This is a genomic window from Lysinibacillus telephonicus, assembly GCF_003966145.1.
Lineage (GTDB): Bacteria > Bacillota > Bacilli > Bacillales_A > Planococcaceae > Ureibacillus > Ureibacillus telephonicus.
Genome location: NZ_RXNR01000031.1, coordinates 1 through 46,889, shown reverse-complemented (window position 1 = coordinate 46,889; position 46,889 = coordinate 1). Strand labels below are relative to the sequence as shown.

Sequence of the window (46,889 nt, the reverse complement as noted above, 5' to 3'; positions counted from 1 at the left end):
TGGTAGACATGATTGGCCCGTCTTATCGAATATTAGATACAAAAGAATGGATGGAAAATAGTCAGGTTTAGTGGCTCAGTTTTTAATTAATAAATGGCTCAATTTTTACTTGCGAAATACAAGGTAAACTATACCCTTTAATTAACATGAGTATAACCTCTCTTTTATAATAAGAACTCTATTATTTCAGTTTCTAAGTTCCTTAACAGTTAATTCTCATCTAATACTTTTAATATCTTTATACCATTTTTATCCATTCCTTATTAGAATATTTCAACCAAAAAAAATTAAAAACTGTCCTTTAATTTTTGACTCAATTGGTTATGTTTACTTAATATATGCTCAATTGAAAGGACACCAAAATTAGAAGAGATTTTATTATTTACTAATAAACATTCATCATAAATTAAACTAATATTCAAATATTTCTTAGGTTCAATTTTGCTTTCCTTTAATAAGTTCGCTAAATTATGATATAGACTATGCATCGGGGCATCCACAGATCTTTCAATAGCAAACTGACCTGCGTATTGACTCCACCATACTTGAAATGCTGTGTAAACTTCATCATACATTTTTAAGCTATCTACACTAGAAATGAACAATTTTTTATAAAAGACGTACTTTTCATGATGAAATATATGTAAATCATTTCCCCCGTCATCACAAATCCTTTGTGAAACTTCATTCCAAAGTTTTTTAAATTCAAAGTCAAAATCATCTTTAAAGGAGATACTAGTGGATAAGTATGGATACTTTAAATGCCTCCCCCTATGATTTTGGTTGAGATAAATATTTTGCAAATAAATTAAAAAGTTTAAGGAATTAGTTGCATTTAAAATTATGTTTAATGATGAATCCATTAAATAACCCCCTCTATGTTTCCAGTATGTAAAACACTTATGGACTATATTAAATTAGTTTCAACAAAAAAGAACAATTACCTTTTTTTAGTAATCGTTCTACTCAATCATAAAGAATCAGCCCATATCCAAATGATAAATTAATTGAACAACGCCAGAAGAAAATTTTCTTGTAGCAACCATTTTTAGATTAACTCTCTGTTTTAAATCAATAAATAAGGGTTTTCCTTCTCCCAAAATAACTGGATGAATAGATAATCTAAACTCATCAACAAGCCCTAAATTAATAAAAGTTGTAATAAGGCTTGACCCGCCATATAGCCAGATATCTTTACCTGGTTTATTCTTCAATTTATTTACTTCTTCAAGTAAATTATCATTAATAAATATTGCTTTATTGTCAGTCATTTTTTTCGTTCTGGAAAATACATACTTTTCTTTACTATGAACTAATTCCCACATTTCTTTATCAGAATCACTTTCATTTGCTGGTGTAAATTGCCCCCATATATCATAGCTTTTTCGTCCATAAAATATCGTATCAATCTGGTTTAAGAAATCAATAAACCCCATCTCCGAGTCCATAACGCACCAATCAACTTCCCCATTTTTCCCTTCAATAAAACCATCTAAGGTTACCGCCAAATCTAAAATTACTCTTCTTTTTCTTACATTAATGGACATATATACTCCCCCTTTATGATAAATAAACATATTTCTCTAAATTTCCCATTGCCCTTATTATTAGCTACTATAAATTTAAAGTAAATTTCATAGGTAATTGTTCATAATTCTTCCTGCTATACCCCTTTATACTTTCATGTAGGTACTTACTACCTTTAGCAGCTCTTGAATGTCTACACCAGATACCCTTAAATTTATAGTAATCAAAAAGTACTATCAAAATATTATAAAATAACAATAAAAATTACCATAATTGATTTATTCTTGTAGCAATTACAAAAACTTATTTGATATTATATTAATATTCTGTTTTATAAGTAGGAGGGTTAACTGTGAAGAATTCTATAAGATGGCGCATAATAGCTATTGTTTTAGTTATTATTGTTTTAGGCCTAGGTACATTGTCTACAATAAGTTCCGTTTTAATTACTTCAAAAACGAAGGATAGCTTGGTGGAACAAAGTGAAGTAGTTGTAAATGGACTTTCCTCAACTATCACAACTTTTCTATCAACATATGAGAAAAGTATTTTAAAATTAGCTTCATCTCCAGATGTATTGAACTTTTATTCAAACTCTACTGAATATAATGATGCAGCTGACCGTATATACCGTTCGGATTTAACAAACTACTTATCTATTTACGATGCAGCTTCTGGCATTTACTTTTCAGATGGAGAATACACAATAATGGAGCCCCATTTTGATGGTCTAGAAGAATTAGATATGAAATCTCGTCCTTGGTATACGAACGCAATTCAAAATCCAGATCAATTCGTTTGGTCGTCCCCATACATAGATAGCGTTACCGGTGAGTACGCCATAACAGGTTCTGTTGCTGTGAAGAATGGCAATGAAATCATTGGTGTCTTGGGCGTAGACATTTTATTGTCACAGCTTATGGACATGATTTCTTCTACTGAATTAGGTTACCAAGGCTATCCATTAATTTTAGATAATACTGGTGTTGCAATTGCTCACCCTACTAAAATCGGAGAAGACTTAAGCTCAGAAGAATTTGTTCAAACTATCCAAGCAGATAGTGAAAAATCAAATAGTCTAGATGCAATAATTGATGACCAAGAATCTGTAGCAGTTTATAACAAAATACCAGAAGTTGGCTGGACTGTGGCCGCAGTTTATAAAGAGAATAATTTACAAGCTATGGCAAATAGCCTTCAAAATGTAATTATCATTGTTGCGATTGCAATAATAATTGTCACTTTTGTTGTTTTATATCTCTTCATTACTCGTACTATAAAACCAATTAATAAACTTGGTGTGTTAATGGAGGAAGTTTCAAAAGGTGATTTATCTGTAAATATTGAAGTAAAGTCTAAAGATGAGATTGGTGTGCTCTCACAACACTTTAATCACATGATAGAAAATATGAAAAATATTATTAAAGTTGTTCAAGAATCATCTAACCATGTAGAAGAACGTTCTCATCATTTAAGTGCCCTTGCAGAAGAAACTAGCGCTTCTAGTGTAGAAGTTTCAAAAGCTGTAAACGACATTGCAATTGGTGCTACCACATCATCTGAAAACGCAGACCTTGTTACAGAAACTACTGGACAATTAGGCGAAAAAATTAACGGTATGAAGGGGCAAACAAACTCCCTGCATGATATCGCAACTGAGGCAGATCAGTTAAACATTGAGGGTCATGAAAAAATGAAAAATCTTCTTGGTTCATTTGATCATTCAAAGTTGGAATTAATGAATATGGCCAATGCAATTAAAGGCTTAGAAAATAAAGTAAATGCTATTGGTACTGTTATGAATACAATTTCTGAAATTTCAGCTCAAACTAACTTACTTGCTCTTAATGCTAGTATTGAGGCTGCCCGCGCAGGTGAACTAGGTAAAGGTTTTGCAGTTGTTGCAGATGAAGTACGAAAACTTGCAGAACAATCTGCAACTGCGACAGAACAAGTAAAAACAACTATTCAGGAATTACAATCTGAGTCTCAACAAGTTACACATCAAATGACTGAAATGCAAAACACATTCAATAAACAAGGAGTAGTTGTAGAAGATACTAGTTCCTTATTTAAAAGCCTTTCTAATCTTATTGAAAATATGGAAGGAACCTTTAAAAATGTAATTTCTGAAATCGAAGGAATTATAAGCTACAAAGATCAAGTAGTTCATACAATCGAAGAAATGTCACTTACTGCCCAATCTACCGCAGCTGCGTGTGAGGAAGTAAGTGCGTCAAGTGATGAACAACTTACTGCAATCCAGTCTGTTGCAGAAGCTTCCGAGCAGTTAAATAATTTAAGTACAGAACTGGCAGATGCAATAAGTAAATTTAAATTAAAATAATCTATAATATCTTATAAAGCACTTTCAACAAAAAATTGAAAGTGCTTTTACTTATATATGTTCTTTGATGAATATGCCGTTCCCAGCAAATTAAAATCGTCTACCCGCTTTCCCTTTAAACGAATAGACGATTTTACAATTATAAAAAGAATCCACCTACTACTAAACCCGCTATAATGACAAACGCAGGGTGTATTTTTATTTTTTCAAGTGCAATATAACTGCATACTACAATGAGTACTGTTGCTATTAACCCTATCGCATTATAGGATGTATTAATGAAATCAAACATCATATCTGCCAATAAAATAGCGATAGCCGGCAATACAAAACTAGATAAACGCTTTACTCTCGGTGAGTTGCGATAGCGGAATAAAATATTTAATAATATAAGCATTAATATTAACGATGGACCAACCGTTGCAAATAAAGCAATAATTGCTCCTGGTATACCCGCCACCTCATAACCAATAAAACCGGCCATCTTTGTTGCAATCGGCCCTGGCAGTGCATTTCCAAGCGCTAATACTTCACTAAATTCTGCAGTTGTCATCCAACCGTACTTATCCACAACCTCATGCTCAATTAATGGAATCGAAGACGGTCCTCCTCCATACCCGAGTATCCCCGGATAAAAGAAAGCCAGGAAAATATGAAGATAAATCATTTTTGCTCATCATCCTCCTGCTTCTTAATTGGAAGACCTAAAGCAAGCAACAATAAAACACCAATAATAATTCCTGGATGCATCCTTAGTAAAATCATACAAATAAACGACGCAACAAAAATAATTGTACCAATTTTCCAACCTAGTGTTTTTTTAGCTTTCTTTAAGAAATCCCATGTAAGAACCCCAAGCATAACGGCTACAATTGGCACTACCCCTTTTGTCATTCCTTTTACGAAATCAAAATCTTTAAATTGTTTTAATGATGCTAGTAAAATTATCATTAGTAAAACTGTTGGCAATATGGTTGCGATTAAAGCATTAACTAGACCTACCCATCCTCCAACTCGATATCCAATATATCCTGCCATTTTAGTGGCGATTGGTCCAGGCAGCGTATTCCCTATTGACAGGACATCCGAAAACTCTTCATCTGTCATCATTTTAAAGGTTTCAACAACTTCCTTATGCACTAGCGGAATAGTAGAGGGACCACCGCCAAAACCAAGTATTCCCGAACGAAAGAAGGCGATGAAAATGTCTTTTTGCTTTGCCATAAATTCCTTCTCCTCAAACGGTACCAACATTTTTTTAGTAACCAATTGCCATTCCATCTCCTCTTGGATCTGCTCCACCATATTTCACATTTGTTTTGTGTTCAATGAATATGGCACCTGCATGCCCCATCGTATCCGAAAAAGCATCTAATACTTCCAACTCATGCCCCATACTTTCAAGTTCCATTCGCACCTTTTCCGAAACACGATTTTCCACTTTAAGACTATTCGATGAAGCACCCCATGTACGTCCAAAAAGCCATCTCGGCGCTTCAATCGCTTCCTGTACAGACATTCCATAATCAATAATCCGTGTAACTAGAGCAGCTTGCGTTTGTGGTTGACCTTCACCACCCATTGTTCCATAAACAAGTGCTGGTTTTCCATCCTTTAACAGCATTGCTGGGTTTAACGTATGGAAAGTACGTTTTCTCGGCGCAAGCGCATTAATATGATTTTTGGTTAACGAGAAAAAGCTCCCGCGATTTTGTAAAACAATGCCTGTTCCTTTTGGAATAAAACCTGAACCAAATTCATGATAAACACTTTGAATAAAGGATACTGCATTGCCTTCTTCATCTACAATGCCCAACCAAACTGTATCCCCTTTTGCATCAAGCAATTGTAATTGTTTGGCACTTTCATTATCCTTTATTTTTTCCGCAATGGATAGACCATGTTCATAACTAAGCAGTTCCTTAATTGGAATATTAACAAATGCTGGATCAGTTAAATATTGATCACGATCAATAAAGGCATGCTTAATCGTTTCAACAAGTACATGATAATAAGTTGAAGAACCTTCCTTGATTTGTTTTACATCAATATGATTTAAGATATTTAAAATAGATAATGACGCAATTCCTTGTGTATTTGGCGGTAGATTATAGGCTGTATATTCACGATACGGTACAGAAATTGGCTCAACCCAATCACTTGTATGTTGTTTAAAATCGTCGACTGTCAATAATCCACCGTGCTTTTGCAGATCTTTAACGATTTTTTCCGTAAGCTCACTATTATAAAAATAGTCCGCACCGTTTTCTGCAATAATGGCTAACGTGTTGCCTAAATCTTCTTGTTTCATAATTTCTCCAGCTTTATAAGGCCGCCTCTTATTTAAAAAAACTCTCGAAAATTCTTCAAAGCGCTGAAGGGCACGAAACTCCGTATCACTTTCATCTAGATTCACTTCTGTCCAATACTGTTGACTCGGTGTAACAGGAAACCCTTCCTTTGCATATTGAATCGCCTGTTCTAGCAAACTTGACCAAGGTAAAGAGCTTCCCATTTCTTGTAAACTGTAAGAATATGCTTCCCCCCAACCAGCAACTGCACCTGGTACGGTGTTCGCCGCTAAAGCCCCACGTGAAGGAATTTTTGAAAATCCTTTTGATTTATAAAAATCAATAGTAGCTATCTCACCTGAGCGGCCACTTCCATTTATAGCCTTAAGCTTTTTAGATTTCGCATTATAGATGAGCCAAAAATTATCTCCGCCAATTCCATTCATATGTGGATAGACAACACCAATAGTGGAGGCAGCGGCAATTGCCGCCTCAACGGCATTGCCCCCCCTTTGCAAAATCGTTATTGCAGCCTGTGACGCTAAGTAATGGGGTGTTGTGACCATTCCCCTAGTAGACATAGTCGTTGCTCGGTATTGCATTCCCATTCCCCCTTATTTGGATATTTGGGGAAACGTAATATAATATCCCCCGGTTTAAGTGCTAAGCTATAATTTCAAATTTACACAACACTATTACATATCCCGCTTCTTAATTTTGAAAATTTAGACAATTAAATTTAACAGAGTTTCAACAGTTTAACTGGAGGGCTAAAACTATCAGAACAGGCTTCGATATTTTCATATAAAATTTCAACTAATTGTATGAATCCACTCCAAAATATTGACGTACAAAAGCTAGTAATGAAAGATCTAAGCTTTTATTGGCAATAAATGATAACCCTAAGGCTTTTCCATCCCTTTTAAAAACTGGTACAGTAACTTGAGGCAATCCTGCAAGCCCCGCAATACAGGTTAGCTGCATCGTAATTGCACGAATACCCTCCACTGATTCGGTTGGTGCATTTTTTTCTGGTGCAGCTGAAGCGGTTGTTGGAATCACCAGCAGTCCCTTCTGTGAAAGTAATAAATTAAGCATTTCAGTTACTTCCAGTTGTTTCTTTTTTGCTTCTTCATATTTTGAAATATCAAACTTACTTGCCAGCTCAAAGCGCTCCTTTATCGCTTTAGAAAATACCGGTTTTTCCTCTATAATCCAGTTACCATGAGCTCGCCATGCTTCAACACCTTGAATATATTTAAAAAGTTCCGGCCATTGAGTAAAGTTATTTGTTTTAAAGTCTACCTTCTCACTTGGCAGACTTTTCGTGATCGCATTCAACAATAGCTCCCGATCATCTTGTTGCATCAAATTCCACGAAGTTTCTTCTAAATATATTTGTTGGAAATTAGATAAAGTAGTACTTTGAATTAACACTTCACCTACAGCCTCAAGCACCTCTATGTTCTTCGCCATCCAACCGACAGTATCAAAGCTTGGTGCTAATGGAATGACTCCTTCAGTCGATACAACTCCATGAGTAGGTCTTATACCAAAAAGTCCACAATAAGAGGAAGGAACTCTTACCGAACCACCTGTATCAGTACCTAACGCAAAACTAGCAAAACCATTTGCAACCACTGATGCAGAACCACTGGAAGAACCCCCTGGTATACAGTTTGGAGCAATTGGATTTAGTGGTGTTCCATAATGGATATTTTCACCGTTCAAGCTGTACATCAGTTCATCGGTGTGCGTCATCCCTTTTAAGGTCGCCCCATTTTCTATCAATTGTTCAATAACGGGAGCTGTATTTTCGGATGGCCCATGTGTTTCAAGCCAAGTAGGATTCCCAGCACTGTTTCGATGCCCTGCTACAGCAAATACATCTTTAACAGCAAATGTCATTCCATTTAATTTCCCTTGTTTCTTTGGTTGTAAAGTTAATTCCTTGTTAAAGTAAGCATTATCTTGCATAGCAATTCACCCTCTACTTTTCATTCTATTGTAGAAAAATAAAAATCCCATATCATCGGTATACTTACCAAATGTAATAGAACGTTTTAGTCAACTTGTATAATATTTCAATCTATTCAGTCAACTCTTATATAGACTAAAATTAGTGAGGATATAAAAAATTAATATACAGGAAATCCGAAAATCTTTTCGAACATAGAACCTTTACAGCGAAGATACAAAGTTAAGTCCGACAGAAGCAATGAAAAGAGAAGAGGGACTGCCAAGAAATTATTACTTCCTAGACAATCCCAATGCTTTTTCTTCATTATTGCGGTAAATAATCTGTTGAGAAGATTTCATTTGCATCAAATACTTCTTCAAGCAATCCTAAATCATTTAGTTGTTGAATAAGTGTAGCCCAACGTTCTTCAGTCATATACCCAACACCATTTTCTGCTGCATCCATACCATATACAAAGTCAGCCTGGGATTCTGCTTCAAATTTTAGCGATTCCATTTCAATATCAGGATTATCTTGTTGGATGATTGCATTAATTTCCTCATAGGAGTCTTTATATAAATTCCAGCCTTCAACAAAAGCTTTTGTAAATGCTTTAACTGTTTCGCCATTTTCTTCTAGGTAATCTTTTGTTACGTATAATACAACGTTATATGGATCATACCCTGCATCAGAAATAAGCTTTGTTTCTACTTCAACCCCTTCTAACTCCATGAAGTATGGCTCAGATGTAAGGAATGCTTGTGTAACAGCCTCTTTATCTGGAATAAAGTTCACGTGTTGACCTGTGTAAGCTAATTCTTCTACACCACTTAAGTCATATTGTGTTTTTAAATACTCCCAATATGTGATACCTGGTTGAATATATACTTTTCTACCATTTAACTCATCAAAATCTTCTATGCCATGACCTTTATGGAACATAAATGCTTGAGGGCTTCCTTGCATCGCTGTTGCTACTGCAACTAATTCGATGCCTTCATTACGAGCTACTACGATTTGGTCAGCATGAGCTAGACCAAAATCTGCATTTCCAGATGCAACCATGTTAATAGATGACACTTGTGGTCCACCTGGTTCAATGGTAACATTCAATCCATTTTCTTCGAACAAACCGTTTTCTTGTGCTGCATAAACACCTCCATGCTGCGCTTTTGCAAACCAGTTTAATACTAGCTTTACATCCTTTAACTCTGTTGGTTCATTAGCAGTCTCAGTCTCAGTAGTTGTGTCAGTTTCCGTTTCTGTAGTTTGGCCCCCCGATTCTGAGTCGCCACAGGCAGCTAGTACGATAAGCATCGCCGTTATTAAAAATAGAAAAGATAATCTTTTTAATGCTTTCATTTTGCTTCTCTCCTTATCAATCATTCTTTTATTTAAAATTGTGTTAAGCAAGATGTTGATAGTCTTTTACTATTTTTCAACTTTCATTGCTGATTCGTGCCAAGATTTGAGTATAAGACGCGAAAGAAAGCTTACAAGAAGATAAAAGACAATGCCAAATAAGGCTCCAGTAATTGCACATGCGAATAAATAAGGTGTTTTTAACTGAACAGCCGCAACTGTTATCGAATATCCTAGACCACCTTTTCCTCCACCTATTCCTGCGATATATTCACCTGTAATTGAACCGATGATTGCCAGCGTACAAGATATCTTTAAACCGGACACAATAAAGGGCATTGCAGCTGGAATTCTTAATTTAAACATCGTTTGCCACTTTGACGCGTTATACAATTTAAATAAATCCCCCATATTTTTATCCACCGAATTTAATCCCATTAATGTATTCGATACTATAGGGAAGAATCCAATTAAAAATGAAATAATAACGATGGAGTTAAAGCCAGAGCCAAACCAAATAACTACAATCGGCGCTATTGCAACAACGGGTATTGTTTGTAAAATTACTGCGTAAGGATACAGGCTTATTTCCAGTACTCTTGAACTTGCTAACAGCACAGATATTGCAATTCCAACGATTGCACTAAGTAAAAAGCCAATTACTGATTCAAAAATAGTCACTTGCATTGCAGGCCATAATAAATGCCAGTCTTCAATAGCTGCTTCAACTACATCTGTTGGTTTTGGCAGAATAAAAGGTTTAATATCCAGCAATACCGGAACAAATTGCCATAAAGAAAGGAAAATAATTAGAGCAAAAATTGGACCTAAGTATTTAATGTTAAACTTTATCTTGTCCGCAGTATTTTTTACACCGGTCACTCCCTTAACAACCTCTTCACCTTTCGTAGTCACAGTTTCTACAGACATTTAACCCAGCTCCTTTCGTCCCATACTATGCTCAAGACTTTGAGATGCAATATCTACATACTCTGTAAATTTACTGTTTGTTCTTTCTCGCGGATACGGAAGTTCTACATCAATAAGGTTTGATAATCTACCTGGACGCGCTGACATAACTGCAATTCTAGTTGATAGATAAACAGCCTCGTAAACATTATGGGTTACAAACAAAACCGACATGTTTTCCTTTTCCCATATATTTAATAAATCCATTTGTAATGTTTGCCTTGTCATTTCATCTAACGCGGCAAAAGGTTCATCCATTAAGAGGAGCTTCGGTTTCGCAGCCAATGCACGTGCAATCGAAACACGCATTTTCATTCCACCTGAAAGCTGCCTTGGATATGACTTCAAATGATCTTTTAGCCCAACCATCTCTAATGCTTTAATAGCCGTTTCTTTCCGACTATTTTTATCGGATCCCCTTAACTCAAGTGGCAGCAATACATTATCAAGAACCGTTCTCCATGGAAGTAAATTCGCATCCTGGAAAACAAACGCTACATCATTTGATGTTTTTATCACATCTTTGGGGTTCTTACCGAAGACCTCTATTTTCCCCTTGGTTGCTTCACCCAATCCAGCTACCATTCTTAAGGCAGTTGATTTCCCACAACCAGATGGACCTAGAAAGCTGATAAATTCCCCTTCTTTAACCGACAGATTTAATTGATTTAAAGCGACGGTGCCAGTATTGTAGATTTTATCTACTCCTTGAAATAACACGATTTCATTTTCAATGACTCCCATTTCTTATCACTCCCTTAGAAAAACGTATTCATTTCGTAATATCTAATAAAGAATTAAACTAGCGGACTTTATGTTATATTTTCTAACGTAAGATTATCACTTTTTATAACATATAGCCATTGTATATTTTTCAGAATCATTTGACATTAGATAAGGTTACTAAATTAAAAGTGGGTTTTTGTCTACTTTGACTAAGGAAAAAAGTGTTGATTCAAATAAAAAAGATGACCTAGCATCTTAGCTAAGTCATCTAATGAATTTAAAATAGTTTCCCTTTATAGCACCGTATTTTGGCAATAAACGGTCAGCTTGTCGTTTAACTTTCGATAAACCACCTTCATTTCCGGTTCTTTACTAGCCGCAATTGCTTCCTCAAGTCCAAACCAATTTATATCACTATTTTCATCGGGTTTAATTGTAGTTAATTCATTTTCATCTGCTTCTAGTAAATATGTTACGTTTAAATGAACATGTGTTGCCACATGTTTGCCTTTTTTCACATGGGCTGGAACACCTAATATTTCAATTGAATAAATTTCCTCAGATACAGGTTTTACATTTTTTAGTCCTGTCTCTTCTTTTGCTTCTTTTAAAGCGACATGCAATAAGTTGGCATCCCCATCTGCATGTCCACCTACCCATGACCAAGATTGATAAATATTATGAAACGCCATCAGCACTTTCGTACGGTCACGATTTACAAGCCATGCAGAAGCAGTAAAATGTGCAAATTCATTTTCTCTCGTTAGTAAATTGTCGAAGGTATCCATATAACGTAGTATAATTTCTTGGTCTTTTGCTTCCTGTTCATTAAATGGCGAATATTGTTCAAGTTGTTGTTGTAGGTTCATTTGTATCTCCTTTAAATTATATTTACATACATTTAAATTCTCCCGGTTTTCAAAGCCCTTGCCCAATCTAAGCGACCATTTTCTTCACTTTTCCGAATCGCTTCTTCTCGATAATAAGGAATATGTAATTGCTCTATTATCCAATTATCTTCCTGTTTTGTAACAATTGTATAATTTGCGAAAGGAGAGCCAGATTCCATTTTATGATAAATTGGCAATTCTTCCTCATATGCTGGCAGCCCGATACTTCCTGGGTTAATAATAATTTTATCATTTGGAAGATAAATAACTCTAGGTATATGTGTATGTGCACAAAAGATTAACTTTTGTTTGATGCCACTTACTAAACTCATAATATCTTCTGTCTCTTTCAGCACCGGTCCACTAAATCTCATTTCCTCCAACAAATACATTTCATCACTTGTTGGGGATCCATGACAGAAAAGGAAATCATCCGTTTCTAAATATTTAGGTAAATTAGAAAGCCATGTTCTATGCTCATCTCTTAGTAAGTCTTGTACAAATTGTACTGTTAAATTTGAAGTATTATGCTCTAATAAAATACGATCACAGTTCCCTTTAATACTATGAATTATTGGATTCATTAAAAGGTCATATGTTTCTAAAGGAAATAAAGGACCGTATAAGCTATCCCCTAAGTTATATATGGATTGAATTCCCCGGTTATTAATATCTGTTAATACCGCTTGCAATGCATCTTTATTTCCATGAATATCAGCTATTATTGCAATCTTCATATCAAATACTCCTTTAAATTTTATGTCCTCATCATTATTAACAAATTTTTTAGATTACTATTATCGGAGCAACATTATTTTGTATGGCTTTAAAATAGTGTTCGATAATTTATAAAAAAGTCTGATCATTTATAATAAAGTTTGTTCAAAATCCTGTATTAATTTAAACGGGATATTTCTTTTTTGCACTTGTTGATGTTTGCAAAGCTCTGTCATGTTACTTCATTAAAGGGTTTTTGATTAGAAATAACGAATAATGATTAATATCCTACTAAATGGAGTGATTGTATGAAACTTACTCATGTTCGATTATTGACTAAAAATTTTAAAGCGTGTTTTTTGTTTTATCGTAATATTTTAGGTTTCGAGGTTGGTTGGGGAAATGAGGAATCTCGATATGCTGAATTTAAGGCTGGAGAAACAATTATAGGATTATTTGATAGAAAAGCTATGGCTAAAGCTATTGGTACTGAAGAACTTTTATTAAACTCTAATTCTATGGATAAAACTTCATTAATAATACTTGTTGACAGTGTAGAAGATACATATCATTCTCTTAAAAAACAGGGAGTGAAATTTATTAATGAACCACATAACCAAGTTGATTGGGGTATTAGGGTAGCTCATTTCAGAGACCCAGATGACAACTTAATTGAAATTTATGAGGCAATTGAAAGCGATTAAGAAAATTAAAATTGAATAAATAGTTTCTTCAAGGATAGACAGCGATTGTTGAGCACAGATAGAAAATGATCAAACTTTTATATAAAAATAGTCCTCGTGAAATATTTAAAGAGCCTGTTTTGATCAATCTTTTTTTCAAAAGCAGGCTCTTTTATATTGGGAAAATCAACATAATAAGACGTATTTTTGATCAAACTTTTTTATAAACCAACATTTTGAGAGGAATTCTAGTTATTAAACACCATTATAAAACAAAATAAAGCAATCATTTTTAGGATTTCGATATTTATCGCAAAATAAAACATTTCTCGGGAAATAATTCGACCATACAACGACAAAAATCACTTTATATACTATTTTAATGCCCTTGCAATTGGAAAAAGCAGAATAGAAAGAGGCTTCTCCCCTTTCTACCCTGCTTATTTTGTTTATACGTTTAATTGGTGAATTGCCTCTGCTAATGTATCCAACACAATTTTAATATCATCATCAGAGATATTTAATGGAGGTGATAAAATAAGTACATTGTTGAATCCTGCAACTGTAGTACCATTTTTGCCGATAATTACTCCACTTTCTTTACATGTTGCAATTACTTTATTTACAGCTTCTATATTAAGAGGTTCTTTTGTTGTTTTATCTTTTACTAACTCAATACCAATTAGTAAACCTTTTCCGCGAACATCTCCTACGTTAGGGTGCGACATTAATTGATTTTGCAAAGCTTCTAAAACCTGAGCTCCCTTTTGGGCGGAACGATCAAAAAGTTGTTCTTCTTCCATAATTTCAAGGTTTTTTAATGCTACTGCACACGCTGCAGGGTGGCCGCCAAATGTATTAACATGTCGGAAGTACTCATAATCGCCGCTTTCCTTAAACACTTCATAAACTTCTCGTTTCACGGCTGTTGCTGATAATGGGAGATAAGCACTAGTTAAGCCTTTCGCCATTGTAATAATGTCTGGTTTTATATCATAGTTCATGAATCCAAACGGCTTTCCTGTTCTGCCAAAACCACAAATTACTTCATCTACAATCAAGAGTGCACCATGTTTTTCGCATACTCTTTTAATACCTTTTAAATAGTTTTGCGGCGGCATAAGAATTCCTCCACCTGTAATAATCGGTTCAAGAATCATTGCCGCGATTGTATCGCTAAACTCCCAAGTCATTACTCGATCCACTTCTTTTACACTTGGGATTTCAAATAAATCAGTATAGGCGTCTTCATTGCTTCGATAAGAATCTGGAGGTGAAACATGGAGAAATCCAGGTGCTAATGGTTCATATTTATATTTTCTTTCCGCCTGACCAGTTGCAGCTAGTGCACCCATGGAATTCCCATGGTAAGCTCGATAACGAGAAACTATTTTATAACGGGAGGACTCTCCTTTTTGGTTATGGTATTGCCGCGCAATCTTAAATGCAGTTTCATTCGCTTCAGAACCGCTGTTTGAAAAGAATATAACATAGTCTCCTCCAAGCAATTCGTTTAACTTTTCGGCTAATTTAATAGCTGGTACATGCCCTTGTGAAAGAGGCGTATAAGCATTAACGATCATTTGGTCGTAGGCTGCTTTCGCTAATTCTTGCCTTCCATAGCCTACATTTACACAAAACAGCCCTGCCATCGCATCAATAAACTGCTTTCCATCAACGTCTACTAAACGAGCCCCATTCGATTTCTCAACGACTAATGTTGCATTTGGATTATATGGCTTCATAGAATGCCATACATATTTCTCATCCTTTTCTAATAATTCTTTCCCTAAATTTGTATCCAACATCACCATTCACACTCCTAACCTATCATTTAGAATGAAAAGCGTTGCTTCTATAAGACTGTAAATCTAGGACGCTTTAATTTACAGAATATTATGGATAATAAATGGCTGTTTTTCATTTAACAAAATGTAAAATAAATTCAGTAAAATATTTACACAAATTATAACTTTGTCTTAGTAAGCTATGCCGTTTTAATCTCTTATATTAATCTTTTTTAACAAACTTTCGCGCTTGCAGCATAAATTCTAACGCTAAACGATTTTCCCCCTTCATAAAATCCTTCCCTATTAAACTTTCGATTTTCTTTAAACGGTGATATAACGTTTGTCGTACAATAAATAATCGCTTGGCAGTTTCTTGTTTAGATCCATTAAAGTGCAAATATACTTCTAATGTTTCAAGCAGCTTTCCATCATACTTTTCATCGAAGTCAATTAATGGTTGTAAATATTCATAAATCATCGCTTCTAAATTTGTATACTTTTGCAGCTTATAAATTAAATGATATATATACAATTCATCATAAAAATATGACGGTGCTTTAATTTTTCTTGAGATATATAACGTATCTAGCGCTGACTGATAGCTTTCACAAATTAATGATAAATCTTTTACAATTTTCCCTACCACGATTTCTTGATTTAACAGCATATCTGCTAGCTCAAGTTTCATAATACCTTCCTGCACTCTCATCTTTATAGAACTGGAATCTTGTCTATTCAATAATATTAAAATTAAGTCATGCTTCTTTTCTAATGCAAATAAATAAAATCCTTTTTTATCAAAAATTGCATTACAAAATAATTTGAAATACGTAATATCTAATTGCTTATTTTTCTCATTTCTCGGAATAGAAATTAATAAAACAATACCCTCTTTCAATTTATAGTTAGGACATTGTGAAATGATAAACTGCCAAATTTCTTCTTGTGAATGTATTCCTTCCAACCATTCATCAAGCCATTTCGCGTCTTCTATCCCTTTCTTTTCCTCAACATAAAGATTACGAATTAACAACTGTGCCACTGCGGTAACAGTTCTATCTAAAATGAGCATCTCAAATTCTGTAATTTCTTTATCCTCACTAAATAAAATAATTTCCCCATAATTATGCTCGAATAAGTGGATGGTTTGGCTTTTAAAATGATTAGCATAGCTGTTATTTGATATCTTTTGCAAAAGAATTTCTCTTTGAGCTTTTTGCATATTAGGATAAAATATAGGTTCTTTACCTTCGACTTTATATACAGTCTGAATATTCAGATATTTATGCATAAGTTTTAGTATATGTTCGACATTATGTGTGTGTAATGCTTCCTTATTAATAATTTGCGAGTATGCTTCTAATTTAGATATTATCGAATATTGATTATTGATAATGAGAGAGTGTAAATCTTGTGTAATTTCAACAAATGGAACTTCTTCATGAAATACTATAATGGGAAAATGATGTTCATTAGCTAGGTCAAAAACTGTTTTTGGGACGCATTGAATATAAGGGCCATATTCAATGCAAAGCCCCGCGCAGTTTGCTTCTATTAAACCTTCTACAAATTTTTTAAATTGTTCACTATCATTTTGAAAACTAACACCCGTCGTTAATATTAGCTCATAACCTTTTAATAATTTTTGAACGTTGGAAACTTCAAGAACATGAACCCATTTAATGATATTATGGAGCCCAGAAAACCCTGCAATGACTTCAGCTTTTTTAAAATGTCTGTTATCTAAAATATTTGCAACTTGCAGCAAAATTTACTCCCCCTCACTCCAAAACGCTAGAATAGTAGAAAGTTTTTGACAAATGCAGCAGAATTCCTGAATGACATTACTTTTACACCCCTAGTTTGATACTAACAACTAAACCTGTCCTACCTCTGAAGGAGCTCTATAAATCGTCTAATGCTATTATTTCTCCATTTGACGCTATCACACCATAATCACAATCTAATTTTCCGCATAAAACATATAAACTCTGTTTAAAGTCATAAACGTAATAAGGCTTAAGCTCAAACAATTCTTTAATTTTTTCATAGGCTTCATCTTTAGTAATAGTTGCTTTTTCAGGAACATTAAATTGATCGAAAATCTCCAGCATTAGTTTATTATCCATGTAATTTACTACTTGAAGTCTCTTTGCATCTATAAAAACCTTAACTTTCCTCTCAAAAACGCGATCATCTTGTTTGTTCGCTTTTAATATGGCATGTATGTATCCTTTTTCCCGATACAGTGATTTCAGAATCCAATTTCCAGCATCATTCGGATATTCCCGACGCAAAAAGTCCTTAACTGCTAATACACATTTCTCTTGCTCTTCCTTTGAGATAGGAAATGAATCTGGGGATGGCTCACATGAAAGTGCTTGTTCTTCTGTTATCTCATCAATCCATCTAATTTCCTCTCGTTCAAACGGCTTATTAATTGGACTCTCCCAATAAATAATTTTATTTATAGTTAAATAAGACCTTCTATCCACAAAGAATTCAAAAGGGATTGTCAAACTCTGATCATTCGCGATATAAATTTCTTCCACAGCGTAAACAGGATATATTTTCTTCTGTTCGAATGAAGGGAATTCAACCAATTTTAACTGCTCTTTTTTCAGATGACTTAAACTATCGAGGGAAAGTGAATATTCTTCCTCCCTAATCAACTCTTCTGAAGGGAATTGACCATGTATTGAAAAGAAGGTAAGTTTTCCTTCATGATCAAACTTAATTTCAATAGATCCGGAAGGTGATACGGCAACACCATTGATACATTCTCTAAAGTGAATATTACCATCCTCTTCTTTTTGCAGTTGAAATTGCTTGCCATACATTAATCCTGTTTCCTGTTCAATCCATTTTATAATTGAAAACTTATAGGGAGCGGCAAACTCGACCCCATATTCTGCAAAAGTCTTCCCCATTACAAAAATTGCACTCTTAAGTTTAAGACTGTTTATATCAATCTCAATTACTGCTGTACCTTCCGGATTTGAATCGTCGTCCTCCTGTACTGTTGCATGATTAGGAAACCATTCCATACACATTGTATAAACCGTCTCTTTGAAGATATTTACGCTCCGATCGAACTGATACCCTTTTAAGTAATAATTGTCTAATCCGAATTTTGTTCTTGTAAACTCAATTACTTCTTCTACCCTTGAACTCATTTGATTAATACCTCATTTCTATCTGCTTTTATAGGCAAAGTAGATAAATATATCTCTGTATTACCTGGACAAAAAAATATAAAAAATTTTACCGACAAATCATTCGCAAAACACCTTTAATTGCCCGTAAGTATATTTATAGTAGTAAGATCATTCTCACATGCTAACATTATTTTACAGAAAAGTTATCTATAAGTCGAAAATTTATAACCTCTTCAAAAAGAAAAAACATGATCTCCAATTTTGGAGATCATGCTGTAATGACCGTTACTTATTTTCACCATCATTATTACTAGGAAAAGCAAATGTGGTAGTTGTTTCATCATCAACATCAATCCACTTTTCAGAAATGGTTTTACTTTTTGTGAAAAAGCGCGCTTGGTCTGGGCCAAACATAAAGCCCTCACCAAACTTAGAGCGTTTCCAGCCACCAAAATTATGATAGCCCACCGGAATCGGTATAGGGACATTTACGCCCACCATACCCACTTCAATTTCCTCCTGAAATTTACGTGCCGCTGCTCCATTGTTTGTGAAAATTGTTACACCATTTCCTAGTTCATGGTCATTTATTAAATCGATTGCTTCCTGCAGTGATTCCACTCGAACAACAATTCGTGCGGGTCCGAATACTTCTTGTTCATAGATTTCCATTGAAGGCTTCACTTCATCTAATAATGTTGGACCTAAATAGAATCCATTTGATACTTCACAAATACTTGGGTTTCGTCCATCTACAACCAATTTTGCGCCTTCTTCAACACCTTTATTTATAGCCTTAATAACCGCTTCCTTGGATTGCATTGTAATAACTGGACCAAAATCAACCTCATTATCTGTATATGGTCCAACTTTTAAGTTCTCAATTTTTTCTTTTAATATAGCAACGAACTTATCAGCTGTTTCTTTGCCAACTGCCATTGCACCAGAAATCGCCATACAACGCTGAGAAGCTGCTCCATAAGCTGCCCCGATAAATGCATTCGCTGTTTTTTCTAAATCTGCATCAGGCATAACAATCATGAAGTTTTTCCCTCCGCCAAATGCAGCAACTCTTTTATTGTAATTCGTTCCTGTTTGATAAATATATTCAGCTACTGGAGTAGAACCAACAAAGGAAATTGCTTCGATCGTTGGGTTTTCTAAAAGCTCATCAACCGCTTCCTTATCTCCGTTAATAACTGTCCAAACGCCATCTGGAAGACCTGCTTTTTTCCATAGCTCAGAAAAATAGAGAGCTGACATAGGCACCTTTTCCGATGGTTTTAAAATAACGGAATTTCCAACAGCAACAGCCATACTTGTAATCGCAAGCGGCACCATAACTGGGAAGTTAAACGGAGATATTGCAGCAACTACTCCCAATGGTGATTTTGTCGAAAATGCGTTAATATTTCCGCCAACATTGACAGAGTATTCACCTTTTAATAAATGAGAGGCATTTATAGCAAGATCCACAGATTCTAATCCACGTGTTATCTCACCCCTAGCGTCCTCCTTCGTTTTTCCACTTTCTTGGCAAATCACTTCGATTAACTCTTCTTCATTTTCTTTTAGTAATTGCCGGAACTTCAAAACAATTTCAGCCCGTTTACCAGAGGACAATTTCTTCCACGCTGGAAATGCTTTTTTAGCAACTTCAATTGCATGTTTCACTTCATCTCTCGTTGCTAATGGTACTTGTGCAATTACTTCACCTGTTGAAGGATTGTATACGTTTGAATATCGTCCACTTGAACCTTCAACTTGTTCCCCATTAATAAAATGGTGCAATTCCTTTACTCTTTGTTCAACTGCCATACCAATACACCCCTTTTTGATATTTGCAATTTATTGGTTCCTCGTTAAGTGAATGGAACCCTCTTAAATTAATATTAATTTACATGAATTAACAGAACAACGAAATGGACATTTAGTAAATATCAATGCTATTGAATTTGACGTTGTGTACAATAAATTAACTTTCCTAATAGAAAAAACCTATAATTTCTCTATAGAAAAATTATAGGTCTACTCATATAATTATTAAAAATCCTACTCAGACTCATCATTATTTTGAACACTGCCGAAAAACGTTACAATTTCTTTTGACTTTTTTCGTTCAACAGCCTTTGGCAATTCATCAAAATAACCTAATTGCAGCATTGAGATAATCCGCTCACCTGGTGCAGCACCAATTGCTTCTCGAAAGGCTGGTGCATCTAGGTAATCTGGCGTCTTCCAACACGAACCAATCCCATAGTCCCATGCAAGTAATTGTATATTTTGGATAAAGGTGCTTGCAGCCGCGAAATCTTCTAAACGTTGTTTTTGACGAACATCTTCCGGAACAATCACAAATACAAAAGCTCCTGCAAGGGTAAATTTTTGCATTTGCTTTTCTAATGCTTCTTCTGAAAGCTCCTTCCAATTAGGAATAGCTGTATCACGTAAAAGGCGATGTAAATCAAAAATCTCTTTTCCACAACCAACAACCAATCTCCACGGCTCTCTATTTTTATGATTAGGTGCCCAAACAGCATCGTCAATTATATTCATTAAATCTTCACGATCAACTGGTTGACCATTGAATTTCTTTATTGAACGTCTCCCGATAATTGCTTCTCTTACTGATAAAGACTGTTCTTTCATTATTTTTCTCTCCTTAAAAACAAATATCTAGACCATATGTAATATCTTCTTCCCAATTAACATTAACATAAATTTTAATATTTTAAAATACGCATAGGTTTTTACCATATCTTTTACAATTATATAGATAATTTTTATCATTTTTTATCTCTTTGTAAAGAGCTCCTTATTATAATTATTTAGTACTTCTATTAATACTCTCCTCACTCTATACCAGTTTAAAAAGAAAAAAGACATTCCATCAAAATACGGTGTCTTTTAACTAGGATTAATTATTACACCAAAGATAATATTCATACTTGGAAAAATCCATTTTATGACTTAAAAACCTTTGAAAAAAATCCTTATGCTGAGTATTTAGTTTAAATATGCCTGTCACTGGATGTTCATCTAATAAATTAAGTATATTTTGATATTCTTTCAAAGGGATCTTTTTAAGTTCTTCTTCACCTGTAATACTATCGTCATCAATTAAGGCCCACTGCATTATCCTAATAATTTCTTCTTGTGAAAGATAACATGGTGACTGAAATGATTCTACGTAAAGACCATTATTTGAAGCAAATTTAATAGCAACAGCTGACTGGTAATTTGTACCGATATACATATAATAGTCCCAGCCAAAATGAATAAAAATTTTATCCTTCACTAGTAGTTGGCAGTACATTAACTCTCTCAAGATCATCTTACAAATTGTCGGAACGTCTTCCACGTCAATTACCATATCCTCTTCTAATTGGACATGTTGAAATTTATCTTCATATAAAAATTGCCACTTCTGTTGTGCTTTGAATTTATGTTTCTCTAGCCCTATAACCCTTAGTGATTTAACTTTACTTTCTTTTAAAAACATCAATATTGTATTGATATAAGCGCTCTCAACATGAAGATATTCTTTGAACGTAAATAGTTGTCCATTGAATACTTTTCCTATGTCATAAGAACTAGTCCAATCTTCTATTTTTGTATAGTGTCCATTTTCATCTCTAAAATCGGGATTGTATTTTGTTATACGCCATTGATATTTATATTTTTGAGACATTTTCAAGCCTCCATACTGAAAAAGCAGTTTGGCACTATTTATGCAAACTGCTTTAACAATTCAAATTTCTGTTAATTGTTTAGATTCATAGTAACATATTTAAATTTACTTTCTAATATATATTATTTTGGGGGTTACTCAGGTGCTTTAATTAAATACATCATCAATTTTAAAAAAATAGTATTTTATATTTGGAGTATATGCTAAAGAATTAGAGTAATCATAATGACGATCCGCGCTGTCTGCTGTATGAGCATGGATGTAAGGAATGCCATTTGCCATACTTGTAACAATTACACTATGGTCAATAACACCATTTCCTTGAAAGTCATATAAAATGACGTCCCCTATTTCCAACTCAGAAGGAGATTGAACACGTATTGCCGTTAAGCCTGTTTTAGCATTTTCTAAGTACCAACGTAAACTATGAGCAACTGACCAGCTATAGCTCCAAGTTTCATTGGAATAATTGCCGCCTACTCCACGGCCACTCTTCCACCCATCCGTTATCCACCAACCTTTAGCACGATTTGGATATCCCGTCATTGGAGCTCCGCCTGCACGCAAACATTGAGAAACGAAGCTGGTACAATCCACTAAAAAGGCTGGATAGTTCGGATTGCGTTTATTCCACCAAGTTCTTGCATACTGAACAGCTGCATTCCGATTATAATAAATTGTAATTTTGTTACCTCCTTTTTTTTCAAATATATGCTTGTAATCTTCCGTTTTTCTCCTTATCTTTTAAAAATATCACCGCTTTATTTTCTAGGGTAATTTCTATTGCTTTAAAGACGCAAATCATATCTTATTTTTGCTACAATATAAGATAATTAAGTTTAAAATCCTCTTAAATAATAGAGGGTTGGGAAATTTTATAATGATTAAAAACTGATATATTTATATTCTCCAATCATATTTTACTTCCTTAATATGCAGGGATAGTTTAATAGAGAAAATGGGTGAAAGGGATGTTAGCATTGATGCAGCACGCTGAAAGAGAAATTGTTGAACTTACACGATTATGTGATAAAAAAGGGAATTTAAATCCTGAAGCGATTGGCTTTGCTCGCAAACCAATCATCGATTGCAATTTATCTGGCCACTTTTTAAAAAAGAAAAAATGGAATTATTGGTGCGTGTATGGAGAGGAAATTTTATTTTCCGTTACAATTTGCCATTTCGATTATGCTGCAATGTGTTTCATCTATTTTTTAGAATATGAGACACAGCGTTTTTTTGAAAAAACAGTTACAATTCCCCTTGGCATCGGCGGCAAACTAAAAATGCCTTCAAGGGTATTAGAACCAGTACGTTTTTCAAACAACGACATAAATATTAGTATCACTCATTTTCAAAATCAAACTTACTTAAAGGTCACTTCAGAGAATTTTGATAATGATACACTTAATGCAGAGCTCAAAATTCAGCACCCAAAAGAAGATGAATCATTAAATGTCGTCGTTCCTTGGAACCGTCAAACGTTTCAATTTACTGCAAAGCATCATATACTGCCAACAAGTGGTTTTGTAAAAATAGGAGACAAAAGCTTCCTTTTTAACGATGAAGATTGTTATGCTGTTTTAGATTTTGGCCGTGGTATTTGGCAACGGAATGCATTTTGGAATTGGGGAATGGCGTCCCAACGTGTTCGAGATAAAAGAGTGGGGTTAAATTTTGGCGGAAAATGGACAGATGGCACTGGAATGACAGAAAATGCAGTATTTGTTGATGGTAAAATGACAAAAATTCACGAAGATGTTTTGTTTAATTATGATCGTTCAAATTATATGAAGCCATGGTATATAACTACAAAGTTTTCTGATCAAGTTATGTTAACATTTCAACCATTCTTTGAACGCGTTGCCAAAACTGATGCAAAACTTGTAAAATCTGAAGTTCATCAAATGGTCGGCTACTACAATGGGCAAATAAAACTTGAGGATGGAAATATACTCTCTATCCAACAAATGCTTGGCTGTATTGAAGAGCATGCAGCGAAATGGTGAAACTATTGGTCATCTTAGAAAAATGGGAAGGCCGCTTCTTCTAAAATTAACTTTATCCATAAGACTTAATTTTTTACTGCACAAATCGTCAATATAAAACCGCATGAGATCAATGTTTTTAAATTTGATTTCATGCGGTTTATTAATTTTTATAAGGTTTGTCCAAACCTTCTTTCCACTTTACTTAATCGTCCATACTAATTAATTAACTGCAAGCACTTTTATTTTCCTATCTTGTATACTGCATAATTGTGGACCAAAAGGTGTTCGAATGATAAAACCTGTCTCATAATTTCTTATATAATCGTTTAATAGGAACGCCCCTATTATCGGAATTTCAACTTGTACATCTATCTGTTTATCCAAAGTTTTGATAAATCTCCCGACCTCTTTTAGCAATTCCTCATCGATTGACTCAATATACAGTGAAATATCAATATCGCTTTTCATTGAAGTAACGTTAATATTTGTTGCCATTTCAAAGCCAATGCTTCCTGTAGGACCCCATGATAAGTTAAGCTTCGAAAATTCGTCTCGTAAACCTTTTAATGTAGGATAATAGATTCTTTTTTTAAACTCATCTATACACATTACTAATGAATTCGGAGTAATTACTTCTACTATATTCTCCTCATGAATATACGTTCCAAATCTTTGCTCTCTACTTTCCCCCCGTAAACCGATAGGGATTAGTTTATTCGATATAGGCATTCTTCTCACTACACCATAATTTGACGCCGCAGCTGTATTCAATACCCATTCCGGAACAGCTGTAAAATGCTCTAACTTATCAACATTTGAGAATTTTATAATATCATGCACCTTTATTTCCATTGTTGCTCAATCATTTCCCGAACTTTAATAGATGCAACTCGGCCAGATGAAACGGCAATTTCCGTTTTCAAACGGTAAGATAAGTCTCTAGCGTTTTCTTTTTTAATATCTTCATATGCTGAATAAATAGCTTCAATTACAAGTGCACTATCATCAACGGAAGGTTCCTCTGCATTTACTCCATCTATTAAAGAATAAAGTGCACCAAGCTTTTTAAACGACTGAATATCATATGCCATTGAAGGTACATCTTTTGCCGCAATATCTAATTCTTCAATTGTTCGTTGAGTAATTATCGCAGCTGATTTTTTTGACATTACGTGAACATTTACCCCATCATCATTCAGCGAAATTAAACGGTTCGCCTGCATTCCATGGGATAAAAAAGCACCTGATATTGCATTTCCTACTACAGCTGCAACTATAGGATGTCCTGCTAATCTAGCAGTTGCATATGCATCCACAGCTGCGGAACAAGATAAATAAATTCCAAACAGCTCCTCATGATAGCCAAATGCCTGACTCGGTACATCTACTACTGGTAAAATTAGACGCTTTTCATTTAAATGAGCGTCCTCTTCTATTGCTTGTCGTACATATTTTGCAATTGTCCATCCTTCTAATAATCCAACCTCACCTTTACGAGCACGATAGAATTTACTTTCAGGATTAGGGACAACTGCAATAATACGTGCTTTAATACCATTTATTTCAGTATCTGCGACCAAAACGGAAGGTATTTCGCTTATTGATTGCTTATTTTCCGTTAATAAATTAAACCATATTCTTCCTCTGCTATTAACTAGTTCAGAAGGGGTTGGGACATCGGTATTTTCAACATTATTAATACCTTTTAAAATATCTGTCGCTTGTTCGGGAGAGATTTTTTCTTCAATATTTAGCGATTTTATTAATGTTAAATATTGATTAATATTTTTAGTGCGATGTTTTAGCTCTACTTCACCATTCCAAATACTTAATATTGCATTTTTAAAATTTGGAACATCATCCTCGATTACAATATCCGCAAGACCCATTTCTTTTCGAATTGCTCCACCAATCATTTTCCAAATCAGCTGTTTGTTCCTTGAATCAAGTTCACGTATTCCTGCTTCTTGCTCAACTACTTCCGGGCCATTCATTCCTAAACGTCCTTCACGTGTCATTATTAAAGCACTACATAATCCAGCAGTTAGAGACATTCCTCCAAAAGATCCGATTTTTCCCGGAATAATGCCTACAACAGGTACATATTCACGAAGCTCAACAATTGCGGCACTAATTTCTGCTATTGATAGCAATCCATAGTTTGCTTCTTGAAGACGCACCCCACCTGTATCATAAATAATTACTGGATAAATGATATTTCCTTCCTTACACTCCTTTAGTACCTTTTCCAGTGTCCCTGCTAATTTTGCTCCAGAAACTTCACCAATACCCCCGCCCTGGAAATTCCCTTCAATTGAAACAACAACTGTTGGTTTACCATTTAATGTACCTTTCAAAATAATCATCCCATCATCATATTGTGGAACGATATTTTGTGCTGCAAGATGCGGGGATTCAAGTCGATCGAATGGGCTTAGAATTTCATAGGCACTGCCTTTATCCAATAATTGAAATGCTCTTTCACGCGCTAAGCTTTCAACTAAACTCTCAGTTATCATTTGAGTCATTTACACTCACCTCCACTGCTTGTGCTAGTCTAATTGACACAACGCCTGGCGTTGCTCCAAAATCATTTACCGTAATGAAAGCAGAAATATCATGCTGACTAACAAAACGTTCAATCACTTTTTTCCATGTATCTTGGAAGCCTGTAATTCCCGTACGAATTTCAACAATTGTTTCATTACTATTATTTGGTTCAACTAATACTTCCAAATCTCCAGAACCTACAACACCAACATGTGATGGTCTTTTTACTGTTTTCGATGCTGGAAATGTATAAATTAATTTTTCCATCCAAACCACTCCCCTATTGTTTAATTAACAGTTGCGTAAGCATTTTCAGGCGAAGAAACCAACTGACTAATTTTATATAAGTAAATTGTTGCAGCTAGTAAATCGGCGCTGCCTCCTGGTGACAAATTACGCTCTTTAAATTTTTCATTCATAGTTTTAAGTTCATTTAAATCCCCTGTTTTTAACACCTTAAACGCATACTTTTTCGCAAAATTTAAACCCTCTAAACCGCCCCTATGCAATAAGCATGTATCATCTAAATTTGCCATTAAGGCTAAAAAGGAATGAAATTTTGCAATTTCATAGTTAAATTGATTCAATGATGCCTTAAAAACCGGCAAACTATATTTTCGAATGTGAGGGAATGCCAGTTGAGCCTCTGCCTTCGCTCCATGAACTCCGTACTTTCGAACAGCTTTTATACCATTCGTCATTTGATGTGGTATAAATCTATCTTCATATTGAGCAATCTCAGCGGCAGTAAAGCATAGTGCATCGTCATTGGATTGCTCCTTTTGAATCGCTGCCGCTGCAGTTAATAATCCAAGCGACCAGATTGCTCCTTTATGTGTATTGACACCATTTGTAACTTGAAACATTTGTGCTTCTCCCTCGCGGCCAATTTCACCGATTTTTTCTCGTAAATACTGCGAGGGCTTTTTATCATAAGCAGCCATTGCCATGTTGTAGAATGTATTATGCAAGCAATTTGCTGACTCCAACATCATTGAAAAAGTTAAATCATCATGTGACCCTTGATCAATCCTATCAACTAGACCAGGCTTTGGAGTAAGCGAAACTTCTTCAATCAATGACGCAACTGCTAAATCAGCTAAAGTTGTTGCCAAAATATGCGGATCTTGCACACCCCTCACCCTCTCTTTTTTTACCAGCTTCTAAACTTTGCTGGAGGAGTATATAAACCACCTGACCATTGAACAAGTTCATCAATATTTTTAGCAGCCAGTAATGAACGTTTTGCGTCTGATCGACGAATACCCAAATCTTCAGGTAGAGCAACTAACCCTTGTTGACGCAATCGTTCTGCCGTTTTAGGATTATGCTCCATTCCTATCGGTGTAACTCCCGCGATAGAAGCAATCATTTCTCTTCTTTCGGATATGCTGTCAGATTTATATAGATAGGCAATCCCTTCCTCTGTGACAACATGTGTTACATCTTCGCCATAAATCATAACTGGTGCAATTGCTAACTTTGCTTGATCTTTTACGCTAATTGCATCTAGGGATTCAACGAAAACTGGCTTATTTGCTTCTTGGAATGTCTCTGCTACTTGGACTACTAATTTTTTACCGCGAGCTAACGGATCATCAGAAGTCATCAAGTTATACCAAGCCTCTGTTGAGTGGCGGCGGCCTCCTGGATCATGGCCCATATTTGGCGCTCCACCATATCCAGCAACACGACCTTTTGTAACAGTAGATGAATTACCTAATGCATCCATTTGCAAAGTAGAACCGATGAATAAATCAACAGCATATTGGCCAGCTAATTGTGCTAACGTACGATTTGAACGAAGACTGCCATCCTTTCCTGTAAAGAAGATATCCCTTCTTGCCGCTACATACTGTTCCATTCCAAGCTCGCCACCAAAGCAATGCACACTTTCAACCCATCCAGACTCTATTGCAGGGATTAATGTAGGGTGAGGATTTAGCACCCAGTTCGTACATATCTTCCCTTTTAAACCTAATGATTCTGCATAAGTTGGAAGAAGCAGTTCAATCGCAGCCGTATTAAAGCCAATACCATGGTTTAATGATTTCACTCCATGTTTTTCATAAATACCACGAATCACCATCATTGCTTGTAAAATTTGAATATCTGTTATATGTCTCGGATCTCTTGTAAATAACGGTTCAAGCTCATATGGTTTATCAGCAACGACAATAAAATCAACCCATGAGCTCGGTATGTCTACTCGAGGCAATTCATCTACAATTTCATTAACTTGAGCAATTACAATACCATCTCTAAAAGCTGCAGCTTCAACTAATGTTGGGGTTTCTTCAGTATTCGGTCCAGTGTATAGATTGCCGTTGCGATCTGCTTTATCCGCTGCAACAAGAGCAACAGAAGGAATTAAATCAATAAATAACCGACCATATAATTCAATATAAGTATGCAGATCGCCTAATTCGATTCTTCCATCTTCTATCATGTGGGCAATTCTTAAACTTTGGGGTCCCGCGTATGAGAAATCTATTTTTCTAGCAATTCCTTCTTCAAAAATATCTAAATGTTCAGGTCTTGAAATACTGGACATGATCATATGCAAGTCATGAACTTTTTTTGGATTCACTTGTACTAACGCTTGTGATAAAAACGACGCTTGTTTTTGGTTGTTTCCTTCAAGAACAACACGATCCCCTGGTTTTATTAATAGTTCCAATGCATCAACAATTCGATCAGTAGGAATAATCACACCATCAACCAAACTTTTAACGCTTTCAATTCTTTCTTTTTTCGCCTCCAACCTTGTTGTCCAAGATCTAGCTGCTTTTTCCTTATTCGTAATAACCATTTTATACACCCCTATTTATTTAATTTGACATTACATCAATTACGCCTTGGCTAACCCGCGCCCGGATTTCGGACTCGTGTTTAGGCCAGCACGATGCTGGTCAGTTAACCGTTGCCGCATGGATGCGACGCACTTAGGTTAACTTCCTTTCCCAACTCCTTTACGAAATCGCATCACTTGCTGGATGCTTTAACTTCATTCAGTTTTGGTTTAGCCCCCCACTGAATAGAAGCAAAAACTGTATTCATCTCCTACCTATAGAGATGGGAGTCTTCCCCTGAATGAAGATAGAAACAGTCTTCGATACTACTTTTTGAAATAGCGATTGTTCGAACATCTGGAAATGCTTGATTTGCTAGCTTGCTCAAAACATCTCCCGGCGGCATTTCAATAAATAATCTAGCACCAGCTTCATAAAGTAAATTCACAGCATCATGCCACCTAACTGGATAACAAATACTTTTTGCCAAATCTTCTTTCACAGAATCTGCTTGCCTTAATAACCGAGAATTTACGTTGCTTGATATCGGAATTTTCGGTCTCTTTAGATTGAGCTTATCCAACTCGCTCAGCAATTCCTCACTTACATTTTTAAATAACGGACAGTGGGAAGGCGTCGAGACATTTAATAAATGTGCTGATGTTGCACCATGGCTTTTTACATAATCAATTGCCTTTTCCAATCCCTTTAATGAACCGGATAACGTAATTTGAGTCGGTGAATTTCGATTTGAAACATATACTGGATATTCCTTATTAAAAAAACTACTCACTATTTCGCTTAGTTGATACTCGTCTAAACCTAATACAACGGCCATCCCGTAACCACTATCGCACGTTTTTTCCATTAGCTCTCCCCGCAGCGTAACCAGTTTTAGCGCTTCCTCAAATGTAATTACACCAGAAGCAACTGCTGCTCCGAATGCCCCGACAGAGTGACCTGCAACATAGCTAGGCATTACTCCATTTTTTTCAAAAATTTTATAGGTACTTACAGATGCAATTAATAAACATTGCTGAACTGCTTTTGTTGTAGATAATGACTTTTTACTATGTAATGTATCAATTGGTCTTTTTAATATTTCACTGCTTTCTTCTAAAACTTCTTTAACAACTGAATCATTTGGTAAATCATTCAGCATCCCCTCATATTGCGAACCCTGGCCTGGAAAGAGAAAAGCACTTTTCATTCAATCCCTCCTCCTTAGAGCAAATTCCTACGCACATTGAAAATTACATCCTCTGTATGTTTACGGAGCAAAGAAATTAATTCATCCATTTCGTTTTCTTTTAATAATTCATAGATTTTTCGATGCTCTCCCTTTGACTTATCAATCGTTTCATTTATGGAGAAGTGAATACCTTGTATGCGCAACAAAGGAAAACAGATTTTACTATAAACTCCTTCTAAAACCTTGCTTTCACTAAATTTAATAAGCGTTAAGTGAAATGCATAGTTCAAGTGAGTATACTCAAATTGGTTTGTAGATTTCTCCATTTTCTTTAAGATACTCTTCATTTCATCTAATAGTTTTTTCTTTTTATGCGGTTCAAAAATTCTCTTTGCCGCAAGTAACTCCAAGTTATTTCTGACATCTAATAAATCTTGAATTTCAGATAATGTGTAGCCTTTTATAAAAGCTCCCTTTCTAGGAATTCTTTCAATTAAGCCTTCCGTTGCAAGAAGATAAATCGCTTCTCGAACTGGAGATCGGCTAGTATTAAACATCTCAGCGTAAACACTTTCCACAATCTTGTCTCCTGGCTTTAACTCAGCTTTTAATATTTGCTCCATTATTTTTTCAGCAATTTTTCTCGACAAAGCATTATCTAATGGATAGTTGAAATATTCCATCAAAACACATCCTCAAGTTATTTTCGACTCTATTACAGTCGACTGTGTACATAAATCATAAAACAATGGAATTTAAATTTCAATCGTATTTTCAGCTTTTTTCTGTTTTATACGAAAATTTTAGTTGATTTATATTTTTTATTAATTTATGATGTTCTCAGAATACAGTCGACTGAATATTCTCTGAATTAGAGATTTGACAAAGGGGTGTTAGAATATGGTGATTTATGGTGTTGCTATTTTAGCAGGATGTTTTCTTGTTGGTACAGTAGTCGGGGAATTCATTGGAGCTATAATGGGAGTAGATTCAAATGTTGGCGGCGTGGGAATTGCTATGTTGCTTTTAATTATTGTGGTCGATAAGCTTATAAAGGCTGGAAAAATAAGCAAACCCGCACTAGACGGTTTAAGTTTTTGGAACCAAATGTATATTCCAGTAGTAATAGCAATGGCTGCAAGTCAGAATGTATTAGGCGCATTAACCGGGGGACCGTTAGCTATTATTGCCGGAATTGCAGTAGTTATCATTAGTTTAGCATGTGTACCTCTGATTAGTGGAAAGCAAAAGGAAGCTGCTATCACGAGTCCTACTATTGGAGGTGAAGCAGATGCTTGATATTATTTTAGGTGTATTTACTGATAATGGATTAGTAATGGCTTTTCTAGTTATAGGTATCACAATGTGGCTAGCCTATTTAATCTCTAACAAGTTAACAAAGGGAAGAATACATGGATCTGCAATAGCCATTGTTCTCGGACTAGTTTTAGCATATATCGGTGGAGTTGCAACTGATGGTTCGAAAGGTCTTTCCGATGTTAGTTTTCTAGCAGGTGTAGGATTTTTGGGCGGCAGTATGCTACGAGATTTTGCAATTGTTGCTACTTCTTTCGGAGCAAATTTTGATGAAATTAAAAAAGCCGGTTTCCGCGGAATCATTTCGTTATTTGTTGGGGTTCTACTCTCATTTATTGTCGGCGTAATTTTTGCCTTCATGTTCGGATATACTGACCCTGTAGATATGACAACAATAGGCGCAGGAACAGTTACTTATATTGTGGGACCAGTTACAGGTGCCGCCTTGGGAGCTAGTTCTGAAATAATTGCAATTAGTATTGCTGCTGGCTTAGTTAAGTCTGTATTAGTAATGATTAGCACGCCATTTGTAGCAAAGTATATAGGTTTAAATAATCCTATGTCCGCTATGGTATTTGGCGGTTTAATGGGGACAACTTCTGGTGTTACAGGTGGATTAGCTGCAACCGATCCTAAATTAGTTCCCTACGGTGCGGTTACAGCTACTTTCTATACAGGCTTAGGCTGTTTATTAGCCCCTACCATTTTGTTCTTAATTACAGATATGATTTTTTAAACTCTAAAAAACTAGACCGTCAAACTCGCTGACGGTCTTTTATCATTATTTTAATAGTGTTTAAAGTGCTTTCCATTGTAACTAATTACACCTTATTCAAAATATACTCCATCATCATCTCTGGTTCATCGGTAAATATCGCATCTACCCCAATTTTCAACAAAACATCTGCATACTTTATTTCATTTACAGTATATACACGAACTAGAGAATCCTTTAAAATAGCTTCTTGTACTGGCTGGCGAACAGCAGAAGGTAAAGAAACGTGTAATGCTTTAGCAGGTATAATCTTCTGATATTCATTTAGATTTAGTACTACATTTGCAAACAATGCAGCATTTTCAACATCTGGAGCAAGCTTCGCAACACGTTGCACCATTTCATGATTAAAGGATGATATGATTACTTGGTCCATCATTCCAAAAGACTCTACTTCTTGTAAAACAAGTTTTTCTAAACCTTCATAAGAAAAAATATCAGATTTTAACTCAATATTGATACGTTGATTAGTATGACAAAAAACAGCTAAAACTTCAGACAAAGTTGGAATTACTTCTCCAGTATACTCTTTACTAAACCAAGAACCATAATCATACCTTCGAAGTTCTTCAAGGGTCATATCCTTCACAAATCCTATTCCATTTGACGTACGGTCTATTGACTCATCATGTATTACAACAACTTGGTGATCCTTGGTTAAATGAACATCAAATTCTACTCCATAAATGGGTAATTTAGCAGCTGCTCGAAATGCAGTTAGCGTATTCTCTGGATACTTTGCAGAGTAACCTCGATGAGCAATTATTTTCAAATTGTTCTCTCCCTCTTCATTTTACTAGTAAGTTAAAATTATATACTTTAAATAACATACACTTAGAATAAAACAAGTATTGCCCATTTTTTAGTTATTTACAAAATCATTAATTTAACTTAACAAACTGTAAATAAAAGAGATAGGTCCTACTTAAAAAGCCTATCGAGTTCTCTTTCAATTAAAGCCTGAATCCTATCCTTTCCGATTTTAACCAAGCCCATTAAAATATGTAATGCAAGACCGTCAATTAAGGCATGCAAATGAATAATCTCTTCTTCTATGTGAAGATCTTCCTTTAAAAATCCTCCTTCGTTTAATTTATTTATCATCAAGGAAATTCCCTGATAAACGGGATCATCTTTTAACTCTTTCTTTCGTAATTTGTAAGAAGTGTACTCCAACCATACTTGCATCTCAATTACACGTTCATCTGATGGGACAAGTTCCATTAGCATGTTTATTGCAATTTGTTTTGGTGGCAGTGGATTTTTTGTATGTTCCATAATTCGTTCTATAACTTGTTCTTCTACAAGTTGCATTGCAAACTCAAGCAGTTCTTCTTGTGTATTGAAATAATGGCGAACTGCACCAAGAGATAAATTCGCCTCCTTTGCAATGGAACGTACAGATGCTCCCTCTAGCCCGTCCCGAGCGATGACATTCCATGTAGCTTTTGCAATTAACGCTTTTCTTTCTTCATGATCAACTATTTTTGGCATGGTTTTATTATAACTCAATTATTTAAATAATACACTTGTATTATTTAAAACCTCATGCTAGTATTTAATACAAGTGTACTAAATAAAAATAAAGAGAGGCATAATGACAATGGTAAAATGGATAATTGCAGCCGAAATTGCTTTTTGGGTAGTGATTATTGCAGGTCTATTTGCACGCTATGTGTTGAAATCGAAGAAAATTAGTATTCTATTATTCTTATTAACACCGCTTATTGACTTAGCGCTAATTATGCTGACAGTAGTTGATTTACGAAACGGTGCAACAGCTACTATCGCACATGGAATATCAGTTATTTATATAGGTGTTTCAATAGCTTATGGAAAATCAATGATTGACTGGGCAGACCATAAATTCCAATCATGGTTCCTTAAGAAACCTTCTTCTAAAAAAATACTTGTAGGTTTGGAGAAGGGCATTTATGAATTGAAGATGTTGGCAAGACATGTTTTTTCTTATTTAATCGGGAGTGCCATCTTCTGGCTTATTATTAACTATGTTGGCAGCAATGGAACTGATGCCATCATTGGTGTTTGGAAAACATGGTCGGTTGTTTTAATCATTGACGGTATAATAAGTCTATCTTATCTTGTTTTTCCTAAAAGAACTGAGTCAAAATAATGCTATATAATAAGGCGGATGCTATTCACTTATTTATGAATAACACCGCCTTTTAATTTTACTTTAGCACCCTCACCCGGCAGCCCCTTTACATTTCGTTCAAACATCCCTGCATATCATTCAACTATTTACATTGACTTTGCCATAACAATTTCAACTCACCAATGGACAAAACTTCACTTCATAAGGGAAATTTAGTAAGATTAAAACTATCTTTTATACGTCAATTCGTATTGATTTGTACGATGCTGTCTAACTCAAGCGATGGGAGGATAGATTTCAAATGGACGAGGCAAATCAAAGCTACTTGCATCCCGACTTCCAGAAAGAAGTGGAAAGATTACAATTTACAAAACAATATATGGATGAAATACTTGAAGCTTCTCAACGTGATTTAAGAGCAGTGCAAGAAAAAATCAAAGAATCTATGGCAAACCTTGAATATATTGATTCAAGTGATAGTTATATCAATATATTAACTAACTCCAGATTTTTTGAATTGGCATTAAATCAAAAGGAAAGTCTTGAAGCAGTAAAGAAAAAACCTTATTTTGCCAGGATTCATTTTCAACGTAAAGGTGAAGCAGAGGAACTTTTGTATATTGGCAAGACCTCTTTATTTCACAACGAAACATTTGAGCCCATTATTGTCGACTGGCGTTCCCCTGTCGCAAATGTTTACTATGATGGACGGCTTGGAGAAATAACGTATCAGGTACGAGATGAAGAATATTCTGGCCATTTATTTTCCAAACGGCAATATAAAATTGAAGATGGTCAGCTACTAAGCTTTCAAGATGTAGACTTAACAACAAATGATGAATTACTTCAAGATGCACTTTCTGGCAAGGCTGATGTTCGATTAACGGAAATTGTGGCTACTATTCAAAAAGAACAAAATGAAATTATTCGAGCACACCTGCGTCAGCCAATCTTAGTCCAAGGTGCTGCTGGCAGCGGAAAAACGACCATTGCTCTTCACAGAATTTCTTACTTTCTTTATACAATGGGTGAACACTTTAACCCTGAGCAGCTCATGATTTTAGCTCCGAACAAACTATTTATTGATTATATTGGAGATGTGTTGCCAGAACTTGGTGTCGAGCATATATGTCAAACTACTTATTCGGAGTATGTCCAAAAAGCGACGGGTATTAAATTAAAGCTTCAAAATCCAAATGAGCAATTAGAAGAGCTTGTGGAAGGAGCAATCGATGCCCTGCCCTCCTTTAATATTTCTAAAATTAAAGGCTCGCTGCTTTACCGTGATATTTTAGATCGTTATATTAAATTGCACGAGCAAAATTTAGCTAGTTTATTTGACGAAGATGTGTATATTGAAAAATACCGAATAATGCGAGGAAGCCATTTAAAAAAGCTTTTCTTAACTGAATTTGCCTATATGCCAATTGAAAAACGGCTTGAACGGATAAAGAAGGTTGTTCAAACAGAGGTAAAAAGAAAGTCAAAAGCAGTTCTCTCTACATTAAACGCACGATATGAAGAAATGATAGGGAAAGCGTTAAGTGGGCTTCGAGATCCAGAAAAACGACGTCAAACAGTAACAAAATTTATAGATGAACGCGACGAACGTATTCCAAAAATAAAAGAACAATCTAAATCTGCTGCAACAGCTTATATGCGCCGTTTTGAAAAAGTAAAAATTAAGCCTATGTATCGAAAATTAGTAACAGATCGCCTGCTTTTAAGAGAACTTGCTCCGGAATGGACATTTGAAGAGCAAGAAAAATTTATTCGAGCCCATGCAAAGGAACAATGGGTATTAGAAGATTTAGCTGCACTTTATTATTTACATGCGAAAATTAAAGGTATTGCTGATCAATTTAAAATGCGTGTTGTTTTTATCGATGAAGTGCAAGATTATAGCTTATTCCAGCTTGCTGCATTAAAAGCAGGACTAGAAACAGATATGTTTACAATGGTTGGCGATTTGGCCCAAGGAATTCATAGCTACCGCTCTTTAACAGAATGGTCTCCAGTTCTTGAGTTATTTCCGCGCGCTAATTATTTCACTTTGCAAAAAAGCTATCGAACAACAATCGAAATTATGGAAATCGCCAACAAAATTTTAGCAAAGATGGATGAGGATCTACCATTGGTGGAACCAGTTGTTCGTCATGGGAATAATCCTACTTTTATTAAATGCAATGAATTTAATGTTGAAAGAATTCAAACCATTTACAATCGGATAAAGCAAAACGGTCACAAATCCATTGCCCTTATTTGTAAAACAACAAAAGAAGCTACAGACTATACAAAATTATTAACTAACTCTGGGATAGATGCTCAAATGCTATCTGAAGAATCCGAGCTAAAAGGTTCCAGTCTTCTCGTAGTACCAAGTCATTTGGCAAAAGGATTGGAGTTTGATGCTGTTATTTTAGCTGCTTTTGACATCCCCTACTTTGATACAAGGATCGATCGAAAATTGCTATATGTAGCCTTAACTCGAGCTATGCACGAGTTGTATCTAGTTGGACCTAATGAGGATGTATTTTTACTCGATAGTGTATTAAAGATGTCGGAAAACAGCTAACTTTAGAAAACAATAAAGCTGCTCTGGCTATTTAAAACAGCACAGAACAGCTTTATTTTCTAGGTGGAATGCGTATAAAACCACGTTTCTTTTCAATTTTACTTGCAGCGATTTTTCTAATGGCTCGCCACAGTGATTCCTTCGCTTTAACTTTAAATTCTTTTGATTGTGGCAACGCGGGTATTCTCATACAATCACTCCTTTTATTTTAGTATATTAAAATAAAGGAAATTTATTCTTTAGGCATTAAAGGAAATATTGCAATCTCCTTATACTTAGGTGAACTTTCAACGTGCGATTCATAAAGAGCGATTTCACTAACAGTAAATGAAAATAGTTTTCCCTCATTTGTTCTTATTAAAGTTAGATTATCTTGGTGAAAAGGTTGTTCACTTTTCCATTTTCTTGCAAGTGTAATATGTGGCCGAAATGGCTTTTTATCTAATTCAAAGCCCATTTTTACACAGCTTTCATAGACTTTCTTTTGTAATTCCATTAATACTTCGGATTTCTGAACATCAGTCCAAAATATTCGTGGACTCTTCGCCGCACCAAATGTACCAATTTCGTTTAAAGTCAGTGTAAAGGAATTTTCCCCAGCTAAAACTTCTTTGATTTTCTCAATTGAATTTTTGAGCATGGACTCTTCTACAAACCCTAAAAATGCAAGTGTAATATGATAATCTTCAGGATGAACCCATTTTTTAAATGGGAAAGCTTCTTTATTGATTTCAACCCACTCATTAAGAAAAGATTTCACTTCACCCGGTAATTTTACTGCAAAGAAATAATGATTTTTTAGCGCCATTTCCCCATCCCCCTAAACTTTATTTAAAGTTAAATTCTTTATTCTGCTGTTACTTTTATTATGATTCGCATTTGAAGTGATATTATCCATCAATCAATTTTAACCCAATAACTGAAATTAAAATGATTGAAATAAACAATATTCTTTTCCAGTCCTTTGACTCGCCATAAAAAATCATGCCAATAAATGTACCGCCTACTACGCCAATTCCTGTCCAAATAGCGTAGGCTGTTCCCATTGATATAAAATTCATAGAATATTGAAGAAGAAATAGGCTTGCACAAAAACTAAGAATTAAAAGTACAAACGGTTTCCAGTTTCGGCTAATACTTAACTGGTTCATCATCGCAACCCCAAATGTTTCAAATATTCCTGCTGTAATTAAAGCAACCCACTCCACTAATGTTCAGCCCCTTTATCATCTACATTATCTGTAACTAACTTTAGTCCAATAACTCCAACTAACAACAATACAATTAATAAAATTTTAATAAGATTAAATTGTTCGCCAAAAAATAAAATTTCTGAAATAACCGCACCTGCTGTACCTAGCCCAACAAAGACGGCATAAACTGTACCAGTTGGCAATTGTTGTGTTGCTGTAATTAAAAAATAGTTGCAGATAACAATTGCAATGATTGTGCCTGCCCATGACCAGAAGTCAAATGCATTAGCTAATCCAATAACCCAAAACACTTCAAATAATGCTGCTAAAAATACCTTCAACCAGTGTTTATTCATTTAAACTTGATCCTCCTCTATTACAACAATAAAAGCGCACGCGCTCTGCATCTATCACTATTGCTTTCGATGCAGAATAAATTTGCTTAGCCCCAAGTCGGTGAAAACGCCACATCGTGTGGCATCACCGACATGACTCACATCGTGTGAGCTCCAAGCGTTGGCCGACAAAAATGCCACATCGCATGTCTTGTCTGCACTTGCACATCCCTGAGGAGGGCCCGAAGCTCGAAGCTTTTCCAGCTTTCGACCGAGGGGCAGACCGCGACCTCAAGGGGCTGGTGGCTTGCGCTAGACATTTTATTCATAAATCAAATTTAATAATTTCCTTACGAATAAAAAAAACCTAAGAGATTACATGAATCTCCCAGGCTTTTATCCTTCCGTGGCACGGTCATACTGCTTATTTATAGTATCCCTTAAGTTAAATAAAAAATGCAGAAATTATTGCCGTGAGTTTTCTCTCGGACCAGACCTATTAAATAGCGGAACCCTAGAAAACATTTACTAATCAATTGTCTTGTATTATGTCACAACTAAATAAAATGTTCAAGCTGAGTTTGCTATTTTTTGAGTAACGCTAGTAATATCAACGATTCAGTTAACTCCATCTACTTTGTAAAACAGAGAAGGTAATATTATTATAGCCCTGAAATAGAGGGGTATATTTTGAATGCGCAAAGATAAATGATATATTTTTAGAAACAACAGTTGCTTTTAACGAGTACATAATCATACTTTTTTCTTGAATATTAAAACGCTATACAAGGAGGCGTGAAATGGCAAAGGATAATCAAAGTGATTTTGAACCGATTAGCGAAGAAGAATTAATCGAGCTAGTACTCGAAGAGCAAAAAAAGGCATTAGAAAAGGAACGTCAAGAACGGTTAATGGGTGTCAAACCGACTAAGAAGAAAATGCGTCAATCCACTCGCCTGGTTGCTTGGATAATGGCTGGCATGCTAATGTTTAGTACATTTGCAGTAATTTTTGAAATATACTCGATTCCAGCTATAGAGTTTTTAAAAACATCTGCTTCTCTTTCTGGACAAGATGATATTAAAGCATACAAAAAGGCAGTTGTTGAAGTAAAAACTAATAGTGGCAAAGGAACAGGTTTTACTATATCAAGTGATGGATACATAATAACGAATGAACATGTAATTGAGGATGCCCTTACTGTAACTATTACCTTTCCTGATGATGGAATATTTAAAGGAGAAGTAGTAAAAAGTTTTCCTGACATTGATTTAGCTATCCTAAAGGTTGAGGGAGAAGATCTCCCTTATTTAGAATTAGCTGATTCATACGAACCCACAAAAAATGAAGCCATTTATTTTATTGGCAATCCACTTTATTTTTCTGGAATTGCAAATGAGGGTGAGATTATAGATTATACATTGCTGTCTGACTGGGAAGAACAAGTTATTATGTTAGACGCCCCAGTTTATCGAGGAAATAGTGGAAGCCCTGTTATTAACGATGAAGGAAAAGTTATTGGTATTATTTTTGCCACAATAAAAGACAATCAATATGGGCATGTCGGTTTATTTGTACCTATTAATTTATTACAGCAACAGCTCGACTTCCTAAAATAAAGGGCTACTTATCAAGTTAATTGAAACACCATATATAACTAAAATATGGAGACATTATTTTTTTGGCCTCTAAGTTTTCGCGATATTTATACTAAATCACCTACACCTATAAGATGAAGGTGATTTTTTATTTCATACGAAAATACAAGTAAATTTATTTATTATAAATAAAAAGGCTTCGCCATTACGAAACCCAAATGTATGTAATCCTTCTATCTTTTAATCATAATAACGATTGTCCACATAATTGCTGAATACTGAATGGATTCTATTACCGAACCATCATATAGAATAAAAAATGACGCTAGAAAGATGCAAATGTATAAAAAAATTGCTTGGATGAATTTCAATTTCTCAACTCCAATTAATATCTATTTCCAAAAAGCAAACTTTAATCATTACATCTTATTATCCAACTTACTAGATTATGAAATTTATTCTTTGTACAAATTTATCGCAAATAAAAACACTAGAAAGGAAAAGTATCCTTCTAGTGTTTTTAATCTAATTACATTAATTCCTTTGCAAGCAATCGATATACATTTAATCGAACTTCTTGTGAATGTGGTATCGTGCAAATCATCGCTTCATCAAAGCCATATGTTTCTTGTTCAGCTAAAAGCCTTTCAGCTACTTCCTTAGCTGAGCCAACGAAATGTTGATTTCTACTTTCTTCAATCCACATACGATCCATTTCAGTTAAAGGATAGTCCTTTGCTTCTTCTGGAGTTAATCTAGGTTGATCAATTTGCCCTCTCATAAATAAAAGACGTGCTATATCAGCAGGTTTCCCTTCGTACTCTGCTTCTTCTCTTGTATCTGCTACCGTTACAAAATATGAAACAATAATTTCAGATTTTTCCATAAAAGCAGATGGAACAAAATTCTCTCGGTATGCATCAAATACTCTTTTATTCATATTGCCATTAAAGAATTGAGCGTAAGAATATCCTAACCCCATACGCCCAGCCTGGATGGCACTGTTTCCACTTGACCCTAGCAGCCAACTCTGAGGCAATACAATATTGGAAGGTGATGCAATTACTCTGTTATAGTATGGAATTTGAGGTGCCTCATCATTTATTAACTGTAATGCCGCTTCTAATTTCCCGTATAAATTATTTACATCTGGCTGTCGACCTTCAGACAAAGCAAAAATAGATAGATTATCGCCACCGGGAGCTCTCCCTGCCCCAAAGTCAATCCGTCCAGGAGCTAATGCACTTAATGTTTTAAACACTTCTGCAATTTTATACGGTGAATAGTGCATTATCATAGTGCCACCTGTTCCAACACGAATACGGCTAGTTTTCGCAGCAATATATGCTGCTGTAATTTCAGGAGCTGAGCTTGCAAACCCTTTTGTATTATGATGCTCCGCCATCCAAATACGTTCATACCCTAGTTCTTCTGCTAAAATTGCCAATTCTACAGCTTTTATTAGGGCATCTGGCGCAGTATTTCCCTTTGTAATCGGTGCTTGATCCAATACGCTTAGCTTCATTTATGCATGGCTCCCTTCAAAATTAGTATTACCAGTTTAGTTTTACCCAACAGCATCTAAATGCATTGACTGAATTTCATTGTAACGAAATTAATGGTTTAAAATCTATTTACTTGCTCTATGAAATTGTCGACTACTTCCTTGTCTTAAAGCAGGTGCTATAATTTTAATGACTAAAAACGACACTCTCACATTATTTCTATAATTTTATCGTAAACTGGATTGATAAAAAATTCGTCATTGATGTTTATTACATTTGCTCTTGATTGACCATTTTAAAATAAGAAGCTTTAGTTTTATTATCTTAATAAAAAAGTTAATTCTCTCTTTTATTCGACACCTTTATATTTCACAATAGTTAAATTGTAAATGTGATTGACAAAAAACTTCCATTTTCCCTAATATAAAAAAGTGTAAATATATTATTTATTCTAGCAAAATCTCCAATTTAAATTATAGTCATATACTAGTAAAATTAATTCCCTTAATCGACATCATCATTTTCTTACGATATTTTTACCGTAAATAAGGTTGACAAAACTTCCGACCTTATATAGCTTAATATCCTTGTTAATAACCCACTTTTAATCTCACTACTATAAATAATTGTTTATAAGAAAAACGTTTTATTAATCACAACAAACGACAACATTATTTGTTGCAAACCATCCAAATGTCAACGTAATTGACAAAAATTCTAACACTCCAATTTGTTGTTTCAACCTTTAACGACCTTTCAAAATCTTTTCTACTGCATTATTCTTATAAATTAGAATACTTTTTTCATACTTCCATATCCCGACACTTTTAATGATGAAATTATTTATATTACAATCTCAATTATTTTATTTTTTGGAATAAGATGTATAAAATTAAATTAGTATTCCTATTTTCATTACAGTAGACTTTAACAAGACACGGCTGAATAATAAACTTACAAGATTAACTTGATGAAATAAAAACTTTGGAAAGAAGGTAGTTATTTATGTCAAACAAAGTTCAGCTTGGAAAATCAGAATTATATGTAAATCCTATTGGCTTAGGAGCAAATGCTGTAGGTGGACATAACCTATACCCCAATTTGGATGAAGAAGTAGGTAAAGATTTAGTTCGTACTGCCATTAATAATGGAATTAACTTTATTGATACTGCTTTTAGTTATGGGCCTGAACGCTCAGAAGAATTAATTGCCGAAGTGGTAAAAGAAAGTGGAAAGCGCAATGAGCTTGTTATCGCAACTAAAGTAGCTCAAAAATTTATTGATGGTAAAACGATTTTTGATAATTCACCATCCTTCCTACGTAATGAAGTTGAAAAAAGCCTAAAACGCCTTCAAACTGATTATATTGATTTACTATATATCCACTACCCAGATGAAGAAACACCAAAGGATGAAGCAGTGGGTGCGTTAAAACAATTAAAAGACGAAGGTAAGATCCGTGCAATTGGCGTATCTAATTTCTCACCAGAACAACTAAAGGAAGCTAACAAAGATGGCTATGTTGATGTAGTACAAGGCGAATATAATTTATTTAGCCGTTCAGCTGAAATCAACTATTTCCCTTATACAACTGAAAAACAAATTGCGTTTATTCCATATTTCCCATTAGCTTCTGGTCTTCTTACTGGCAAATATACAAAGGAATCTACTTTTAACGATTTACGTAATAAACTCTCTTACTTCCAAGAAGATGTATATACTCAAAATCTTGAAAAAGTAGAAAAACTACGTAGTATTGCCAATAATAAAGGAGTAGAAGTATCACATATTGTTCTAGCATGGTACTTAACTCAGGAAGCAATTACGGCAGTAATACCTGGAGCAAAAAATTCAGACCAAGTGCTTAATAACTTAAAAACACTGGATGTTCGTTTAAATAACGATGAAATTAAAACGATTGATCAGATATTCAAAGCTTAATCATTATAAACAGTGCCCCACTAAGAAATTTCTTAGTGGGGCACTGTTTCTTATTCTAAGTTAGAGTGTAGGTAAAACTACAAATAAGAAGTATACCGCAACTCCTAAGAAGAGAAGAACACCAATAATCGTTGTAACTACTCCAGTTACTTTAACCCATCTTTTGTTTGTAACGTTGCTTACTAAAAACTCTGCTAAACCAAAGGTCATTAAAGCAATGGAGAGTGTTAATAATCCAAGTAACAACATTGTTTACTCACCTCCTCCCATTCTCACATTATGTAAATAGAAAAAAGGAGTGTAAGGAAAGAGACCAGAAAAAATAGAAAAATTTATTATCAATGCTCACTAATCAATAACTGCCACACAGAAGTTGATACTTTTTATTCTATTAATTATTGGTTTCAAGCATTAGGAAGCTCGTTTATTTTCAATAGATTAAAAATGAATAAAAAGGCTGTACTATAAAGGCCTTAGCCTTATTAGTACAACCTTTTAGATTTAATCAAGTGGTTCTAATCGACGTTCAATTTCTACTCTTCGTTCTTCTAAAAAAGGAGGCAGATCCAGCGTTTCACCTAATGTTTCTATATCCGCATCTACTGTAAAGCCAGGTGCATCAGTTGCAATTTCAAATAAGATTCCATTAGACTCTCGGAAATAGAGACTTTTAAAATAAAAGCGATCCACAATCCCTGAAGAATGAAATCCCCTTTCCTTTATCTTTTCATTCCAGTAGTTTAATTCTTCATCATCTTTGGCGCGTAACGCTAGATGATGTATACTTCCGCGACCTGGTCTTTCACTTGGTCCATCCATTTCTTTTACAAGTATTTCGCCAAAGCCTTGTCCTTTAATTGATTGAAAAACTATATGTTCTGCTGAACGTTCCTTTACAACAAACTCGAGAACTTCAGTTAATGTTTTCTCTAATTTACTAGAATTCTTTACCGTTATTTCAATAGTGCCCATCCCTAAGATTTGATGTTCACTCGGTACGTTGGAATTAGGCCAAGAAGTCCAAAATTCTGGAATCACTTCCCCATTGTTGTTCAGTAAAATTAATCGCAGACCTTCTGGATCTTCAAACGGAAGCGCCTCTCTTCCTGCATATCTTATAATTTCATCATGTTTTACATTTAGTTCTTCAAAACGACTTTTCCAATAAAGCATGCTTTCTTTAGAAGAAACTAAAAGCCCGATTTGAGTAATCGCATTCGTTCCACGATATGTTCTCCCAACCATCGGAATTTCAAAAAATGTTAAACCTGTCCCTGGACTTCCTGCTAAATCACCGAAAAATAAGTGATACATAGATGGATCATCTTGATTTACCGACTTCTTTACTCTGCGTAATCCTAGTATATTCTTATAGAATTCATCATTTTTCTTTGCATTTTTTGTAATCATCGATATATGGTGATGGCCTAATATTTTTCTCATCTTAATTCCACCTCTCTATCACCTACTATTGTTGCAATCATTATATCTCGAATTCGAGATAATTTCAAATATAAAAACAAAAGGATGGATAATCTATTTGAAGCCCTCCATTTAACTAGTATGATTTTTAACACAAATATCCAATTCTTTTAAGTTTTTTCTTTGATTAATTAGTTGTAGCTCTTTTCAATAGTAAAAAAGCATGACCATAATTAAAATGGCCATGCACAATTTTAAAATATATAACTAATTAATAATCCAACAGATAGCAATAGCGAAAATAATGTATTTGTAATTGCTGTAGACTTCATTGCAATTCTCATATATTGAGGCTCCACTTCACCTCTTTTGAAACCTTGAATTGCGGATATTGGTTTTTTTACACTTAGCAATACAAGCAACACCCAAAAACTAATCGGCGTTACAAAAACAAGCACTACTATCCATAAATAAGAAACTATAAAGGCAATAGCTAATGCAATTACTGCTTTCTCTCGTCCTAGAAGAATTGGAAGTGTTTTTCTTCCACCTTTCGTATCTTCCTCAATATCACGAATATTATTTGACATATTAATAGCACCAACTAATATCCCAACTGGTATTGAAAGCAGTATTGATAATAATGTAACTGTATTTGTTTGAATAAAGGTAGAAATTAATACAAAGCCTGTCCCCATTAATGCCCCTGAGAATAACTCGCCAAAAGGTGTATACGCAATTGGAATTGGACCACCTGTATATAAATAACCAACAGCCATACCGAATAATCCTATTACCACCAACCACCAGCTGCTATTCATACAGATATATACACCGATAAACGCAGCAATTACGTATAAAAGACCTGCAACAGTCAACACGTTTTTAGGTTTTAATCCGTGGCGGACAATCCCGCCTCCTATACCAACAGACTCAGCAGTATCCAGTCCGCGCTTAAAATCATAATATTCATTAAATAAATTCGTCGCGATTTGTAAACATAAACAAGCTAACATCATCGCAATAAATAATAGCCAGTTAATCTGAGTTTCATAAAGTGCTATTACAGTTCCTAAAATAACAGGCGCAAACGTCGCTGTTAATGTATGTGGCCGAGTCATTTTCCACATTAATTTTGCGGAACTCATTTGTTTTTGATTTTCCATGAATCTGTTCAACTTCCCTACTATTATAAGTTTTAAATGGTTTCGTTTTTACTCACATTCAATTATTATATCAAATTTATTAAGAAAAGCGGAAGGGCCTTGCTTAGTTCTGATGCCTTATACAGCATACTTAAGGAATGCACCTTTCTTCTTAATCTAAAAAACCCACAAATCCTTTAAGATTTGTGGGTTCAGGTTGTTGACAAAAGACCTTCAGAATGGGCTTATTCTGAAGGTCTTTTGTAATTTTAATAGATTATTGGGTATTTAACCGACTTATTTGGGGTAAAAACACTCTTCGAGTATTATA

The 46,889-nt window shown here is 34.8% G+C and carries 44 protein-coding genes and 1 riboswitch; of the genes, 9 read left to right on the top strand and 35 right to left on the bottom strand.

Annotated elements, in window-relative coordinates; translation table 11 throughout:
* Nucleotides 1–287 precede the first annotated feature (287 nt).
* Nucleotides 288–863, bottom strand: coding sequence for a hypothetical protein (locus tag EKG35_RS11985; RefSeq protein ID WP_126294697.1), 576 nt, complete (start codon nucleotides 861–863; stop codon nucleotides 288–290).
* A gap of 117 nt (nucleotides 864–980) precedes the next feature.
* A complete protein-coding gene (locus EKG35_RS11980) occupies nucleotides 981–1,547 on the bottom strand; it encodes a dihydrofolate reductase family protein (protein ID WP_126294696.1) in 567 nt (188 codons plus the stop codon).
* Nucleotides 1,548–1,879: 332 nt separating this feature from the next.
* Here EKG35_RS11980 and EKG35_RS11975 point away from each other — a divergent pair, with 332 nt between their 5' ends.
* A complete protein-coding gene (locus tag EKG35_RS11975) occupies nucleotides 1,880–3,874 on the top strand; it encodes a methyl-accepting chemotaxis protein (protein ID WP_126294695.1) in 1,995 nt (664 codons plus the stop codon).
* 139 nt (nucleotides 3,875–4,013) lie between these two features.
* Here the strand turns inward: EKG35_RS11975 and EKG35_RS11970 are convergent, their stop codons facing one another.
* The 9 genes from EKG35_RS11970 to EKG35_RS11930 all read right to left on the bottom strand — a co-directional run bounded on the left by EKG35_RS11970 (nucleotide 4,014) and on the right by EKG35_RS11930 (nucleotide 12,809).
* Nucleotides 4,014–4,541 carry a chromate transporter gene (locus EKG35_RS11970; protein WP_126294694.1) on the bottom strand — a complete coding sequence of 176 codons (528 nt, stop codon included), beginning with the start codon at nucleotides 4,539–4,541 and terminating at the stop codon, nucleotides 4,014–4,016.
* Nucleotides 4,538–5,098 carry a chromate transporter gene (locus EKG35_RS11965; RefSeq protein ID WP_126294693.1) on the bottom strand — a complete coding sequence of 187 codons (561 nt, stop codon included), beginning with the start codon at nucleotides 5,096–5,098 and terminating at the stop codon, nucleotides 4,538–4,540. Before EKG35_RS11965 ends, EKG35_RS11970 begins: the two co-directional genes overlap by 4 nt.
* Nucleotides 5,099–5,132: 34 nt before the next feature.
* On the bottom strand, nucleotides 5,133–6,773 hold the full coding sequence (gene ggt, locus EKG35_RS11960) for a gamma-glutamyltransferase (protein WP_126294692.1): 1,641 nt from the start codon (nucleotides 6,771–6,773) through the stop codon (nucleotides 5,133–5,135).
* Nucleotides 6,774–6,981: 208 nt separating this feature from the next.
* Nucleotides 6,982–8,142, bottom strand: coding sequence for an amidase (locus tag EKG35_RS11955; RefSeq protein WP_126294691.1), 1,161 nt, complete (start codon nucleotides 8,140–8,142; stop codon nucleotides 6,982–6,984).
* A 307-nt stretch (nucleotides 8,143–8,449) separates the two neighbouring features.
* A complete protein-coding gene (locus EKG35_RS11950) occupies nucleotides 8,450–9,487 on the bottom strand; it encodes an ABC transporter substrate-binding protein (protein WP_126294690.1) in 1,038 nt (345 codons plus the stop codon).
* Between the two features lie 69 nt (nucleotides 9,488–9,556).
* Entirely contained in the window at nucleotides 9,557–10,417 is an 861-nt protein-coding gene (locus tag EKG35_RS11945; protein ID WP_126294689.1) for an ABC transporter permease, read from the bottom strand.
* The gene (locus EKG35_RS11940; protein WP_126294688.1) at nucleotides 10,418–11,200 is read right to left on the bottom strand and encodes an ABC transporter ATP-binding protein; all 783 of its coding nucleotides are present in this window, start codon (nucleotides 11,198–11,200) and stop codon (nucleotides 10,418–10,420) included.
* Between the two features lie 275 nt (nucleotides 11,201–11,475).
* Nucleotides 11,476–12,051: an NUDIX hydrolase gene (locus tag EKG35_RS11935; protein ID WP_126294687.1), complete on the bottom strand. Its 576-nt coding sequence runs from the start codon at nucleotides 12,049–12,051 to the stop codon at nucleotides 11,476–11,478.
* A 32-nt stretch (nucleotides 12,052–12,083) separates the two neighbouring features.
* Nucleotides 12,084–12,809 (bottom strand): metallophosphoesterase family protein, encoded by a 726-nt coding sequence (locus EKG35_RS11930; RefSeq protein ID WP_126294686.1) that lies wholly within the window; start codon nucleotides 12,807–12,809, stop codon nucleotides 12,084–12,086.
* Between the two features lie 288 nt (nucleotides 12,810–13,097).
* Between EKG35_RS11930 and EKG35_RS11925 the strand changes: the two genes are divergently transcribed.
* Complete coding sequence (locus tag EKG35_RS11925; protein WP_126294685.1) at nucleotides 13,098–13,493, top strand: VOC family protein; 396 nt, start codon at nucleotides 13,098–13,100, stop codon at nucleotides 13,491–13,493.
* 428 nt (nucleotides 13,494–13,921) lie between these two features.
* Here EKG35_RS11925 and EKG35_RS11920 read toward each other — a convergent pair whose 3' ends face one another.
* The 7 genes from EKG35_RS11920 to EKG35_RS11890 all read right to left on the bottom strand — a co-directional run bounded on the left by EKG35_RS11920 (nucleotide 13,922) and on the right by EKG35_RS11890 (nucleotide 22,789).
* Entirely contained in the window at nucleotides 13,922–15,280 is a 1,359-nt protein-coding gene (locus EKG35_RS11920; RefSeq protein WP_126294684.1) for an aspartate aminotransferase family protein, read from the bottom strand.
* Nucleotides 15,281–15,482: 202 nt separating this feature from the next.
* Entirely contained in the window at nucleotides 15,483–17,030 is a 1,548-nt protein-coding gene (locus EKG35_RS11915; RefSeq protein ID WP_246020330.1) for a PucR family transcriptional regulator, read from the bottom strand.
* Between the two features lie 136 nt (nucleotides 17,031–17,166).
* The gene (locus EKG35_RS11910; RefSeq protein WP_126294682.1) at nucleotides 17,167–18,438 is read right to left on the bottom strand and encodes a hypothetical protein; all 1,272 of its coding nucleotides are present in this window, start codon (nucleotides 18,436–18,438) and stop codon (nucleotides 17,167–17,169) included.
* A 267-nt stretch (nucleotides 18,439–18,705) separates the two neighbouring features.
* Nucleotides 18,706–20,238, bottom strand: coding sequence for a CoA-acylating methylmalonate-semialdehyde dehydrogenase (locus EKG35_RS11905; RefSeq protein ID WP_126294681.1), 1,533 nt, complete (start codon nucleotides 20,236–20,238; stop codon nucleotides 18,706–18,708).
* A 234-nt stretch (nucleotides 20,239–20,472) separates the two neighbouring features.
* Entirely contained in the window at nucleotides 20,473–21,069 is a 597-nt protein-coding gene (locus EKG35_RS11900) for a nitroreductase family protein (protein WP_126294680.1), read from the bottom strand.
* 268 nt (nucleotides 21,070–21,337) lie between these two features.
* Complete coding sequence (locus tag EKG35_RS11895; protein ID WP_126294679.1) at nucleotides 21,338–22,111, bottom strand: DUF7683 domain-containing protein; 774 nt, start codon at nucleotides 22,109–22,111, stop codon at nucleotides 21,338–21,340.
* A 147-nt stretch (nucleotides 22,112–22,258) separates the two neighbouring features.
* A complete protein-coding gene (locus EKG35_RS11890; RefSeq protein ID WP_246020333.1) occupies nucleotides 22,259–22,789 on the bottom strand; it encodes an amidase domain-containing protein in 531 nt (176 codons plus the stop codon).
* Nucleotides 22,790–23,091: 302 nt separating this feature from the next.
* Between EKG35_RS11890 and EKG35_RS11885 the strand changes: the two genes are divergently transcribed.
* Nucleotides 23,092–24,120: a DUF2804 domain-containing protein gene (locus EKG35_RS11885; protein WP_126294698.1), complete on the top strand. Its 1,029-nt coding sequence runs from the start codon at nucleotides 23,092–23,094 to the stop codon at nucleotides 24,118–24,120.
* Nucleotides 24,121–24,321: 201 nt separating this feature from the next.
* Here EKG35_RS11885 and EKG35_RS11880 read toward each other — a convergent pair whose 3' ends face one another.
* The 7 genes from EKG35_RS11880 to EKG35_RS11850 form a co-directional block, all read right to left on the bottom strand.
* The gene (locus EKG35_RS11880; RefSeq protein ID WP_126294677.1) at nucleotides 24,322–24,954 is read right to left on the bottom strand and encodes a malonate decarboxylase holo-ACP synthase; all 633 of its coding nucleotides are present in this window, start codon (nucleotides 24,952–24,954) and stop codon (nucleotides 24,322–24,324) included.
* Nucleotides 24,945–26,630: a biotin-independent malonate decarboxylase subunit beta gene (locus EKG35_RS11875; RefSeq protein ID WP_126294676.1), complete on the bottom strand. Its 1,686-nt coding sequence runs from the start codon at nucleotides 26,628–26,630 to the stop codon at nucleotides 24,945–24,947. The genes EKG35_RS11880 and EKG35_RS11875 overlap by 10 nt, the downstream gene beginning before the upstream one ends.
* Nucleotides 26,611–26,919, bottom strand: coding sequence for a malonate decarboxylase subunit delta (locus EKG35_RS11870; RefSeq protein WP_126294675.1), 309 nt, complete (start codon nucleotides 26,917–26,919; stop codon nucleotides 26,611–26,613). The genes EKG35_RS11875 and EKG35_RS11870 overlap by 20 nt, the downstream gene beginning before the upstream one ends.
* A 20-nt stretch (nucleotides 26,920–26,939) precedes the next feature.
* Nucleotides 26,940–27,785, bottom strand: coding sequence for a triphosphoribosyl-dephospho-CoA synthase (locus tag EKG35_RS11865; RefSeq protein ID WP_126294674.1), 846 nt, complete (start codon nucleotides 27,783–27,785; stop codon nucleotides 26,940–26,942).
* A 20-nt stretch (nucleotides 27,786–27,805) separates the two neighbouring features.
* The gene (gene mdcA / locus EKG35_RS11860; protein ID WP_126294673.1) at nucleotides 27,806–29,464 is read right to left on the bottom strand and encodes a malonate decarboxylase subunit alpha; all 1,659 of its coding nucleotides are present in this window, start codon (nucleotides 29,462–29,464) and stop codon (nucleotides 27,806–27,808) included.
* 251 nt (nucleotides 29,465–29,715) lie between these two features.
* Nucleotides 29,716–30,654, bottom strand: coding sequence for an ACP S-malonyltransferase (locus EKG35_RS11855; RefSeq protein ID WP_126294672.1), 939 nt, complete (start codon nucleotides 30,652–30,654; stop codon nucleotides 29,716–29,718).
* 14 nt (nucleotides 30,655–30,668) lie between these two features.
* Nucleotides 30,669–31,319 carry a GntR family transcriptional regulator gene (locus EKG35_RS11850; RefSeq protein WP_126294671.1) on the bottom strand — a complete coding sequence of 217 codons (651 nt, stop codon included), beginning with the start codon at nucleotides 31,317–31,319 and terminating at the stop codon, nucleotides 30,669–30,671.
* A 217-nt stretch (nucleotides 31,320–31,536) separates the two neighbouring features.
* Between EKG35_RS11850 and madL the strand changes: the two genes are divergently transcribed.
* Complete coding sequence (gene madL / locus EKG35_RS11845; RefSeq protein WP_126294670.1) at nucleotides 31,537–31,935, top strand: malonate transporter subunit MadL; 399 nt, start codon at nucleotides 31,537–31,539, stop codon at nucleotides 31,933–31,935.
* Nucleotides 31,928–32,689, top strand: a complete 762-nt coding sequence (madM, locus tag EKG35_RS11840) for a malonate transporter subunit MadM (RefSeq protein WP_126294669.1) — start codon at nucleotides 31,928–31,930, stop codon at nucleotides 32,687–32,689. The genes madL and madM overlap by 8 nt, the downstream gene beginning before the upstream one ends.
* Nucleotides 32,690–32,774: 85 nt before the next feature.
* Here the strand turns inward: madM and EKG35_RS11835 are convergent, their stop codons facing one another.
* Nucleotides 32,775–33,500, bottom strand: a complete 726-nt coding sequence (locus tag EKG35_RS11835) for a glycerophosphodiester phosphodiesterase (RefSeq protein WP_126294668.1) — start codon at nucleotides 33,498–33,500, stop codon at nucleotides 32,775–32,777.
* A gap of 149 nt (nucleotides 33,501–33,649) precedes the next feature.
* The gene (locus tag EKG35_RS11830; RefSeq protein ID WP_126294667.1) at nucleotides 33,650–34,240 is read right to left on the bottom strand and encodes a TetR/AcrR family transcriptional regulator; all 591 of its coding nucleotides are present in this window, start codon (nucleotides 34,238–34,240) and stop codon (nucleotides 33,650–33,652) included.
* Nucleotides 34,241–34,331: 91 nt separating this feature from the next.
* Here EKG35_RS11830 and EKG35_RS11825 point away from each other — a divergent pair, with 91 nt between their 5' ends.
* Nucleotides 34,332–34,862, top strand: coding sequence for a hypothetical protein (locus tag EKG35_RS11825; RefSeq protein ID WP_126294666.1), 531 nt, complete (start codon nucleotides 34,332–34,334; stop codon nucleotides 34,860–34,862).
* A 283-nt stretch (nucleotides 34,863–35,145) separates the two neighbouring features.
* Nucleotides 35,146–37,419 carry an RNA polymerase recycling motor HelD gene (gene helD, locus EKG35_RS11820; RefSeq protein ID WP_126294665.1) on the top strand — a complete coding sequence of 758 codons (2,274 nt, stop codon included), beginning with the start codon at nucleotides 35,146–35,148 and terminating at the stop codon, nucleotides 37,417–37,419.
* 52 nt (nucleotides 37,420–37,471) lie between these two features.
* On the opposite strand, the gene EKG35_RS20950 is transcribed toward helD, so the two are convergent.
* The 4 genes from EKG35_RS20950 to EKG35_RS11805 form a co-directional block, all read right to left on the bottom strand.
* Complete coding sequence (locus EKG35_RS20950) at nucleotides 37,472–37,609, bottom strand: hypothetical protein (RefSeq protein WP_185807738.1); 138 nt, start codon at nucleotides 37,607–37,609, stop codon at nucleotides 37,472–37,474.
* A 42-nt stretch (nucleotides 37,610–37,651) separates the two neighbouring features.
* Nucleotides 37,652–38,227, bottom strand: a complete 576-nt coding sequence (thpR, locus tag EKG35_RS11815; RefSeq protein ID WP_126294664.1) for an RNA 2',3'-cyclic phosphodiesterase — start codon at nucleotides 38,225–38,227, stop codon at nucleotides 37,652–37,654.
* Between the two features lie 82 nt (nucleotides 38,228–38,309).
* Nucleotides 38,310–38,627, bottom strand: coding sequence for a DMT family transporter (locus tag EKG35_RS11810; RefSeq protein ID WP_126294663.1), 318 nt, complete (start codon nucleotides 38,625–38,627; stop codon nucleotides 38,310–38,312).
* Nucleotides 38,627–38,968, bottom strand: coding sequence for a DMT family transporter (locus EKG35_RS11805; protein ID WP_126294662.1), 342 nt, complete (start codon nucleotides 38,966–38,968; stop codon nucleotides 38,627–38,629). The genes EKG35_RS11810 and EKG35_RS11805 overlap by 1 nt, the downstream gene beginning before the upstream one ends.
* 362 nt (nucleotides 38,969–39,330) lie before the next feature.
* Nucleotides 39,331–39,476, bottom strand: a riboswitch (guanidine-I (ykkC/yxkD leader).
* Between the two features lie 271 nt (nucleotides 39,477–39,747).
* Between EKG35_RS11805 and EKG35_RS11800 the strand changes: the two genes are divergently transcribed.
* Nucleotides 39,748–40,566, top strand: a complete 819-nt coding sequence (locus EKG35_RS11800; protein ID WP_126294661.1) for a S1C family serine protease — start codon at nucleotides 39,748–39,750, stop codon at nucleotides 40,564–40,566.
* A gap of 508 nt (nucleotides 40,567–41,074) precedes the next feature.
* On the opposite strand, the gene EKG35_RS11795 is transcribed toward EKG35_RS11800, so the two are convergent.
* Nucleotides 41,075–42,070, bottom strand: a complete 996-nt coding sequence (locus EKG35_RS11795) for an LLM class flavin-dependent oxidoreductase (RefSeq protein WP_126294660.1) — start codon at nucleotides 42,068–42,070, stop codon at nucleotides 41,075–41,077.
* 985 nt (nucleotides 42,071–43,055) lie between these two features.
* Here EKG35_RS11795 and EKG35_RS11790 point away from each other — a divergent pair.
* Nucleotides 43,056–43,991, top strand: coding sequence for an aldo/keto reductase (locus tag EKG35_RS11790; protein WP_126294659.1), 936 nt, complete (start codon nucleotides 43,056–43,058; stop codon nucleotides 43,989–43,991).
* Between the two features lie 60 nt (nucleotides 43,992–44,051).
* Here EKG35_RS11790 and EKG35_RS11785 read toward each other — a convergent pair whose 3' ends face one another.
* From EKG35_RS11785 to EKG35_RS11775, 3 genes are all read right to left on the bottom strand, one after another.
* Nucleotides 44,052–44,240: a hypothetical protein gene (locus tag EKG35_RS11785; protein ID WP_126294658.1), complete on the bottom strand. Its 189-nt coding sequence runs from the start codon at nucleotides 44,238–44,240 to the stop codon at nucleotides 44,052–44,054.
* Between the two features lie 252 nt (nucleotides 44,241–44,492).
* Nucleotides 44,493–45,434 (bottom strand): ring-cleaving dioxygenase, encoded by a 942-nt coding sequence (locus tag EKG35_RS11780; protein ID WP_126294657.1) that lies wholly within the window; start codon nucleotides 45,432–45,434, stop codon nucleotides 44,493–44,495.
* A 233-nt stretch (nucleotides 45,435–45,667) separates the two neighbouring features.
* Nucleotides 45,668–46,579 carry a 1,4-dihydroxy-2-naphthoate polyprenyltransferase gene (locus EKG35_RS11775; protein ID WP_126294656.1) on the bottom strand — a complete coding sequence of 304 codons (912 nt, stop codon included), beginning with the start codon at nucleotides 46,577–46,579 and terminating at the stop codon, nucleotides 45,668–45,670.
* Between the last annotated feature and the right edge of the window lie 310 nt (nucleotides 46,580–46,889).

Coding starts and splice junctions, on each gene's coding strand:
- EKG35_RS11985 (WP_126294697.1), bottom strand. CDS start 863: ATGGATTCATCATTAAACATAATTTTAAATGCAACTAATTCCTTAAAC.
- EKG35_RS11980 (WP_126294696.1), bottom strand. CDS start 1,547: ATGTCCATTAATGTAAGAAAAAGAAGAGTAATTTTAGATTTGGCGGTA.
- EKG35_RS11970 (WP_126294694.1), bottom strand. CDS start 4,541: ATGATTTATCTTCATATTTTCCTGGCTTTCTTTTATCCGGGGATACTC.
- EKG35_RS11965 (WP_126294693.1), bottom strand. CDS start 5,098: ATGGCAAAGCAAAAAGACATTTTCATCGCCTTCTTTCGTTCGGGAATA.
- ggt (WP_126294692.1), bottom strand. CDS start 6,773: ATGGGAATGCAATACCGAGCAACGACTATGTCTACTAGGGGAATGGTC.
- EKG35_RS11955 (WP_126294691.1), bottom strand. CDS start 8,142: ATGCAAGATAATGCTTACTTTAACAAGGAATTAACTTTACAACCAAAG.
- EKG35_RS11950 (WP_126294690.1), bottom strand. CDS start 9,487: ATGAAAGCATTAAAAAGATTATCTTTTCTATTTTTAATAACGGCGATG.
- EKG35_RS11945 (WP_126294689.1), bottom strand. CDS start 10,417: ATGTCTGTAGAAACTGTGACTACGAAAGGTGAAGAGGTTGTTAAGGGA.
- EKG35_RS11940 (WP_126294688.1), bottom strand. CDS start 11,200: ATGGGAGTCATTGAAAATGAAATCGTGTTATTTCAAGGAGTAGATAAA.
- EKG35_RS11935 (WP_126294687.1), bottom strand. CDS start 12,051: ATGAACCTACAACAACAACTTGAACAATATTCGCCATTTAATGAACAG.
- EKG35_RS11930 (WP_126294686.1), bottom strand. CDS start 12,809: ATGAAGATTGCAATAATAGCTGATATTCATGGAAATAAAGATGCATTG.
- EKG35_RS11925 (WP_126294685.1), top strand. CDS start 13,098: ATGAAACTTACTCATGTTCGATTATTGACTAAAAATTTTAAAGCGTGT.
- EKG35_RS11920 (WP_126294684.1), bottom strand. CDS start 15,280: ATGTTGGATACAAATTTAGGGAAAGAATTATTAGAAAAGGATGAGAAA.
- EKG35_RS11910 (WP_126294682.1), bottom strand. CDS start 18,438: ATGAGTTCAAGGGTAGAAGAAGTAATTGAGTTTACAAGAACAAAATTC.
- EKG35_RS11905 (WP_126294681.1), bottom strand. CDS start 20,238: ATGGCAGTTGAACAAAGAGTAAAGGAATTGCACCATTTTATTAATGGG.
- EKG35_RS11900 (WP_126294680.1), bottom strand. CDS start 21,069: ATGAAAGAACAGTCTTTATCAGTAAGAGAAGCAATTATCGGGAGACGT.
- EKG35_RS11895 (WP_126294679.1), bottom strand. CDS start 22,111: ATGTCTCAAAAATATAAATATCAATGGCGTATAACAAAATACAATCCC.
- EKG35_RS11880 (WP_126294677.1), bottom strand. CDS start 24,954: ATGGAAATAAAGGTGCATGATATTATAAAATTCTCAAATGTTGATAAG.
- EKG35_RS11875 (WP_126294676.1), bottom strand. CDS start 26,630: ATGACTCAAATGATAACTGAGAGTTTAGTTGAAAGCTTAGCGCGTGAA.
- EKG35_RS11870 (WP_126294675.1), bottom strand. CDS start 26,919: ATGGAAAAATTAATTTATACATTTCCAGCATCGAAAACAGTAAAAAGA.
- mdcA (WP_126294673.1), bottom strand. CDS start 29,464: ATGGTTATTACGAATAAGGAAAAAGCAGCTAGATCTTGGACAACAAGG.
- EKG35_RS11855 (WP_126294672.1), bottom strand. CDS start 30,654: ATGAAAAGTGCTTTTCTCTTTCCAGGCCAGGGTTCGCAATATGAGGGG.
- EKG35_RS11850 (WP_126294671.1), bottom strand. CDS start 31,319: ATGGAATATTTCAACTATCCATTAGATAATGCTTTGTCGAGAAAAATT.
- madL (WP_126294670.1), top strand. CDS start 31,537: ATGGTGATTTATGGTGTTGCTATTTTAGCAGGATGTTTTCTTGTTGGT.
- madM (WP_126294669.1), top strand. CDS start 31,928: ATGCTTGATATTATTTTAGGTGTATTTACTGATAATGGATTAGTAATG.
- EKG35_RS11825 (WP_126294666.1), top strand. CDS start 34,332: ATGGTAAAATGGATAATTGCAGCCGAAATTGCTTTTTGGGTAGTGATT.
- helD (WP_126294665.1), top strand. CDS start 35,146: ATGGACGAGGCAAATCAAAGCTACTTGCATCCCGACTTCCAGAAAGAA.
- EKG35_RS20950 (WP_185807738.1), bottom strand. CDS start 37,609: ATGAGAATACCCGCGTTGCCACAATCAAAAGAATTTAAAGTTAAAGCG.
- thpR (WP_126294664.1), bottom strand. CDS start 38,227: ATGGCGCTAAAAAATCATTATTTCTTTGCAGTAAAATTACCGGGTGAA.
- EKG35_RS11805 (WP_126294662.1), bottom strand. CDS start 38,968: ATGAATAAACACTGGTTGAAGGTATTTTTAGCAGCATTATTTGAAGTG.
- EKG35_RS11800 (WP_126294661.1), top strand. CDS start 39,748: ATGGCAAAGGATAATCAAAGTGATTTTGAACCGATTAGCGAAGAAGAA.
- EKG35_RS11795 (WP_126294660.1), bottom strand. CDS start 42,070: ATGAAGCTAAGCGTATTGGATCAAGCACCGATTACAAAGGGAAATACT.
- EKG35_RS11790 (WP_126294659.1), top strand. CDS start 43,056: ATGTCAAACAAAGTTCAGCTTGGAAAATCAGAATTATATGTAAATCCT.
- EKG35_RS11785 (WP_126294658.1), bottom strand. CDS start 44,240: ATGTTGTTACTTGGATTATTAACACTCTCCATTGCTTTAATGACCTTT.
- EKG35_RS11780 (WP_126294657.1), bottom strand. CDS start 45,434: ATGAGAAAAATATTAGGCCATCACCATATATCGATGATTACAAAAAAT.
- EKG35_RS11775 (WP_126294656.1), bottom strand. CDS start 46,579: ATGGAAAATCAAAAACAAATGAGTTCCGCAAAATTAATGTGGAAAATG.